At 64.5% G+C, this 55,862-nt stretch carries 42 protein-coding genes and 6 pseudogenes; 22 read left to right on the forward strand and 26 right to left on the reverse strand.

The genetic code is table 11. The features are described from left to right. A pseudogene (locus WS68_RS28335) lies at positions 1-169 on the forward strand (IS481 family transposase); the annotation flags it as partial. A 356-nt stretch (positions 170-525) separates the two neighbouring features. On the opposite strand, the gene WS68_RS11935 reads toward WS68_RS28335, so the two are convergent. From WS68_RS11935 to WS68_RS26115, 4 genes and pseudogenes are all read right to left on the reverse strand, one after another. After that, a complete protein-coding gene (locus WS68_RS11935) occupies positions 526-2,517 on the reverse strand; it encodes a S8 family peptidase (protein WP_059571044.1) in 1,992 nt (663 codons plus the stop codon). 596 nt (positions 2,518-3,113) lie between these two features. Beyond that, positions 3,114-3,368, reverse strand: a pseudogene (locus WS68_RS26105) (IS5/IS1182 family transposase); the annotation flags it as partial. 6 nt (positions 3,369-3,374) lie between these two features. Then, positions 3,375-3,901: pseudogene (locus tag WS68_RS26110) on the reverse strand (IS3-like element ISBvi4 family transposase); the annotation flags it as partial. A gap of 131 nt (positions 3,902-4,032) precedes the next feature. Next, positions 4,033-5,493: a cellulase family glycosylhydrolase gene (locus tag WS68_RS26115; protein WP_082709979.1), complete on the reverse strand. Its 1,461-nt coding sequence runs from the start codon at positions 5,491-5,493 to the stop codon at positions 4,033-4,035. A 539-nt stretch (positions 5,494-6,032) separates the two neighbouring features. Here WS68_RS26115 and WS68_RS26120 point away from each other — a divergent pair. After that, positions 6,033-6,432 (forward strand): annotated as a pseudogene (locus WS68_RS26120) (IS3 family transposase); the annotation flags it as partial. A 2-nt stretch (positions 6,433-6,434) separates the two neighbouring features. Here WS68_RS26120 and WS68_RS11950 read toward each other — a convergent pair. Next, positions 6,435-7,055, reverse strand: a pseudogene (locus WS68_RS11950) (FecCD family ABC transporter permease); the annotation flags it as partial. A gap of 213 nt (positions 7,056-7,268) precedes the next feature. Continuing rightward, complete coding sequence (locus tag WS68_RS11955) at positions 7,269-8,381, reverse strand: ABC transporter substrate-binding protein (protein WP_059571003.1); 1,113 nt, start codon at positions 8,379-8,381, stop codon at positions 7,269-7,271. 178 nt (positions 8,382-8,559) lie between these two features. Here WS68_RS11955 and WS68_RS11960 point away from each other — a divergent pair, with 178 nt between their 5' ends. The 10 genes from WS68_RS11960 (at position 8,560) to WS68_RS12005 (ending at position 23,451) form a co-directional block, all read left to right on the forward strand. Beyond that, complete coding sequence (locus tag WS68_RS11960; RefSeq protein ID WP_082709981.1) at positions 8,560-9,585, forward strand: helix-turn-helix transcriptional regulator; 1,026 nt, start codon at positions 8,560-8,562, stop codon at positions 9,583-9,585. A gap of 144 nt (positions 9,586-9,729) precedes the next feature. Then, positions 9,730-11,847: a TonB-dependent receptor domain-containing protein gene (locus tag WS68_RS11965; RefSeq protein ID WP_059571004.1), complete on the forward strand. Its 2,118-nt coding sequence runs from the start codon at positions 9,730-9,732 to the stop codon at positions 11,845-11,847. A gap of 60 nt (positions 11,848-11,907) precedes the next feature. Next, on the forward strand, positions 11,908-13,095 hold the full coding sequence (locus WS68_RS11970; RefSeq protein ID WP_059571005.1) for an isochorismate synthase: 1,188 nt from the start codon (positions 11,908-11,910) through the stop codon (positions 13,093-13,095). Next, on the forward strand, positions 13,092-14,726 hold the full coding sequence (locus WS68_RS11975; RefSeq protein ID WP_059571006.1) for a (2,3-dihydroxybenzoyl)adenylate synthase: 1,635 nt from the start codon (positions 13,092-13,094) through the stop codon (positions 14,724-14,726). Before WS68_RS11970 ends, WS68_RS11975 begins: the two co-directional genes overlap by 4 nt. A gap of 53 nt (positions 14,727-14,779) precedes the next feature. Further along, positions 14,780-15,682 carry an isochorismatase family protein gene (locus WS68_RS11980; RefSeq protein ID WP_156429479.1) on the forward strand — a complete coding sequence of 301 codons (903 nt, stop codon included), beginning with the start codon at positions 14,780-14,782 and terminating at the stop codon, positions 15,680-15,682. A 14-nt stretch (positions 15,683-15,696) separates the two neighbouring features. Further along, on the forward strand, positions 15,697-16,017 hold the full coding sequence (locus WS68_RS11985) for a DUF2218 domain-containing protein (protein ID WP_059571049.1): 321 nt from the start codon (positions 15,697-15,699) through the stop codon (positions 16,015-16,017). Positions 16,018-16,071: 54 nt separating this feature from the next. Next, positions 16,072-20,139, forward strand: a complete 4,068-nt coding sequence (locus tag WS68_RS11990; protein WP_059571007.1) for a non-ribosomal peptide synthetase — start codon at positions 16,072-16,074, stop codon at positions 20,137-20,139. 85 nt (positions 20,140-20,224) lie between these two features. Then, positions 20,225-21,016, forward strand: a complete 792-nt coding sequence (locus WS68_RS11995; protein ID WP_059571008.1) for a 2,3-dihydro-2,3-dihydroxybenzoate dehydrogenase — start codon at positions 20,225-20,227, stop codon at positions 21,014-21,016. Between the two features lie 64 nt (positions 21,017-21,080). Continuing rightward, positions 21,081-22,241, forward strand: a complete 1,161-nt coding sequence (locus tag WS68_RS12000; RefSeq protein WP_082709982.1) for a 3-deoxy-7-phosphoheptulonate synthase — start codon at positions 21,081-21,083, stop codon at positions 22,239-22,241. Next, the gene (locus WS68_RS12005; protein ID WP_059571009.1) at positions 22,222-23,451 is read left to right on the forward strand and encodes an MFS transporter; all 1,230 of its coding nucleotides are present in this window, start codon (positions 22,222-22,224) and stop codon (positions 23,449-23,451) included. Before WS68_RS12000 ends, WS68_RS12005 begins: the two co-directional genes overlap by 20 nt. A 262-nt stretch (positions 23,452-23,713) precedes the next feature. Here WS68_RS12005 and WS68_RS12010 read toward each other — a convergent pair whose 3' ends face one another. Continuing rightward, on the reverse strand, positions 23,714-24,085 hold the full coding sequence (locus tag WS68_RS12010) for a hypothetical protein (RefSeq protein ID WP_059571010.1): 372 nt from the start codon (positions 24,083-24,085) through the stop codon (positions 23,714-23,716). Positions 24,086-24,502: 417 nt separating this feature from the next. On the opposite strand from WS68_RS12010, the gene WS68_RS28340 reads away from it, so the two are divergent. Beyond that, complete coding sequence (locus WS68_RS28340) at positions 24,503-24,733, forward strand: hypothetical protein (RefSeq protein WP_059571011.1); 231 nt, start codon at positions 24,503-24,505, stop codon at positions 24,731-24,733. Between the two features lie 195 nt (positions 24,734-24,928). Here WS68_RS28340 and WS68_RS12020 read toward each other — a convergent pair whose 3' ends face one another. Further along, entirely contained in the window at positions 24,929-25,231 is a 303-nt protein-coding gene (locus WS68_RS12020; RefSeq protein WP_331457865.1) for a Mut7-C RNAse domain-containing protein, read from the reverse strand. A 62-nt stretch (positions 25,232-25,293) separates the two neighbouring features. Here WS68_RS12020 and WS68_RS12025 point away from each other — a divergent pair. The 4 genes and pseudogenes from WS68_RS12025 to WS68_RS12040 form a co-directional block, all read left to right on the forward strand. Next, positions 25,294-26,166: pseudogene (locus tag WS68_RS12025) on the forward strand (NAD(P)-dependent oxidoreductase); the annotation flags it as partial. 63 nt (positions 26,167-26,229) lie between these two features. Continuing rightward, positions 26,230-26,454: a hypothetical protein gene (locus WS68_RS12030; protein ID WP_059571013.1), complete on the forward strand. Its 225-nt coding sequence runs from the start codon at positions 26,230-26,232 to the stop codon at positions 26,452-26,454. An 83-nt stretch (positions 26,455-26,537) separates the two neighbouring features. Continuing rightward, on the forward strand, positions 26,538-27,185 hold the full coding sequence (locus WS68_RS12035) for a LysE family translocator (RefSeq protein WP_059571014.1): 648 nt from the start codon (positions 26,538-26,540) through the stop codon (positions 27,183-27,185). A gap of 182 nt (positions 27,186-27,367) precedes the next feature. Continuing rightward, positions 27,368-27,661 (forward strand): hypothetical protein, encoded by a 294-nt coding sequence (locus WS68_RS12040; RefSeq protein ID WP_059571015.1) that lies wholly within the window; start codon positions 27,368-27,370, stop codon positions 27,659-27,661. Here the strand turns inward: WS68_RS12040 and WS68_RS12045 are convergent. Further along, positions 27,630-28,922 (reverse strand): MFS transporter, encoded by a 1,293-nt coding sequence (locus WS68_RS12045; RefSeq protein ID WP_197419589.1) that lies wholly within the window; start codon positions 28,920-28,922, stop codon positions 27,630-27,632. The two genes, WS68_RS12040 and WS68_RS12045, sit on opposite strands and share 32 nt — an antisense overlap. 110 nt (positions 28,923-29,032) lie before the next feature. On the opposite strand from WS68_RS12045, the gene WS68_RS12050 reads away from it, so the two are divergent. Then, positions 29,033-29,971 carry a LysR family transcriptional regulator gene (locus tag WS68_RS12050; protein WP_059571016.1) on the forward strand — a complete coding sequence of 313 codons (939 nt, stop codon included), beginning with the start codon at positions 29,033-29,035 and terminating at the stop codon, positions 29,969-29,971. A gap of 162 nt (positions 29,972-30,133) precedes the next feature. On the opposite strand, the gene WS68_RS12055 is transcribed toward WS68_RS12050, so the two are convergent. From WS68_RS12055 to WS68_RS12085, 7 genes are all read right to left on the reverse strand, one after another. Next, on the reverse strand, positions 30,134-30,964 hold the full coding sequence (locus WS68_RS12055) for an OmpW/AlkL family protein (RefSeq protein ID WP_059571017.1): 831 nt from the start codon (positions 30,962-30,964) through the stop codon (positions 30,134-30,136). A 16-nt stretch (positions 30,965-30,980) separates the two neighbouring features. After that, entirely contained in the window at positions 30,981-32,228 is a 1,248-nt protein-coding gene (locus WS68_RS12060) for a DUF2957 domain-containing protein (protein WP_059571018.1), read from the reverse strand. Positions 32,229-32,368: 140 nt separating this feature from the next. Beyond that, a complete protein-coding gene (locus tag WS68_RS12065; protein ID WP_442857163.1) occupies positions 32,369-33,721 on the reverse strand; it encodes a DUF2957 domain-containing protein in 1,353 nt (450 codons plus the stop codon). Positions 33,722-34,212: 491 nt separating this feature from the next. Continuing rightward, positions 34,213-35,157, reverse strand: coding sequence for an N-acetyl-gamma-glutamyl-phosphate reductase (gene argC / locus WS68_RS12070; protein WP_059571020.1), 945 nt, complete (start codon positions 35,155-35,157; stop codon positions 34,213-34,215). Positions 35,158-35,670: 513 nt separating this feature from the next. Continuing rightward, a complete protein-coding gene (locus tag WS68_RS12075; protein ID WP_059571021.1) occupies positions 35,671-36,240 on the reverse strand; it encodes a flavodoxin family protein in 570 nt (189 codons plus the stop codon). A gap of 471 nt (positions 36,241-36,711) precedes the next feature. After that, positions 36,712-37,308, reverse strand: a complete 597-nt coding sequence (locus WS68_RS12080; protein ID WP_059571022.1) for a YbhB/YbcL family Raf kinase inhibitor-like protein — start codon at positions 37,306-37,308, stop codon at positions 36,712-36,714. A gap of 268 nt (positions 37,309-37,576) precedes the next feature. Then, positions 37,577-38,263 (reverse strand): orotate phosphoribosyltransferase, encoded by a 687-nt coding sequence (locus WS68_RS12085; protein WP_059571023.1) that lies wholly within the window; start codon positions 38,261-38,263, stop codon positions 37,577-37,579. A 505-nt stretch (positions 38,264-38,768) separates the two neighbouring features. Here WS68_RS12085 and WS68_RS12090 point away from each other — a divergent pair. Then, positions 38,769-41,039 (forward strand): NADP-dependent malic enzyme, encoded by a 2,271-nt coding sequence (locus tag WS68_RS12090; RefSeq protein ID WP_059571025.1) that lies wholly within the window; start codon positions 38,769-38,771, stop codon positions 41,037-41,039. A gap of 397 nt (positions 41,040-41,436) precedes the next feature. Here WS68_RS12090 and WS68_RS12095 read toward each other — a convergent pair whose 3' ends face one another. Then, the gene (locus WS68_RS12095; protein WP_059571027.1) at positions 41,437-45,027 is read right to left on the reverse strand and encodes an indolepyruvate ferredoxin oxidoreductase family protein; all 3,591 of its coding nucleotides are present in this window, start codon (positions 45,025-45,027) and stop codon (positions 41,437-41,439) included. 322 nt (positions 45,028-45,349) lie between these two features. Here WS68_RS12095 and WS68_RS12100 point away from each other — a divergent pair, with 322 nt between their 5' ends. Continuing rightward, positions 45,350-45,544, forward strand: coding sequence for a hypothetical protein (locus WS68_RS12100; RefSeq protein ID WP_059571051.1), 195 nt, complete (start codon positions 45,350-45,352; stop codon positions 45,542-45,544). Positions 45,545-45,665: 121 nt separating this feature from the next. On the opposite strand, the gene hppD is transcribed toward WS68_RS12100, so the two are convergent. Further along, complete coding sequence (hppD, locus tag WS68_RS12105) at positions 45,666-46,763, reverse strand: 4-hydroxyphenylpyruvate dioxygenase (RefSeq protein WP_059571028.1); 1,098 nt, start codon at positions 46,761-46,763, stop codon at positions 45,666-45,668. 183 nt (positions 46,764-46,946) lie between these two features. On the opposite strand from hppD, the gene WS68_RS12110 reads away from it, so the two are divergent. Further along, positions 46,947-47,462, forward strand: a complete 516-nt coding sequence (locus WS68_RS12110; RefSeq protein ID WP_059516285.1) for an Lrp/AsnC family transcriptional regulator — start codon at positions 46,947-46,949, stop codon at positions 47,460-47,462. Positions 47,463-47,548: 86 nt separating this feature from the next. On the opposite strand, the gene WS68_RS12115 is transcribed toward WS68_RS12110, so the two are convergent. From WS68_RS12115 to paaA, 8 genes are all read right to left on the reverse strand, one after another. Then, positions 47,549-48,196 (reverse strand): GNAT family N-acetyltransferase, encoded by a 648-nt coding sequence (locus tag WS68_RS12115; RefSeq protein ID WP_059571030.1) that lies wholly within the window; start codon positions 48,194-48,196, stop codon positions 47,549-47,551. A 240-nt stretch (positions 48,197-48,436) separates the two neighbouring features. Then, entirely contained in the window at positions 48,437-49,048 is a 612-nt protein-coding gene (locus tag WS68_RS12120) for a TetR/AcrR family transcriptional regulator (protein ID WP_059571032.1), read from the reverse strand. A 33-nt stretch (positions 49,049-49,081) separates the two neighbouring features. Continuing rightward, a complete protein-coding gene (locus tag WS68_RS12125; protein WP_059571034.1) occupies positions 49,082-49,912 on the reverse strand; it encodes a DUF1835 domain-containing protein in 831 nt (276 codons plus the stop codon). Between the two features lie 134 nt (positions 49,913-50,046). After that, positions 50,047-51,135 carry a 1,2-phenylacetyl-CoA epoxidase subunit PaaE gene (gene paaE / locus WS68_RS12130; protein WP_059571037.1) on the reverse strand — a complete coding sequence of 363 codons (1,089 nt, stop codon included), beginning with the start codon at positions 51,133-51,135 and terminating at the stop codon, positions 50,047-50,049. Between the two features lie 2 nt (positions 51,136-51,137). Further along, positions 51,138-51,833 carry a 1,2-phenylacetyl-CoA epoxidase subunit PaaD gene (gene paaD / locus WS68_RS12135; protein WP_082709987.1) on the reverse strand — a complete coding sequence of 232 codons (696 nt, stop codon included), beginning with the start codon at positions 51,831-51,833 and terminating at the stop codon, positions 51,138-51,140. A 193-nt stretch (positions 51,834-52,026) separates the two neighbouring features. Next, the gene (gene paaC, locus WS68_RS12140) at positions 52,027-52,830 is read right to left on the reverse strand and encodes a 1,2-phenylacetyl-CoA epoxidase subunit PaaC (protein ID WP_059571038.1); all 804 of its coding nucleotides are present in this window, start codon (positions 52,828-52,830) and stop codon (positions 52,027-52,029) included. 14 nt (positions 52,831-52,844) lie between these two features. Then, on the reverse strand, positions 52,845-53,129 hold the full coding sequence (gene paaB / locus WS68_RS12145) for a 1,2-phenylacetyl-CoA epoxidase subunit PaaB (protein ID WP_059571052.1): 285 nt from the start codon (positions 53,127-53,129) through the stop codon (positions 52,845-52,847). A gap of 103 nt (positions 53,130-53,232) precedes the next feature. Next, entirely contained in the window at positions 53,233-54,231 is a 999-nt protein-coding gene (gene paaA, locus WS68_RS12150) for a 1,2-phenylacetyl-CoA epoxidase subunit PaaA (RefSeq protein ID WP_059571040.1), read from the reverse strand. A gap of 171 nt (positions 54,232-54,402) precedes the next feature. On the opposite strand from paaA, the gene WS68_RS12155 reads away from it, so the two are divergent. Then, positions 54,403-55,689 (forward strand): SGNH/GDSL hydrolase family protein, encoded by a 1,287-nt coding sequence (locus WS68_RS12155; RefSeq protein ID WP_059571042.1) that lies wholly within the window; start codon positions 54,403-54,405, stop codon positions 55,687-55,689. Positions 55,690-55,862 lie beyond the last annotated feature (173 nt).

Raw genomic sequence — 55,862 nt, forward strand, 5'->3', positions numbered from 1 at the left:
CAAGAAGATCTACGACTCGATCGCCACCTTGCAGACGGACCTTGATGCGTGGCTCGACCAGTACAACAATGAACGAGAGCATCAGGGGCGCTGGTGTTACGGCAAGACGCCGATGCGCACTTTCCTCGATTCGCTCGATCTCGCCAAGGAGAAACTCATCCCCCATTGACGACTCGTACTTTGTCGGCCCGACTACCTGTCAGATCAAGTCCCGGCTAATACAGCGAATACATCGAATCTTCTACAACCAGCAACGCACCGAAGCGCGTCTGAACTACCAATTGCCCGCCGCCTTCACGCAGCACTTTTATTTGAATCAGATTGCTGCTTAACCCGTCGGCCTTCACGAATTCCGTCCAACCTCACATCCCCCGCCGGCGTTGGCGTATGCCACGCCAACGCCGGCGATAACTTTGGGTTAACTTGAGGCTGACAATCCAGCCCAATACTGCCCCGGAATCGGGGTAAGGCCAGAGTGCCGGACACGGCAGGTGACGCCCGCGTCCGGCTGACCCGCGCCCATGGTTATTGGGCTATCGCGCGATATGCCTTGTCCGACTGAACGAAACCGGGCCCGCTTGCGTTGTCGTGACCCGCGGTGCCCATGTCCTGGGCTGTTTTGCGCAACGTGTCGTAGAGCTTCGCAGGCGTGGCTTGCGGCGAGGCCTGGCGCAGCAGGGCCGCGACTGCGGCCACGTGAGGCGCCGCCGCTGATGTGCCGAAGAACTGCTGCGGATAGGCGTGATAGTAGCGGCAGCTCAAATTGTATACGCTGAACCCTTCCGCGCTGTCTGGCCGCGAGCTGCCGAAAAACACCGAGCTTGCGCCGTCGGGGCCGACAAGATCCGGCTTGTTGTCGAGGTAGGCGCTGCTGAAGGGGCGTCCGTTGTTGTCGAACACCATCAAGCCCCCACCGTGCGACGAGAAATCCTCGAGCTTCGCCGCAGTCAACGTCGAATCGCATTGCGGGGTATTCAGGTAGTCGGCCGCGCCCACCGCGATCGCGTTCGGCGAGAGCGCATGGCCATAGATGGACGCATCGGCGGTGCCGAAGCGATCGAGCACCACACTGCCTCCCGTCAGCAGGCGAACGCGCTGAGGCGCCGGACCGTCAAGCAGCAGGATGCGCAAGGTTGCGGCGGACTCGCTGCCAATCAACCGGCTGCGCACAATGGCTTGTTGCCCAATGATCGAGGCATCCGTGCACGAAGGAAAGGTTTTCCCCTGGTACGTGACCTTGAGCGGCTTGCCGTTGCGATCGCCCAAGCATAGCTGGAGCGAACTGGCACTGTTGTCGATCGGTTGATCCCAATACAGGCTGAAATTGAACTTCCACAATGGCGCGTCGGGGAACTTTTCGACGGAGTGAATGGGGATGACGTACAGCTTGGCTTTCCCCGAAGGGTCGAAATCGAGCGGGCGGCCGGGCGTGCCGGTCCCGTTCGGGTCCACCGTCTGATCCGAGAATTGCGCCGAATTGTTCACGTAGTTGGTTTTCGCGGAACCCAGGGCGTCGTTGCCCGCCGCACTGAAATAGGCCACACCGCGGTTCTTGACGACATTGTCGATCGCCGCGCCGACGATCCCCGACTGAAAGGCCGGTTCATTTAAATAGCCGATGTCATCGACGATGACCTGCGCGCCTCCGCCCGCCACGCCCTGCGCATTGGTTTGGTTCCTGGGCAGGGCCAGCGTTTCGATGCCCTGGGCAAAATCGGCCATGCCTTCCCACGCGGTGTAGAACGCAATGTCCGCGCCGGGTGCGACGTCATGGATGATTTCCGCCATCGCGCGACCTTCGTCTCCGACGTCGGTGCAATCGGAGGCGTCTTTCAGAATTCGGATCCTGCCGTTGCCGGGAAGGTCGCCTGTCGCGATGTCGTCCTCCATGGTGTCCTGGTGGCCGAATTTCGCGACGTAATCCGCATCCTGGTTGATCTGCTTGTTGCAGTTGAACGAGTCGGACAGGATCCCGACCGTAATGCCCTTCCCGTTCAGCTTGTCCCCTTGCTTGCCGAGCGCTTGCCGGAGCGAGCGGCTTAGTTGAGCGTAATCTCCCTGCCCCTGGACGGAACCCGAGCGGGTGACCCGGGCCACTTTGTTGATGCGTTTGATGTCCTGGATGGCGGCCGCTTGATCGATTTTCGAGACGGGAAGGCGGCCGCTGATGTAGTTACCGTAGACCGCGACGGTCTTGAACCCGAGGCGCTTGAGTTGGGCCCCGGTCTGCTGCACGTTCTGGTGGACGATCACATCGACGCTGACGTATTGCTCCTGCTCCGCTTGCGGCGCCGAACTACCGGCGCTCTTTGCCTCCTGGGCGCGCTGCAACGACGCACTCAGGTTCGTCAAGGCCGGATCGAGCTTGGCGGTATTGTTCTGGATGCGTTCCTTGACCGATTGCCCTGACGGCATGGATTCCAGCGCTTGCGACAAGGTTGCGGAGGCCCTGGCGACAGGGGGCGCGGACTGTGCGCTCGCGGTAATAGAAAGCGTGCCCAGCGAAGCAATCAACATCGCGGCAGTTGTATTGGCATTGATTTGTTTCATAAATAAGCCATCCTAACTAAATAGTTTGGTTGATATTCGTAACGGCGTGCTTTAATCGATGTAATGCTGGTAAATCAGACAGGCGTGACTGAGCTGTTTTCGATTACAGTGGGCACGGGTATTCCGGACCAGGGCGGAAAATGGATTGCATGATGGCAATCCATATGCCGGAACCTTGAATCGGAAGTGGCGAGTGCGTGTCTGGCGGCAGCCGTTATCCCTCGCCCTCAATCAGGGCGACAGCGGGGAAAATAGGAAACGGACTAAGTGAAGATGTTCATGAATAGCGCCCTGTTGTTTATTTGATTTTAGTAAAAACGCAATACATTATCGTTCGTGCCGGACTGTAAGAAAGTATCCAGACACAGGTTAATTATAATCTTCATTTTCAATAATGAAATAAGAAAAACGAAATATCTTATTTACTACAAATTTTTAAAAATTGGGTTATATCAAGAAATTATTCAGTGACTGGATTGTGTATTCCATGGAATTCGAGAATGAATTCCGCGAATATCCGAGCACATATGGCTCTGTCGCAATAAGAGACGGTTTCGAAAAGGTTGGTGGGTGCTCGGAAGGGTATTCCAGCAGATTAGGCGACAACCGAGGAGGAACGTGCCATGAATGTCTGCACGATGCTCGAAACGAATACAGAGAAGACGGAAATGATGCCGCCAGGCATGCGTGCGTTCAACAACCCAGCGGTATTTGCCAAGGCCACTGCCATGCTCGGCACGACATTTGGCAACCCCCAGCTCGATATCGCGATTGCGCGATGCTCGTCGATGTCGCTCGGAGTCGTAGCCGCGATCGGCGATTCATACGTCACGCTCCTCGAGATGCTGTTGCGGGCGCTAGGGCCCGAACTTTCTCTGGTTCGCCGGTGGGCCGCGAGCACCTCTGCTTCCAGACGAGGCTCCTGCTGCATGCTTTTGGACAGCTTGTGCTTGCGCCACGCACAGTAGCCGTTCACCGATATGCTCAGCACGCGGTACATCGGTGGCGCTGGGTAGCCTTGCCGCATCTGTTTAATCGCGCCGTACTTCACCGTGACTCCTTCGCGAAGTACGTCGCGAACTCTTTTAAAAGATCACGCTCAACTTTGATTTCGGCCAGTTCGAGCTTGACCCGCGCCAGTTTGCGCCTCCATTTCCGCCAGTGGTTTCCGGTGCCGACCGGCATCCTTCAAATTGCCGACCTTTGCCGCACGCCCCTAGTTTGCCTGCATTTTCATTGGGGCCGACAACCGCCTGGGAATTTCTGATACTCCAACTCCTTCAGTCAACGCCAGCTTGACCGCTTCATCATGAAGCTCCTTCGTATAGACCACCCTTGAAATTCGATTCATGTATGCTTCCATTTCCCAATTCTACGAAACGTTGTCTTTCATTTTTTTGCAAACCCCAGCGAGGCCGCCATTGGCGGTGTGTTTGCACGGTATGCGAATTCACGAAAAGAAACATCGAATCCGCTGCATTGTTAATTTGGCAGAACCGTTACTGTAATTGATGTGGGTTTCGAGGAATTGGGGCGAATCGTCAAGCGATCTGCATTGACAAACGATGTAACAATTCCACCTGAGACTTGAGTTTTATAGCCAGTCGGGTAATTCAATTTTGGAAGGATTATGGTTGTTGTCGAGTTTTCGTCGAAATTTCCAGTGCCATCAACGCGATTGATGGTATATCTAAGATTAAATTTTTTGCTTGCCCGGTCATATGACCAGAAATCAGGCGTTCCCGCGATCACCACTGGGTAGGGACGCGTCAGTGATTCCAGTACGGATTGGTTAACGTTTGGCTCAATAAGTGGTTTGGTCAAATCATTAACAATGCTAGGCGTATTAGAAAAATCGGAGCTACCGGTTCGATGATAGGTCCACTCGATCCAACCAACACGATTAGCATCCGCTTGCTCGGCTACTTTCTGAAGTGTTTCAACATCAGGTATAGACCCAAATTCCGTGATTAATGGCGCCGCCCCAGTTTTACGCCATTCATCCCACATGAAAGCAAAATAAAGATTGGATGCTTGTTCAGACGCAAAATTTGTAAACCACGGAATAATATTGCTGATGATTCGATAAATTTCCCCACCAAAAGCCGATCCCAAACTTGCCCCATAGTTATGGTAACTTAAGCCATTGATGTTGGCTTTGATATTTGTCGGGGGAGTATAAGGCGACGGGGGGGATGGGGGTAATACCGGATTTTCCCAGAATATCATATGTGAGGAATCAATCGCTTGAATTGATGAAACTGCCTTGTCATACGCAGCACTTAGTGCCTGCGGCGCTGAGTTTCCCAGGCGAGGTTCGTTCATCAAATCATACCCAAGTACTGCTGAATTTCCAATAAAGCGGGCTGCCACTCGTCGCCAAAATTCTGCGTAACGCTCTTGCAGACCAACACCGTCGACCGATTTGTTTTCCCAAAAAGCATTCCAAGCTTTATCAGAGCTAGAGGTATCATCACTGTCCAATACCGCCCAATCCGGAAAACCTTGACCTAAGGTGCCGAAGAACGTAAATTTTTCATGAAAATTGTCCTGATGAAAATCGATCAGCGAGTATATTCCGTGATCAGCCAGCACATTGACTGTCTTCACAATTGAATCAAGATAAGCCTCGTTATATTGGCCTGGTTTAGGCTCGTAAGCTTTCCACATGATTCCCAGACGGACAACGGTGTATCCATTTTGCGCCAGAAATGCTGCATTGTTGTCATCGAATCCCATTGATGCTGGATCGTAAGGTGCTACTTTTTGAACAAGATTGAATCCATGGACCGTTACTACGCGCCCTTTTGTGTCAGTCAACCATTGGCCGCTTTTATTCACCAAATCCAGGTCTGACGCATGCACGTTGATGGAAGCGCTTCCCATTAATATCGAAATCAATGCGGCAATCAAAGTTAATTGCCTGTTCTTCTTGATTCTCATGTCTCACTCCAAATATTAACAACGAGTAATTGATAATAATTAAAATCTCGCACTCACCGATTCGATCAATGCGAAATCTTTCAAATTGCCAATGTCGAATGGATATCAATTTGATCTGTCAGGCGACTAAATTTCTTGCAGCTCATGCCGAACGGTAAAGACTCGACTTTTTTGAGAATCCCGTTCGGTATGTACGCTATCAGTTATGGGATAAAAACATATCTGAGTGTTTGCGATTTATATACGGCTCGATCATCGAAGCGGCAACGGGGTTTTGCAAGTTATTTTTGATGGTCCCACATATCAAGACGAGATCTGCAAGGTGTTGATGCACGGATGCAGAGCGGAAAGGTAGCCTTACTCACCCGGACTTTTTTGAAATTATTTTTTGAGATTTTAAGTGGAACTTGATCTGCTCTAGAAATCCTGGACCCAAATGAGCGCTGGTGTTTCGGAGGCAATTTTCCGAATAGGAACGGGAGATTGGCGATGAAGCGCAAGCAATACTCGGTGAAGCAGATCGTCGCCGCCCGTGTTGAAGACAGGCCGTGAGCTACATCGTGGATCACCACGGTCTTCCGATGCAGCGGGCCTACCGGTTGGTCAAGCACGCTCGCAGTACCCACTACTATCACTGCGTCAACGCATGCGCGAAATCGCACAGACGCGTGTTCAATACGGCTGTCGGCGCGCGCATGTGCGGCTCAAGCGTAAAGGTTGGCGTGTGGGCCGCAATCGGGTCTATCGGTTCTACGCCGAAGAGCAATTGCAATTGCGCTCGAAGCCGCCCAAGCGCCCCGCGAGATGGTGGTGTCGCGGTGCGAGCGTCGCGTGCATGTTCGCCCCAATGAGGTCTGGAGTCCGGACTTTGTGGCGGACCAGTTGACCGACGGCACTCACCTGCGCGCCCTGGCGGTCGAGGACATCTTCAGTTGTGAAGACGAAAGGCTGCCCATGCTCCAGAACACGATCTGTTCGAGTGCGTTGCTGTCGGCGATGAACTGCAGCAGCCACAGCAGCGCCTCGAAGCTGAACATCAGGCCGATGCCGAACAGCACGACGGTTTCGGTCGTCGCGCCGTGCCGCCATGCGAGCCAGACGATGAGAAGCGTCGCGCCTGTTGCGGTGACGAATGCGCCGAGCGGGACCGCGAGGTTTTCGTTCCACACCGGCCAGTGCCAGTTCGCGAGCACGGCGACCGACGCGCCAACACTCGCGGCAGCGGACAAACCGAGGGTGAACGGGCTTGCGAGCGGGTTGTTCAGCACGGTCTGCATTTCCGCGCCGGCCAGCCCGAGCGCGGCGCCGACCAGCACAGCCATCAACGCATAAGGTATTCGCACGCTCCATAGAATCACGCGCTGCTCGAGCGGCAAGCTGTCGGGGTTCAGCAGGCCGGCGACGATGTCGGCGGGCGCGAGCGTCGATGGCCCGGTTGCGATGTCGGCGATGACGAGCGCCGTGAGCAAGCCGGTCAGCAGCACGAGCGCGACGATGCGGCGCGCGATGACGGCGCGGTAGCGCGTTCTGAGCGACGGCGGGGAAGCGGGCAGCGCGCTCATCGGTGAATCCCGGCTGCGAGGGTGGCGACGGCCGTGAAGGCGGCGCAGGCGCGGGCAAGTACGCACGCCGTGCTGCATCGTGCGGCGGCAGGATAGCCGGGGCGGCCGACGTATCTCCACGGCGCCCGGAATGCACGTCGATCATGCGCGATGGCGGCGCACCCGCCGTGCGGGCCGGCGGCCATACGCATATTGCATATCGATGCAGTCATCTCACGGCGCCTCGGTCGTCCAGTATTCACCGTCGAGTGCGAGCGGCTGGTAGCGCGCGTACATTTGTTCGAACGTGCGGCGTGGATCGAGATCGGCGAATAATTCGGGGTGCAGCCATTTGGCCATCGCTTGTACCGCGACGACATTGAACGGCGAGTTGTAGAAGTGATGCCAGATCGCATGCGCGCGTCCTTCCCGGACGGCTCGCAGCGGGGCGATCTGGGGCCGCCTCAGCGAACGCTCGAGCGAGCGCCGCGCGGTGTCGGCCGGCACACCCGCGCCGAGCGCGATGCGCTGAGGCGCACCCGCCAGAGTTTGCATCGAGCCGATCGCGGTGCCGATATAAACCGACGGCTGGCGGCTCAGCAGATATTCGGGATTGAGCATGCCGTGTTCACCGGGCACGAGGCCCTTCGCGATATTGGCGCCACCTGCGGCGTCGAGCAGGCGGCCCATCATGCCCGTCATCGTGTCGCAGCAATCGGTCGCAAGGCCGACGCGACTTTCGAGGAACACGCTTGGTGCAGCGGGGCGGGCGGCCGCGAGGCGCTTCGTGACGAGATCGAGCTGCTGCCGCCATTCGGCGTTGAACGCGGCGGCGCGCTCGGGCGCACCGAATATTCGGCCGAGCACGTCGACGCTGCGCGTTGTATTGCGCAGCGGATCGTGACGGAAATCGACGAACACGATCGCAATGCCCGCTGCTTCGAGCCGCGCGAGCGTTTCCCGGTCGTGTTCGCCGGGGCCATGGCCGCCGCCGAGCGCGAAGATTGCCACTTGGGGCCGCAGCGCGAGCGCGCGCTCGTCGCTGAAGCTGCCCGCCTGCGAGCGGCCGATGCGCGGCACCTCCTGCAGATGCGGGAAACGGCCGCGCCACTGCGCGTAGCTGGCCGCATCGAGCTGCTCGAAGTCGCCCATCATGCCGACGAGTCGGCGGCTCGGATCGCCGTGCTCGACGATCGCGAGCGCGGGCAGCAGGCGCCCTTCACCAAGCAGCACGCGCTCGACATGAGCGGGCACGCGGACGGTGCGGCCCGCCAAATCGGTGATAGTCTGCTGCGCATGCGCCGGCCGGCTCCACGCGGTCAACGATACGGCCAAGCATGCGGCCAAGCCGATGCAAAGCTGTCGCCAAAATCTGCTTGTGTTTCTCACGCTGTTCCCGATACGATATTAATGATAATTATTCTCATTTGATTTTAACCGGAATGGCGCCTTTGCAACCGTGCCCGATGTTTGGCCGGGCAACGGAATGGTTTGCGCGCGGGGCGCCCAGCGCTGCCGAGTCGCAATGCCGACGGAGTGCGATCACCGGACGGGGGTGAAGAAAGTGAATGCACACGTACAAGAGTTGCCGGGGCATGGCTACCCTGGCCATGCGGCGCACGTGGCGAAGGTTCGCGAAGTGCGGCCGGGCCTGCGTATCCACGCCGACGATGCGATCGACGAATTCGACGCAATCATGTCCGGGCAGTGCGCGCCGGGGTTATATCTGGTGCTGCTGCTCGAAGGGGCGCTCGACGTGTCGTATGGCGAGCGGCGCATCGTGCTGACAACCGCCCGCCGGCGCGACCCGCGGCCGCCGGCGGGCCGTGTGCCCGGCGGCGAGATGCAGGCGTTTCTCGTCAATGCGCTCGAGCCGGAGACGTTCCGGCGGCGCGTCTGCAAGGGAGGTTATGCTCGCCGCTTGAGCCTTGGCGTATCCGGCGAATGGTTGCGGCATCTGCAGGCCGCAAGCCTGGCGGCAATGCCGCAGCGGCTCGACTCGCTGCTGTCCGCGCATCTGTCGGTGCGCTTCTGGCAGCCGACGCCGCGCGCGATCGCGCTCGCCGAGCAGATCGTGCGCCCGCCCGCGTATCAGCCGCTGCTGGAGGCGATCTATCTGGAAAGCCGGGTGCTCGATTTGCTTGCCGAGGCGCTCGCGCCGCTGCAGGCCGATCCGGACGAACCGGGAGCCCGTGCGGCGCCGGAGGCTGCGCTGCTCGATTCGAGAGGCTATCGCCGAATGGCTGACCTGCGCGCATTTCTCGGCAGCGGCCACGCGCATCATCTGTCGCTCGACGATATCGCGCGTCATGCCGGAATGAACGCGAACGCGATGCAGCGCCAGTTCCGGGCGGTCTACGGCACGACGATCTTCGACTTCCTGCGCGAAAGCCGTCTGCAGCGGGCGCGCGTCGCGCTCGAGCGCGATGCGGTCAGCGTCAAGCAGGCGGCGGCGCTCGCCGGTTACACGAGCGCGGCGAATTTCGCGACCGCGTACAAGCGCCGCTTCGGCGTGACGCCGAAGCTCGCGCGGCGCAGTTGCCAGCATTGACGCGGCGTTTCGGGCCCGCATGGCGCGCGGCCCGTGCGGCGCGCACTGCGCAAACAACTTCGTATCTTTCACAAATCTATCGGCAGCTTTCATTCTTGATAATAGAAATGAGAATCAATTCTATTTATCGATCGAGAAGCTGTCATGTCGAGTCATCTTTCAGACTTTGCGCTGAAGCCGGCCGTGCTCGCCGGCCTATATGTGGTGGGGGCGTCAGCCGGATGGGCGCAGCAGGCTCCGGCGAGTGCGCCGGTTGAAAGCGGCGCCGCGCTCAAGACGATCGTCGTCACCGCCAGCCAGCGCGAGCAGGCCATCAAGGAAGCGCCCGCGAGCATCTCGGTGATCACGCGCGAGGACATCGCGGCGAAGCCCTATACGTCGGTGGCCGAGATCGTCAGCAAGGTCGAAGGGGTGAGTGTCGTCGGTTCGTCGCCGGACGACATGGATATTTCGATTCGAGGTATGCCCGGCGAGTATACGTTGATCCTCGTCGACGGCCGGCGCCAGAGCACGCGCGAGACGATGAATCGCGGCACCGGCGGCGTGCAAGGCAATCTGCTGCCGCCGCTGTCCGCGATCGAGCGCATCGAGGTAGTGCGGGGGCCGATGTCATCGCTGTACGGCGCGGATGCGATGGGCGGGGTGATCAATGTCATCACGCGCAAGGTGCCCAAGCACTGGGGCGGCACGCTCACAGCCGGCAGCGTGTTCCAGTTGGAATCGAACCAGGGGGACACGCAAAGCGCGGATTTCTGGATCGGCGGTCCGTTGAAAAACGACGTGCTTGGCTTGCAGGTATCGGGCCGCGCGCTGCATCGCGGCGAGGACCGGATCTATTTCCCGCTAAGCCGCGCGGATGGCGCAAGCGGGCAACGCATCGCGAACTTCGACGTGAAGCTGAACGCGAAACCCGCGAGCAACCAGGATATCTCGCTGAACGCCGGGCGCGAGCAACTGAGCTACCTCAGCACGCCGGGCAAGAGCACCGCGCCGGTGTCTGCCGGCGATGTGGCGACGACGGTCGTCGAGACGCGCCATGTGCGCGACTACTGGGGGATCACGCACAACGGGCGCTGGGGATTCGGCAATTCGACGCTGTCGCTGTACGGCGAGCGCGGCACGCAGGAGCAATGGACGGCGCTGGCGCCGTCGGCGGTGAAGCCGACGTTCACCGATACCGTGCTCGAAGGCAAGGTCGAGGTGCCATGGTGGGGCGAGCGCAACATCCTGACGGCGGGCGCACAGCATATTTGGTCGCGGCTGTCCGGCGCGGGGCGTCAGGACGCGGTGCCGAAAGGCTATGGCGTCAATTCGGATAGCGTGAACCGCAATGCATGGGCGGTTTTCGCCGAAAACGATTATTTCTTCAATTCCCGTTTCACGCTGACGACGGGCGTGCGGCTCGACCACGACGAGCGTTACGGCAGCCACGTGAGCCCGCGCGCATACGGCGTCTATAAGCTGAGCCCGGCGCTGACGCTGCGCGGCGGCGTGTCCGCCGGCTTTAAGCCACCCACGCTGCGCCAGAGCACGGCCGGCTATTGCATGACGTCGGGCGGCGCGGCCGGGGCGGTGCCGGGCACGCTTTGCGGCAATCCGGGCCTGAAGCCGGAAACGAGTTTGACCGAAGAACTCGGTATTCGCTACGACCGCGGCGAAAGTCACGCGAGCATCACGCTGTTCAACAATCTGTTCAAGAACAAGGTCGCGAGCTACGACACGGGCGTGGCCGATCCGCGCTCGCCGGGCCGCAACATCTATACATACGACAACGTCGAGCGCGTGAAGCTGTACGGCGTCGAATTGGGCGCGGGCGCGAGAGTGGCGAAGCAGTTGAAGATCTCCGGCGCATATACGTTTACGCAATCGCGCCGTGAAGGCAGCGGCGAAAAGGCGTTCGATGGCAGTTCGCTCAACGGCTTTCCGCTCGACAAGACGCCGAAGCACATGTTCAACGTGCAGATCGACTGGACACCCGCGCCACGTCTCGATCTGTACACGAACGTCAATTACACCGGTTCGCAATATTGGGCCGCGTTCCGTAACGGCGCGCGTGGCGTGCGCGAACGGCCGTCGACGACGACCTTCGACATCGGCGGCCGTTACCGGATCGACAAGCATTTCTCGGTCAATTTCGCGCTGTTGAACCTGACCAACAAGATGGTGCCGGTTGACGACCGCGCGCGGGCAAACGGTTTGTCCGGCAATTGGCTGTTCGACCAGGGCCGCCGGGTAGCGGTGAGCCTGACGGCCGAAATGTAACGCGAGCGCGCCGTCGCGCACGGCGCGTCGATTCAGACGGATCGAATCTGGAGGTCACACTTGAGCACGCTTTCCAATCCGGAATTTTATTCAGATATCCAAAATATATCGGACACGTACCGCGCGGCGACGCCGTTTCTCCTCGCCACGCCGCGCTACACGCTGCTCGCGCGGGATGTTGCCGAAGCCGTGCCGCATTCGGACGAGCCGCTTGGCGCGCGGGTGCGGCGCGCGCTCGTGCGTGCCCGCGAGCAGGGGCTCGATGGCGCGGCCGTGGTGGGCGCGGTGCCGTTCGATGTCGAACGCCCCGCCGCGCTGCGCGTCATCCGTTCAATGTTGCGCGGCAATCCGTTGACGGGCGTGCGCGCCTCGCTGCCCGCTCACGATCGTTACGTGACGCGCGCGGTGCCGCCGGGGGGCGAGTATGCATCGGCGGTGGCGCAGGTGGTGGCGGACATCCGCGCCGGCCGGCTCGACAAGGTCGTATTGGCCCGCACGCTGGAGCTGACGGGTGAGCATCCGGTGGATGTGGGCGCGCTCGTTGAGCGGCTCGCCGCATGCAACCCGCACGGCTATACGTTTTCGGTGGACCTGGGCGATGCGCGAACGCTGGTCGGTGCGAGCCCCGAGCTGCTCGTCAGCCGCTTCGGCGGCGTGTTGCGGGCGAATCCGCTTGCCGGATCGGCGCCGCGCAGCAACGATCCAGTGGAAGACCGGCGGCGGGCGGACGCGTTGCTCGAATCGACGAAAGATCTCGACGAGCATCGCGTCGTGGTCGACGCAGTAAAGGAGAGTCTCGCGCCGTTTTGCAAGCAGCTTGCCGTGCCTGCGCGCCCGTCGCTCGTTCATACGCGGACGATGTGGCATTTATCGACCGAGGTGATCGGTGAAACCGATGCCGATGCGCTGACGCTTGCGCTCGCGCTTCATCCGACGCCGGCCGTTTGCGGTTATCCGCGCAGTGGCGCGCGCGAAGCGATTTTGCGTGCCGAACCGTTCGATCGCAGTTTCTATACGGGGATGCTCGGCTGGGTCGATACGCGCGGCGACGGCGAGTGGGTCGTCACGCTGCGATGCGCGGAGACGCATGGTGAAAAGCTGAGGCTCTTTGCCGGCGCGGGCATCGTCGGCGATTCGAGCCCCGGCGCCGAGCTGGCGGAAACGGCCGCGAAATTCCGCACGATGCTCGATGCGATCGGCGTCGACCGCGCGGTGGCGATCGATTCGACCATGGAGGTTCCCGCATGACGCTCGAGCACTGGACGCCGTGGCCGGATGAGGTCGTTGCCGAATACCGGCGCAAGGGGTATTGGCAGGGGCAATCGTTCGCGCAACTGCTCGATGAGCTGGCGAGCCGTCACGGCGAGCACATCGCGCTCGTCGACGCAACGGCGCGCTGGTCGTATCGACGGCTAGCCGACGAGGCGACACGCATCGCTCGCGGTTTCACCGCGCTGGGCATTCGTCCGCATGATCGCGTGGTCGTCCAATTGCCGAACCGCGTGGAGTTTTTCGCGGTTGTGTTTGCACTGTTTCGGCTCGGCGCGCTGCCGGTGTTCGCGCTGCCCGCGCATCGCAAGCAGGAGATCGGCCATTTCTGCCGGCACGCGAAAGCGGTCGCGTACATCGCGGCGGATCAGCACGGCGGCTTCGACTACCGCGCGCTTGCGAGCGAAGTGCGAGCGGATTCGCCGACGCTCGAGCACGTGCTGATCGTCGGCGATGCGGGCGAACATCTGTCGCTCGCCGGGCTGCCCGACGGCGACGCAATCACGCTGCCCGACGCTCCCGCCTCGCACGAACTGGCGTTCCTGCAATTGTCGGGCGGCAGCACCGGCACGCCGAAGCTGATTCCGCGCACACATGACGATTATCTATACAGCATCCGCGAGAGCGCGCGCATTTGTGGGCTCGACGAATCCAGCGTCTACCTGTGCGTGTTGCCGGCCGCGCACAACTATGCGCTTAGTTCGCCCGGCACGCTCGGCGTGCTGTATGCGGGCGGCACGGCCGTATTGTGCGACAGCGGCAGCCCGGATCAGGCGTTTGCGCTGATCGAGCGCGAGCGCGTGACGATTGCCGCGCTCGTGCCGTCGCTCGTGCCGGTGTGGCTTGGTGCCGCGCCGAAGCGGCGCGCGGCGCTCGCCAGCCTGCGCGTCGTGCAGGTCGGCGGCGCGCGGTTCGATGTGACGATGGCGCGGCGCATCGAACCGGAACTTGGCGCGAAGCTGCAGCAAGTGTTCGGGATGGCTGAAGGACTCGTCAACTACACGCGCCTCGACGATGCCGACGATGTTGTCTTGCATACGCAGGGGCGGCCGATTTCGCCGGACGACGAAATCCGCATCGTCGATGACGACGACCACCCCGTCGCGCCAGGCGAAGTCGGGCATCTATTGACGCGTGGGCCTTACACGATCCGCGGATATTACGACGCGGATGCGCATAACGCGCGCGCATTCACGGCGGACGGCTTCTATCGGACGGGCGATCGCGTGCGCATGACGGCCGCTGGCTACCTCGTCGTCGAGGGACGCGCGAAGGATCAGATCAATCGCGGCGGCGAGAAGATCGCGGCCGAAGAAATCGAGCATTGGCTGATTGCGCATCCCGGCGTTGTGGATGCGGCGCTCGTCGCGATGCCCGATCCGTATCTCGGCGAGAAGAGCTGCGCGTATGTGATTCGCGCCGATCAGACGTTGCGCGAGGCGGATTTGCTGCGTTTCCTGCGCGAGCAGGGAATCGCCGGATACAAGGTTCCCGACCGAGTCCAGTTCGTCGTTGCGTTTCCGAAAACGCCCGTCGGCAAGACCGACAAGAAAGCGTTGCGTGCCGATATCGCGAATCGCGTGGCGCCTGCCGGCGCGATGGACAGCTGAGCCGCACGCGTTTTTCACGACTTCAAGACTCCAATAATTTTTCGATAATCGACATGGCCATTCCGAAAATTTCTTCCTATTCGCTGCCTGAGGAGATTCCCGACAGCCGCGTTACGTGGCGTTTCGACGCGTCGCGAGCGGCGCTGCTCGTGCACGACATGCAGGATTACTTCGTCGATTTCTACGATCGCGATGCAGCGCCGATTCCGGATCTGATCGCGAACGCGCGGCGCTTGATCGATCTCGCGCACGCCAGCGGCATGCCGGTGTACTACACCGCGCAATTGCCGCAGCAAACGGCCGCCGAACGCGGGCTGTTGACCGACATGTGGGGGCCGGGGCTGACCGCGCGGCCCGAGCACGCGTCGATTTGCGACGCGCTCGCACCGCTGCCGGGCGATATCGTGCTCGATAAATGGCGATACAGCGCGTTTCAACGTTCGGATCTCGAAACGATTCTGCGCAACGCACAGCGCGATCAGCTCGTGATCTGCGGCGTCTATGCGCATATCGGCTGCTTGATGACGGCCAGCGAGGCGTTCATGAAAGACATTCAGCCGTTTTTCGTTGCCGACGCGCTCGCCGATTTCTCCGCGCATGAGCACAAGATGGCGCTCGATTATGTCGCGCAACGCTGCGGGCGGGTCGTGCGCACGCGTGAGCTTGCCGGTGCGGCGCGGGCCGAGCCGCAAGCGCGGGCATCGATGGCGGAGGGCGCGCCGATATCGCCGGCGGCTGTCGCCGAGCAAGTCTCGCGAATATTGCAGCTCGATGCACCGGATTTGCGGCCGCACGACAACTTGCTGGATCACGGGCTCGATTCCGTGCGGATCATGATGCTTGCCGACGCGTGGCAGCAGGCCGGGCATGACGTGTCGTTCGTGCAACTCGCGCAAGCGCCGACGCTCGCTGCCTGGACCAAGCTCCTGGAACGCGCGGCCGGGGTGCCCGCATGATGGACAAAGCCGCCATGCAGACACCGAATTCTTTGCCCGTATCGAACACGCTGTTCGTCAGCACGGCCGAGGTCGCGCTACTGCAGGCCGAACGCGTGCTGTTCAAGATGTGCAAGCACTACGCGATCAAGGTGCCGGTGTCATTCGACGAGCATCGTGCGACGATCGATTTTCCCGTCGGCAAGTGTTACGTGATCTGCACCGACGACGTTCTGAGCATCCGCTGTGAAGCCGATTCGGCCGAAAAGCTCGAGCGAATCCAATACGTGATGGACGAGCACCTGGCGCTGATGGCGCGCAGTACGCAATTGACCGTCGAGTGGCGGCGCGCTTGACGCACCGCGCTCGGCTTTTCCTTGGTATCGCCAATTATTTCGCCAACACGCCACATGCAGCAAACGAGTGAACGGATTCATGCGACGGCCGCGCAATACGGCATTTGGATCGCGCAACAAATCGACCCGGAAGACGCGAACTATCTGACGGCCGAGGCGATCGAGTTAAACGGCGCGCTTGACGTCGGCGCGCTGCAAGCCAGCGTGACCGACGTGCTCGACCATGCGGATACGCTGCACATGCGTTTCGAATGGGATGACGGCGCGCCCGGCACGCAACGCATCTTATGGCAGCGCCGTGTTGCCGCACATGCGTCGCTGCTGGCTGTCGATTTCAGCACGCACGACAATCCCGAGCAGGCCGCGCGTGCGTGGATGCATGCATCGCTGTCGGCCCGCTGCGACGTGACGTCCGATGCGCTGTATCGGACCGCGCTGCTGCGGTTATCGCCACTGCGCCACTGGTGGTATTTGCAGGTTCATCACATCGCGCTTGATGGATTCGGTTACGGCCTGCTGCAGCAGGCCGTCGCCGCGCGTTACAACGCGCGTGTCGGCGGCGCGCCGCTGCCCGCGCTGCCGGCGTGGCGCATCGAGCCGGCGATCGACGCGGACGCCGCATACCGCGAGACAGGCGGCTTCGAGCGGGATCGCGCGTTTTGGCGAGAGCATTTGCGCGGCTTGCCCGCACCTGCGGAGATCGCGCCGAAACAGCGCTCGGGCGATATGCCGCGGCGGCGCATGCTGACACTTGAGCCGGCGCGCGCCGATGCGCTGGCGGCCGCTGCCGCGCGCGCCGGCTCGGACTGGAGCGCATGGATGCTCACCGCGATCGGCCTGTGGCTGGCCAAGCAAGCGGGCCGGCGCGATCTGACGTTCGGCATGCCGGTGATGAACCGGCTGGGCACTCCCGTTCTCGATGTGCCATGCATGGCGATGAACCTCGTGCCGTTCGCGGTACACGTTCGCGCCGATGCTGCGCCGCGCACGCTCGCGGCCAAGACTTTGCGCCAATTGCGCGCGATCCGGCCGCATCTGCATTATCGCTATAGCTGGATTTGCGGTGACCTCGGCTTGCTCGAGCACGACAAGCCCGTGTTCAACCAGGTGGTGAACCTGATGCCGTTCGATCGGCGCATCACATTCACCGGCCTGACGAGCGATGTGCTTTGCGTCAGCGCCGGGCCGGTGAAAGATTTGAACGTGACGCTCGTCGTGCGCGACCGCGCATGGCGGGTGATGCTCGAAGCGAATCCCAATGCGTATGACGATGCGCGTTTATCGGCACTCGCCGGCAGTTTGTCCGGCTGGCTGGACGCATTCGCCGCGCATGATCCGGATAGGCCGCTCGAGCCGCTATTGGACGATCTGCCACCGCAGTCGGTCTGCCGAGGCGAGCCGTTGCGCGAGCCCGTGATCGACGTGCTCGAGCTTGTGCGGCAGGCGGCGGCGCGCACACCGGACAGCATCGCGATCGAAGCCGGCGACGTGCGGCTCGATTATCGCGCATTGCTCGCGCGCGTCGATGCGCTCGCGCGGGCGCTGACCCAACGCGGCGCGTCCGAGCACAGCCGGATTGCGATTATGGCGGGGCGCTCGGCGGATGCGGTCGTGTCGATGCTGGCCGCATTGCAAGTCGGCGCGGCATTCGTGCCGCTTGATCCCGACGGCCCCGTGCAGCGGATAGCGGACATGCTCGCGGATGCCGCGCCCGATCTCGTGCTGACGCGCGCGCGGTGGCGACGCGCGACGGGCACGCTGCCGGTTGTCGATCTCGATGCGATCGATTCGGCCAGCGCGGCGCTCGGCATCGCGGCGGACGAAGTGTCGAGCCGTGTCGATCCGATGGCCGTACCGTGCGTTGGCTCGTGCGTCGATGCTGATCCAAGCATTGCCGCGAATGCTGCGACGAGCGCCGCGTCGAGCTGCGAGGCGGATGCCGAGCCGGCCGCCGCATCGCGCATCGTTCCGGATAGCGAAGCGAATGCCGCGCCGCGCGCCGGACAACCCGCGTATCTGCTCTACACGTCGGGCTCGACCGGCAAGCCGAACGGCGTGCTGGTCGGCTGTCGCGCGCTCGCGCAGTTCGTTGCGAGCACGCGTGCGCTGTATGGCGTCGGGCCTTCCGATCGCGTGCTGCAGTTCGCGCCGCTGCATTTCGATGCAAGTATCGAGGAAATTTTCGTCGCGCTATGCAATGGCGCGACACTTGTCTTGCGCAACGACGCGATGCTCGATTCGGTCGCGATCTTCGCCGCCGCGATCGAGCAGCTGCGCATTACGGTGCTCGATCTGCCGACCGCGTACTGGCACGTGCTCGCCCATGCGCTCGACGCCGATGCCGCACGTCAGCTCGGCGGCGTGCGGCTCGTGATCATCGGCGGCGAGGCGGCGCTGCCCGAGCGGATCGCGCGCTGGCGCGCACTGCTGCCGCAGCAGGTGCTGCTCAATACTTACGGGCCGACCGAAGCGACGATCATCGCGACCACGGCGCGCGTCGGCAGCCCGCACGCCGTTTGGCGTGACGGCGATACGGTGCCGATCGGCCTGCCGCGTCCGGGGGTAGACGCGCGGCTCGTCGACGAGCGGCTTTACCCGGTTGCAGTGGGCCAAACCGGCGAGCTTGTGCTCGTTGGCGATGCACTCGCGCTCGAGTATCTGCACGATCCCGAACTGAGCGCTGCGCGCTTCGTCATGCTGCCCGATACCGGCGAGCGCGCGTATCGGACCGGGGATCTCGCCCGGCTGCACGACGGGCAATTGCGGTTTCTCGGGCGCATCGATCATCAGGTGAAGATCAGCGGCTTGCGTATCGAGCCGCTCGAAATCGAAAACCTGCTGCTGAGGATGCCGAACGTGCGCGAGGCGGCGATCGTGCCGGTATCGCGCGGCGACGGAGTTTGCACGTTGAGCGCTTTCGTCGCGGGCGAGCCTGACGTGGATGCGCTGCGCGCGTTCCTCGCGCGCACGCTGCCCGCACCGGCGATTCCCGATGCGTGGCACGTGCTCGGCGCACTGCCGCGCAACCCGAACGGCAAGACCGACCGCCGGGCGCTGCTGGCGCATGCGGCCGCGCAACGCACGGGCAGCGCCGACGCCGATACGGATGCGAGCGAACTGGAGCGCCAAGTCAAGCGCGCGTTTCGGCACGTGCTGGGCGACGTGCCGCTCACGGGCGCATCGAATTTCTTCGATCTGGGCGGCAAATCGCTGCAAGCGATCCAGGCTGCCGCGCACCTTGCGGCCGAATTGCGGCGCGACGTGCCGGTCTCGATGCTGTTTCGCCACGCGAGCGTGCATGCGCTCGCGCAGGCACTGAGCGTACCGCTTGCGTACCACCGGCCGCAAGCCACGCCGAATGCGTTCGCGCCGACGCTGACGATCCAGACTGGCCACGCGGGCCGGCCGGCGCTGATCTGTTTCCATCCGGCAGACGGCCTTGCGTGGGGCTATCTGCGCATTGCGCGGCATCTGCCGCAGACCACCGTGTATGGCTTGCAGATGTCGGCCGACGAGACGCGCCATGCATCCGATTTCGACGCGCTGGCCGAGTGCTACGCGGCGCGCGTGCGCGCGTTGCAGCCGCAGGGGCCGTATTACCTGCTCGGCTGGTCGCTCGGCGGCGCGCTCGCGCATGGCGTCGCGGCGAAGCTGGCGCGCGACCGGCACCCGATCGGCCTGCTTGCGCTGATGGACAGTTATCCCGCATCGGCGTGGCGCGCCCACCCGATGCCGGCGTTGCGCGACGTATTGCAGATCCTGCTGAGCGCCGACGGCGATTTCGATACCGGCGGCGTTGCCGCCGATGCGTTGCGCGAGCGGCTGCTGCGCGCGAACGGCGCATTTGCCTCGCTCGGCCCGGCGGGCTTGGACGCGTTTGCCGCACAGGCGTTGCGGCAGATGCAGATGTTCCGCACAAGCGATACGCCGCGCTACGACGGTGACGTGCTGTTGTTTCGCGCCGCCCGCCATCCCGCCCATGCGCCCTGTGCCGATGCGTGGTCCGCGTATCTGCGCCCGGGCGCGCTGCAGTGCCGCGTGCTGGCGTGTTCGCACGAAGGCATGTCCGATCCCGCGCCGATGGCCGAGATCGGCGCGGTGCTCGCCGAGCGTCTCGGATAGCGCTTGCACGCGGAACCGGCGCCCGCGCTTCTTCGACTCTTTGCAACGATTCTCCGGCATTCACGATATTCAGGAGCTTGATCCGATGAGTGGCACCTTCCCCGAATTTCCCGGCACGGTCGCGGTGGTGAGCGGCGCCGCGCAAGGCATCGGCGCGGCCGTTGCGCGCGCGCTTGCCGCGCGCGGCGTGAGTGTCGCGGCGCTCGACGTGCGCGCCGATGCGCTCGCGCAACTGGCCGCCGACGCGGAATCGGCCGGCGCGCGCATCCATCCGTTTGCCGTCGACGTCGCGAACGCCGACGCGGTGCGCGCGGCCGTCGAGCGCATCGATGCGACGCTCGGCCCAATCGGCATGCTCGCCAACGTCGCGGGCATCTTGCGCATGGCCGACGCGAGCGCGCTGAGCGACGACGATTGGGCGCACAGCTTCGCCGTCAACACGAACGGCGTCTTTTATCTGTCGCGCGCGGTTGCGCAGCGGATGATCCCATTGCGCGCGGGCAGCATCGTCACGGTCGGCTCGAATGCGGCGCTCGTGCCGCGAATGCGGATGGCGGCATATGCGGCGTCGAAGGCGGCCGCGCATCAGTTCACGAAATGCCTGGGCCTTGAGCTTGCCGAATACGGGATTCGCTGCAACATCGTCGCGCCCGGCTCGACCGACACGCAGATGCAGCGCCAGCTTTGGAGCGATGCGCGCAGTGCCGACGCCGTGATCGAGGGGTCGCTGCCGGCGTTTCGCACCGGCATTCCGTTGCGCCGGATCGCCGATCCGGACGATGTCGCGGCCGCCGTGCTGTTCCTGCTGTCTAACGCGTCGCGGCATGTGGCGCTGCATAGCTTCACGGTCGACGGCGGCGCGACGCTCGGCGCATGACGCGGCCGGCGCGCGCCGCAGTATCGGCGCGCCAGCCTCTTCGTTTCCTTCTCGATATCCGGTTATGAAAAACATCATTCTGTATCCGAACGGCGGGGCGGCCGGGGAGCACGCGCGCGGCTTGCGGCGGCGCGTTAGCATGCCGTTGCCCGCGCCTGCCGCGTTGCGCCGGCGCTATCCGCTCACGGCGGCGATGCGCTCGAATGTCGACGCCGGCCGGAGGCAACTGCAGGCGATTCTTGAGCGACGCGATCCGCGCTGGATCGCGATCGTCGGGCCGTGTTCGATTCACGATCCGCAGGCCGCGCTTGATTACGCGCTGCGCCTGGCCCGCTTGGCGCCGGCGGTGCGCGATGTGTTCTGCATCGTGATGCGCGTGTATTTCGAGAAGCCGCGCACGACGCTCGGCTGGAAAGGGCTCATCAACGATCCGCGCCTGGACGGCAGCCATCGGATTGACGAAGGGATTGCGACCGCGCGCCGGCTGCTTACCGAAGTCAGCGCGCTCGGGCTGCCAGCCGCGATCGAGGCGCTCGATCTCGTCACGCCGCATTATCTGAGCGATCTCGTGAGCTGGGCGGCGGTCGGCGCGCGCACGACCGAATCCCAGGTGCATCGCGAGATGGCCTCGGGGTTGCCGATGCCAGTCGGCTTCAAGAACGGCACGGACGGCGGCGTCGACGTCGCGGTTCACGCGATGCTCAGCAGCATGCAGGCGCACACGTTCATCGGCTTGCACGACGAAGGCTATCCGGCCGTGCTGCATACCGACGGCAATCCACATGCGCACCTGGTTTTGCGCGGCGGCCGCGACGGCCCGAACTACGGCGCGGCGAGCGTCGCGGCGGCCGAGCGCGCGCTGCGCGCGAATGCGTTGCCGCAGAACATTATCGTCGACTGTTCGCACGCGAATTGCGGCAAGCATGCCGCGCGGCAGGTCGCGGTGCTCGACGATGTCGTCGAGCAGATTTGCGCCGGCAATCGCTCGATTCGTGGCGTGATGCTCGAGAGTTTCATCGAAGAAGGGCGGCAACCGCTCGACAATGGGCCTGCCGCGTTGCGCTACGGCTGCTCGATCACCGATCCGTGCCTCGGCTGGCAGGCGACCGAGGCGGCGCTAATGAGCGCGCATGCGCGTCTGGCCGCTCATGTCACGCGCCGCCGCCAATCCGCGCCTTCGGCGCTTTTCATCGATCAGGAGCGACATGTCCACGACTTCCGCTGACACTGCGTCGACAGCCGAAACCGGCCCGGCGCTCACGCCGCTGCTCATCGCGAATTTCGCGATGACGGCGGGCAGCTATGCGTTCTTCGCCGTGGCGGCTCCGCTCGCACGCTTGCTGAATCTGCAGGCGTCGCATATGGGCGCGATCATTGCCGTGGTCGGGCTGGTCTGGGTCGCGACCGCGCGCCGCTGGGGACGCATGGCGGATCTGCGCGGCCGCGTGCCCGTGATGCGCATCGCGATGGCCGGTTTTACCGCGTCCTATCTGCTGCTCACGCTGTATGTCGGCTGGGCGCTGCGCGCGCCTGCGCCTGCGCTCGCGCTGAGCGTGGCGGTGCTGTTGGCGACGCGCGCGGCGATGGGCGGATATTTCGCCGCGCTGCCGGTCGCGGCGTTTGCGTGGATTGCCGATCGCACCGCGCCGCACGCGCGCGCGGCGGCGATGGCGCGTTTCGGCGCGGCGGGCGCGCTCGGCATGGTGATTGCGCCGCCCGTGGCCGGCTGGATCGCCGGCTACGATATGGCGGCGATGCTTGCCGTGTTCGCGCTGTTGCCGCTCGCGGGCTGGCCAGGACTCGGCCGTCTGCGCGATACGGGGCCGCACGAGCGGCGCGATGCGCCGGCGCGGCTGAAGATTGCCGACGCGCGGATACGCAAGCCTTGGCTCTGCGCATTGGCGCTGTACAGCGTCATCGGGATCGCGAACAGCACGTTCGGGTTTTACGTGATCGACCGGCTGCACGTTCCGGCGCGGCAAGCGGCTGTCGTCGCGGGCTACGCACTCGGCAGCGCGGGATTGGGCATGATCGTGATGCAATCGGTGGTCGGCCGGCTGCCGAGCGTCGCACCGCTGCAGTGGCTGCGCTGGGGAGCGCTCGCGGGCGCGGCGGGATTCGCGTCGGTGCTGCTCGTCGGGCCGGCGCAGCCGATGGCCATCTGCGCGAGCTACCTCGTCGCCGCGTGCGGGATGGGCGCGTCGTTTCCCGCGGTGGCCGCGCTCGCGAGCGCGGCGGTCGATGCGCGAGAGCAGGGCGCGTGCGCGGGGGCGATGTCCGCCGCGCAAGGGCTCAGCATGGTTGCCGCGCCGCTCATCGGTGTGGCGTTGTATGACTGGCGCGCGCAAGCGCCGTTCGTGGTCATCGGCGGGATGTTGTTGACGGTGTGCGGCGCGACGTGGCTGCGCACGCGGCGGATGCATGCGCAGCCGTGACGCGGGTGGCCCGTCGCGCGACGGCGGGCACGGCGGCATGCGCCAGGGCGAGTCGAGCGGCGGGGGGCGTGAGTCGCGCCGGCCGGCGGTCGCGAATATGACGCGCCGGCGGGCTGAAATATCGGCGCGCGGGCGCGTCGATCGACTATGCTGGGCGCGCTAAGCGGCTAAGCGGCTAAGCGGCTAAGCGGCTAAGCGGCTAAGCGGCTAAGCGGCTAAGCGCATCGAATCGACGCCGCCCACCGGGCCAGCGCGCCGCGCGTCATACCGAGCAGCGTGCGATATGAAAGCGCAGCTCCGATTCTTCCGGATCCCCGTCGCCGCTTCTCGGGCGATAGACGCCGAGGGTCGTGCCGTTCGAGCCGGACGGCGAGAGCGTGACGGTCCAGTCCGCATCGGTCGAGTACGGTCCGATCAGCACGGTCGTCGGGTTTTGCTGCGCGACACGCGCCTGCGGCAGGCGGCTCGTCAGGCAGCGTTCGATGTCGCGCGGCTCGCGTGCCGACGACACATAAATGATTCGGCCGTTTGCCGAGCTGCCCTGCGGGCCGTTCGCCGGTGAGCCGGCGCAGCCGGCGAGCGTCGCTGCTGCGCTGACGAGCGCGCAGCGCACGAGAATCTCGATCGATTTCATAGGCGATTCCAAAGTGATTCGTTGCAAAGTCATGCGTTGACGGCACATCCGGATTCCACCCGGCACATGCCGCTTTGCGCCGATTGGGCGGGTGACGTGGGCGAAATGCCATGCGAAACACGATGCTTGCGCATCCGGATGTGCCCCGAGCCTAACAAGACATGCGCGCCGAGGGTGTTAAAAAGTGTTTTCATTTCGCTGACGGCGGCAACGCGCAAGCTCGAAGAAGGCCGTGCACGGCGTGTCAACGTCGCGCACACGCGCTGCGTTATAGAAGCGGCGCACGAGCATCCGGCGTGACAAATGCCCGGCAAACAGCCGGGCGCGTGGCCGGATCTCGGACAATACCGGCGCCAGATGCGTTCCAACGCATCGTTCTTAATCGGATATTTCCGTTTTGGATATTCAAGGAAAAACATGAAGAAGATCATCGCTTCGATCGCCACCGCTGCTGTCGCCCTCGCTTCGGCTTCCGTGTTTGCGCAGGCATCCGCGCCGGCCGCGTCCGCACCGGTTGCCGCATCGGCCGCTAAGCACGACAAGAGCAAGCCGAAGCACGAGCTGAAGAAGCACGGTTCGGAAAAGGCCAAGACGAAGGCGGAAGCCGCGTCGGCAGCCGGTACGAACGACAAGGGCGCGCAGCAGTAAGCATTTGCCCGCGGCGGTGCGATGCGCCGCCGCCGCTGCTCGGACAAACCCCGTCCTCCTTGCGCAGGGCGGGGTTTGTTTTTTTGTCACGCGTATTCAAACCGCCGCCTAGCGGGCAGGATTTCGAGCACAAGCACAAGCACTAACACAGGCGCGACTCTTTTTACGCTTATCAGCCACGCGCCCACGCGCCGGTCATACGCTGGGCGGCACCGGCCGCGACACGCTGTCGATCAGCGTGCGCATGCGCCGCCAGTGCGAGCCTTCCCAAAACACACGCCAGCAGATATCGCAGGTGACGAAGCGCATATGCCGTTCGAGCACGCCGGGCGGCACGCGTGCGGCGGCCTGCGACGGCCCGATGCGCCGCAGCGGCGCATTGCACGACAGGCGCAGCCGGAACGGTTGCGCGCGGCCGGCAAGATCGAGCCGGTCGAACAGCTCGCGCAACTGCGCGGGCGGCTTGAGCGCGCGCATGGATGACTGCCGCGAGCAAATATCACACGCCTGTGCTTTACTCGTGCGGGTGACGTGACACGGCGAATGAAAGGAACACGACAGATATGGACATCGGATTTATCGGTACGGGCGAAATGGGCGTGGCGATCGTGACGAATCTGCTGAAAGCGGGGCATCGCGTTCGTGTATGGAACCGTTCGTCCGGGCGCGTCGCGCCGCTTGTCGCGCTGGGCGCGCAGCAGGCCGCGACGGTTGCCGACGCGTTCGCGGGCGATGCGGTGTTCTCGATGCTCGCCGACGATGTGGCCGCGCGCGGCGTGTTCGATGCAGCGCTGCTCGAACATGCGCCGCGCGGCCTCGTTCATGTGAACATGGCGACGATCTCGGTTGCTCTGGCCGGCACGCTCGCGCAAATGCACGCGGAGCGCGGCATCCATTATGTCGCAGCGCCGGTGATGGGGCGGCCGGACGTTGCGGCCGCGGCGCGGCTGACGATCATCGCGGCCGGGCCTGCCGAGGCGATCGACCGGATGCAGCCGGTGTTCGACGCGATCGGGCAGAAAACCTGGCGGATCGGCTCGTTGCCGCAGCATGCGAACGCGGTGAAGATCGCGGCGAATTTCACGCTCGCGTCGGCGATCGAGACGATGGGCGAAGCCGCCGCGCTGCTCGCCGCGCACGGCGTCGCGATGCGCGACTATCTGGACGTGATCACCAATAGCGTGTTTCCCGGCCCTGTCTACCAAGGTTATGGCGAGATGATCGCGCAAGGGCGCTATGAGCCCGCGCTGTTCAAGGCGCGGCTCGGGCTCAAGGATGTGCGGCTCGCGCTCGAGGCGGGCGACGGGGCGTCGGTGCCGCTGCCCATCGCGAGCGTCGTGCGGGACAGCTTGATCGAAGCGCTCGCGCATGGCCACGGCGAGCAGGATTTCGCGGTGCTCGGGCAGGTTGCGGCGCGGCGGGCGGCACGTTGACAGGGGCGTGACGCGGCGGCCGTTTATCTTGGAGGCGCGGCGGATTGGCCGCGCGTTCAGCGTATGTTCACCGTGCTTTACCGCGCGCTGGCCGGGGCGCCGCAGTGTATCGCGCAGTTTATCGATGACCGGCCGCGCGCGGCGTGGCGAATCGAGTGCGTGAAGCCGCGTGTGGCGAAACCGGCCGGTTTGGCGCACATGGTCTGGGCGCTGTCGCCCGAATGCGTGCCGGTCAGCCTGGTTCGCATTGCCCGTGCTGGTGGCGTGCGCGCGGCGCGGCGGCCGTAGCGCTTGCTCGTCGCTCGCCGTGCCCAGATCAGCGGTTGCCGGCATAATCGGCGCTGCCTTTCCATTTTTTCGAACGGGACGTTATGAGTCTGCATACATGGTGGCTGTTTGTCGCGACGGTATTCGTCGTATCGGCGATTCCCGGGCCGAACATGCTGCTCGTGATGACGCACGGCGCGCGCCACGGCTTGCAGCGTTCGACCGCGACGATGGCGGGCTGCCTGAGCGCGCTCGTCGCGATGCTGTCGGTATCCGCGGCGGGACTCGGCGTGTTTCTCGACGCGTGGCCGGCGATGTTCGACGCGCTGCGCTATGCGGGCGCCGCATATCTCGTCTATTTGGGTGTGAAGGCGTGGCGGGCGCGCGTCGACGAGAAAGGCGGCGCGCCGGGCGCCGAGCCGCGTGCGGGCGGCGCGTCCGCGGCCGAGGTGTCGCGCTGGGCGCTGTTTCGCAACGGTTTTCTCGTCGCGGGCAGCAACCCGAAGGCGATCCTGTTTGCCGCGGCGCTCCTGCCGCAGTTCATCGACGCGTCCGCCCCCACGTTGCCACAGTTCGGTATTCTCGTTGCGACGTTCGTGGTCATCGAGGTGAGCTGGTACATCGTCTACGCGTCGTTCGGCACGCGGATCGGCGCGACGCTCCGGAGCGCAAGTGTTGCCAAGGCGTTCAACCGGCTGACGGGCGGGATTTTCGTCGGCTTCGGCGCGATGATGGCGCTGGTGCGGCACTAGCGGGGGTGTCTCCGGTTTGCGATGGGCAGGCTGCCTGGGCCGCGCGGCCTTTGATGCGGGGCGCCGTTTTGCGGCGTTCCGGCTGACGCGTGTTTTACGTGGCTGCGCCCGCTGCCGGCTGCGGCCTGAGAAAATCAGTCCGGTTGTCCGGGCAGGCTTTACGTCGGCCGGCTGCCTGGCGCATGCGGCTGTTGACCGGCACGCGGCCTGGCGGCGTGCCGGCTGATACGATTCATACGCAAGATTTCGCACGCGAGATTCGCACGCGCCGCGCGGCTGCCGGCGGCCTTGCAAACAACCGGCTTGCCCACCGATTTGGCATCGACAGTGGTCTGCCGCGCGTCGCGTCGGCGCAAGCGTCACTGGAGCTTGCCAACCTGTGCGACATTTACTGGCACTGGAGCCCGCCAACCGGTGCGACCTACCCGCCGACGGACCCTTCGCTCACCGCGCCTCGTGCCGCCAGTCCAGCATGAGCGCCGCCCACGCGAATCCAAACCCGAGCGCGCAAACTGCTCCCCATCCTGACCACGCCCACGCCGCGCCCGCGAGCATCGCGCCGAGCGCGCCGCCGACGAAGAAAAGCCCGACGAACAGACCGTTGAGCCGTCCACGCGCGGCCGGATTCAGCAGGTTGACCGCGCGCCGGCCAAGCGTCTGATCGACGACAACGCCCGCGTCGAGCACCGCCGCTCCGGCGACGAGCAGCGCCAGCGCGAGCGTTGGATGCGCGGCCGCGTCGAAGCCGCCCCAGCCCGCGCCCGCGATGCCCAGCGTAACGAGCGCAGCGAACATCGCCACATGCGCGCCGATGCGCGTGCCGCGCTCCCAGCCGAGGTCGCCCGCGCGGCCGGCGAACGGCGTGACGATCGCACCCGTCGCGCCGGCGAACGCGAACCACGCGATGCCATGCAGCCCGAGCCCGAATGGCGGTGCGGCCAGCCGCAGGCCGATTGCGGTCCAGAATGCGCTGAACGCGCCCATCGCCAGCGCCGCCGACAATGCGCAGCGCTGCAATACGCGCTCGGTCGCGACGAGTGTCCACAGCGAGCCGAGCAGCGTCGCATAGCGGGCCGACAGCGCCGGCGCGCGGCGCGGCAGCGTCACGGCCAGCACGGCGGCGAGCGCGGCGTCGGCTGCGGCCGCTGCGCCGTAGAATGCGCGCCAGCCGGCCGTGCCGGCGATCAGGCTCGCGATCGGCCGCGACAGCAGGATGCCGAGCATCAGGCCGCTCATCACGTTGCCGATCGCGCGGCCGCGCTGCGCGTCGGGCGCCATCGACGCCGCGATCGGCACGAGCATCTGGATCACGCTCGACGTCGCGCCCGCGACGAACACGGCGGCGAGCAACACCGCGCCGGAGCGCGTGACGGCGGGCAGCGCGAGCGTCGCCGCGCAGACGGCGAGCGCCGTGACGATCAGCCGGCGGTTTTCGAGCAAATCGATGAGCGGCACGAGCAGCACGAGGCCGGCCGCGTAGCCGAGTTGCGGCAGCATCGCAACGAGCCCGGTGAGGCTCGCGGGAAGGCGAAGCTCGGTGCTGATCGGGCCGGTGAGCGGCTGGGCGGCGAACAGGTTGAGGATGATGACGCCGACGGTCGCGGAAAAGAACACGATGAGCGCGGGCGTGAGCGACGGCGCCGCAGCGGCGCGGGATTCGCCGGGCGCCTGGGCGTCCGGTTCCACACGGGGCTTGCCGAGACAGGGTTCGGCGTGGAGATCGGTTGAGCGGTTCATCGATTGGGCCTCGAAAGGGAAAAGCACGAAGACACGAAGAGCCCAAATCGTAGAGATGCGTTAGTTATGCGACAATTGAAATATGTTCAATATGATTATGCGAGTTTGTTTTGAATACGCGTGATCTGCAAGCGTTCGTCGCGGTCGTCGACAGCGGCTCGATGGTCGCTGCCGCAACCAAGCTCCACCTGACGCAGCCGGGCCTCACCCGCCGCGTACAGAACCTCGAGACGATGCTGGGCGTGCCGCTGCTCGACCGTCAGAGCAAGCCGCTCAGGCCGACCGCGGCGGGCCGCGAAGTCTATGCGCTCGCCCGCAACGTGCTGCGCTCGGTCGACGAACTGCTCGCCGTCGCCGCGCCCGGCAGCGAGCCGGCGGGCGAACTGCGGATCGGCGTGCCGCCGTTTCTGTCGGAGCTCGCGCTCGAAGGGCCGATAGACCGGCTGCGCGAAGCGTTTCCTCGGCTTACGCTGCGGATCACGGCCGGCTGGTCGCCTGCACTATTGCAAAGCGTCGAGCGAGCCGCGCTCGACGCCGCCGCAGTGATGATGCCCGCGAGTTTCCCGATGCCGGATACGCTGGTATCGACGCTGCTCGGCACGCAGCCGACCGTGCTCGTCGCCGCGCGCGAATTTGCGCTGCCGCCGGGGCCGCTGCCGCTCGACACGCTCGCGCGCTATCCGTGGGTGCTGAGCCAGGACGGCTGCGGGATGCGCTCGGCGCTCAGCCGCGCGTTCAGCGCGGCGGGGTTGCCGTTCGACGTCGCGGTTGAGGCGTTCGGCTCGGATTTGCAGCTCTCGCTCGTGGCGCGCGGCGCGGGGCTGGGTATCGCGGCGGCGTCGGCGCTGGCGCGCGGCCCGCACCGGGCGGCGTTGAAGGTGATCGAAGCGCCGGAAATCGAGCCGGGGATCAACGTATGGCTCGTGCACGGCGTGCTGCCGGGGCGGCAGATGCGCCCGGTCGAGCTGCTGCGCGACCAATTGAGCGCGGTGCTGGAAGCGGAAAATGGCGCGCAAACCGCGCTGGCGGCGCGGCTGCCGGTGCATTAGAGCAGTCGCTCGAGGGAAAATCCGTATTTTCACGACGGAAATGTTGCAACGCGTCAAAGGATGTCATATAGTACGAACTGTCTCCTCCATGTCTCCTCTGATATGGATTCAGCCCGCCTTTTCAGGCGGGCTTTTTTTCGTCCGGCGATCGGGGAGCCGCGCTCAGAACTTGTACGACATCCCCAGGTAGCTGATGAGGGGATCGGCTTTCAAGTCCGATTTCGATTCCGCGAGCGTCGTGCCGTCGGCCGCCTTGATCGTCACGGTCGATGTCGTCTTCAGCGGGATGTACGTGACCGACGCGACGAGCCCCCAGTGATCGGTGATGTTGTACGTAAGGCCCGCGTTGAACACCGGCTGCCACGACGACGACGCCTTTACCGACACCTGCGTGAGCCCCGGTTTGCCCGCGCCTGCGGCAAGAATCGCGCCGAGATTGTCCTGCGTCTGCTTGATGAAGTTCGTGTTGAGTTGCAAGTCGCTGAACCAGTTGTACGACACGCCGATGCCGACGAACGGTCGGAACCTGGTCGTTGGTTGACCGAAGTAATACTGAAACACGACGGCCGGACTCCACTGCCGCACGCTCTTCACGTTCGGATTGACTTGCGCGAGCCCGATGTTTTGCGTACCGAGCGCGCCCGCCGGGCCAGGCGGGACGATCGTGCCGCGCCCCTTGACCGAGAACACGGGCGGCACGCCCGCCACGGATGTCACCGCGATGTGGTCGGTCACGAAATGGCTGATCGTCATGCCGAGCGTGTCCGAGCCGCTCGTGCGCAGCCCCGTGCCTTCCGACGTGAACGACGGCGGCAGCCGCAGCGGCGTGTTGATCGGCGTAGGCGCGACGTGGGTCGTGAGCGGCGTGCTGCTTTGCTGCGGCATCACGTGAAACCAGCCGAGCGTGATGACGTTGCTGCCCGCGCTTTGCGCATGCGCGGCGAATGGGGCCAGCGCGGCGGCGCCGAGCGCCGCGCGGAGTGCTTTTTTCATACGGCCTCCCGGTCGCTTATTGCACGAACGCGCCGATCGTGAAATACGGCGACGACGAATTGGACGTGTCGAGGAAGCCGAACACCCCGCCCGTGAAAATGAACTTGCCGGTTGGCGCGGAGCTGCCCGCTCCGACGTGTGTCGACGTGATCGTGCCCGGCACCGCCTGCGTGTAGTCGAGGTTCAGCGCGGTCGCGAGCGACGCCTGCGACGCGTTGAACGGATCGAGCAGCGTCGCCTGCGTGTTGGTCAGCGCGGTCGTCCGATAGTCGAACTGGCTGTCCACGCCGATGTACTCGCCGTTTTGCGAGCCGGTCGTGAGCGCCGTTTGCGGCGACAGGATCGAGATGCTCGCCTCGTCGTCGGCGGTGAGGCCCGGCACGCCGTTCGCGTCCGGCGTCGGGCCGGGGTTAGCGACGCCCGTGCGGATCATGATCGGCACCAGCTGGTTGCGCAGCTTGCCGACGATCACGAAGCCCTTGGCCTGCGGTACCGTCGCGAGCGTCGGTTTTGCCTGGCTCTGGAGGTGATCGGTCTCGAACGCGCCCGTGCCGTTGCGCGATTGCACGAAGTTCGTGCCGGGCTGGCGGCAGGAGCCGGCGTAGATGCCAGTCGAATCGCAGCGGGTCCATGTGCCGTTCGCGTTGATCGTGACCTTCGCATCGATCGTGACGGGCGCGAAATTTTGCGAGCCGACCTGGCCGTAACCGAGCTGACTGTACGTGCCGGCAAGATTCGCGACGTTGGTCTCGAGCGACGAGAACGCGATGAACGGGTAGTACGGGAATTTCGTGTCGGGAATCGCGCCTTGTCCGAGCAGGCCGCCATACTGGATTTCCTTGCCCGGAACCGTGCCGCCGACGACACCTATTCCGAGGAAGATCCGCGCCGGGCGGTTCGGGTCGAGACTTGCGCCGTTCAGGCGGAACGCGCAGTTATTGAGTTTTTGCGTCGGCAGCAGCGTCTCATGTGTGAGCGTGCCGCTCTGGACGGTGCCTGCGCGTGTCGGCGCGGCGGTGCCCGTGGTTTGCGGAACTGGCGACTCGACGAACGTGATTTGCCAGATCATCTTTGCCGTGTCGATTTGCAGCTTGACGAGTTCGCCGCTGCCGCTGCCGCCCGTATAGACCGTGCCGTAATCGACCGTCGACGGACAGAGCGGCGTCTCGACGACAGGCTGCGCCTCGCTGCTGTTGTCCGCGCCGCCGCATGCCGAAATGAGGGGGGTAGCGCAGGCCAGCGCCAGAATGACGTTCCGCTTCATGATGCTCCTCCAAACTCCACAAAATTGTCGTTATGCGGCGGCCGGCTTCCTGTCGGCCGCTCGTCGTCGGGCTGGCTGCGGGCGGCGCGGCTGCGCGGCATTCGCGCGCGCCGCCGCGCAGCTGCGCTCCCAAGCGCCCGCTACTTGCTGACTTGCGCGCCCACGCCGAAGTAAGGCGCGGACGGCGTTTGTCCGGCGATCGCCGAGCTTTGCGTGATGCCACCGTTGACGGTGCCCTGGATCAGCGCCGCATAGAGGCCGCCGCTCGCGATCACGTAGCCGGTCGACGCGGGCGAGCCCGACGTCGAGGCGCCGAGCAGGCCGGGCGTCGACTGGCCGTAGTCGAGGCTGAAGCCCGTTTCCGCTTGCTGCGTGCTCGGATTGACGAACGTGCCCGCCGCCGCCTTGATCACCGTTGCCGTGTATTTGAAGTTCGAGTCGGCGCCGGCATAGCCGCCGTCGATGCCGCCCGACGCAATCGCCTTCGCGAGTCCGAGCACCGCGATGCCGGATTCGTCGTCGACCTTCGCGTCCAGATGCAGCGGCGGCGTGCCGAGGTTGACGTCGCCCGTGCGCACGACCACCGGCACGGTCGCGCCGTTCAGTTGGCCGAGCACCATGTGCGCGCTCGCCGATTGGCCCGTCGCGCCGACGATCGGCAATTTCGTTTGCGGCAGGATCTGCGCAGCCTGGGCGCTGTTGAAGTAGCCGTTGCCGCTTACGGTCCACGGCTTGCCCGTCGTCATGCAGCCCGACGCGCTCGTGGAGGTGCAAGCGCCGTTCGCATCGAACGTTTCGCTCGAATTGATCCCCTGCGTCGCATAGCTGGCCGACGGCACCGAGTGATAGATCAGCGCGTTGTACGTGCCGGGCAGTTTCGAGAGATCGGTCGTCGTGTTTGCGAAGCCGAGGAACGGATAGAAGTCGAAGTGACGTTGCGGCACTTGGCCGATGTTCTGCAACAGGCCCGGAATGATCGTCAGGCCGCTGAACTGGATCGTCGCGCCGGGAATGCCGCCGCCCGCAACGCCGAAGCCGATCAGGATCATCGGCGGGTTCGCCTGGTTGAAATCGGCGGCGGTCGAGTAAGCCGCGCCGGACGGCGACGTGCCGCTGCCGGGCAGCAGCACGAACGCGCAGCGCGTTTGTTCGGCCGTCGGCAGCGTGCCGGTGGGCGGATGCGTGACTTGGCCCGTGATCGTCGTGCCGGCGCGCGACGGCGTGACGGTGCCAGTCGTGAGCGGAACCGGCGATTCGAGCCACTTGAGCGTGTACGTCATCGCGGTCGCGTTGATGTTCAGGCTGACGATCTCACCGCCACCCGCGCCGCCCAGATACGTGCTGCTGCCGATATCCGCATTCGCCGGGCAGAGCGCCGTGTTGGCGGGAGTCGAGCTTGGCGGGCCTTGCACGCCGCAGCTCGCGCCGGAGCATTGCGGAACATCGATGGCGGCAGGGGAGCCGCCGCCGCCGCCACTGCACGCGACGAGCATCGGGGTAAGGGCCATGGCCATTGCCACCCCTTTTGAAAAGGCTTCCGACATGCCTCTGTCTCCAATGTGCTTATTTGTTTCAATAATTTGGACATATCGCTTTTTCCTGTCAATCGATGGAATCGTCTAAATGGGCGGACTTAAACGATTCAAGGTGGTTGGCAGCCCGAAATGATGGGTCGTGACGACGGAAATTAAAACGGAAAGGGTGTTTGATATTTCCGTGCGGCCCCCGAGGAGTGTTGTTTTTTTGAGGTTTTATCGGGGTTTTTGCGGATCGCCTCGGGCGTTTCAAGCGTGGATCAGGTGAATCCCTATTCGGGATAGTCATTAAATCGATAATTCTTTGTGACTTGCTTTTGGTTAATTCGAAAATTTGTGAATATATGTAAACGGCCCGGTATTATTTTAATTGCTTGCGGCTTTAATGCGGCATGAAAAAGCCGGCCTTGCGGGCCGGCTCGTTATCGCACGTTGCAATCCGTGGGGGGTTAGCGCTTGAGCCCAGTGTCCTCGGCCACGCCGACGTTGAGGTTCATGCATTGAATCGCCGCGCCCGACGCGCCTTTGCCCAGGTTGTCGAGGCGTGCGACGGTTACGAAGCGTTCCGCCGTGCCGAACACGAACAGGTCGACGCGGTTCGTGTCGTTGCTCGCCTGTACGTCGAAGAAGCCTTCATCGAGATTCTCCGCCGCGTCGAACGGCGCGACCCGCACGAAGGCCTCGCCCGCGTAGTGCTCGGCGAGCGTGTGCTGGATGTCCTGCGGCGTCGCGCGTTTCGCGAGCTGGGCCGGCGTGAAGTACGTGGTGACGGCGAGACCCTTGTAGAACGGCCCGACGATCGGCGTGAAGAGCGGCGCGTTCGCGAGGCCGGTATGCGCGGCCATCTCGGGCAGATGCTTGTGCGTGAGGCCGAGCGCATACGGGCGCGGGCTCGCGAGCTTGACGCCGCCTGCCTCGTAGTCCGCGATCATCTTCTTGCCGCCGCCGCTATAGCCGGTGATCGAATAGCTGTGCGCGGAGAAGTCCGGCGCGACGATACCCGCATCGACGAGCGGACGCATCGCCAGTACGAACGCCGATGCGTGGCAGCCGGGCACCGCGATGCGCTTGGTGGTGCGGATACGCTCGCGTTGCGCGCGGTTCAGCTCGGGCAGGCCGTAAGCCCAATCCGCGCTCGTGCGGAACGCGGTGCTCGCGTCGATCAGCGTCGTGTGCGGATTGTCGACGAGCGCCGCCGATTCGCGCGACGCGGCGTCGGGCAGACATAGAAACGTGACGTCCGACGCGTTGATCAGGCGGCGGCGCTCGCCGACGTCTTTGCGCTTCGCTTCGTCGATGCGCAGGATTTCGATGTCGCCGCGCGCGGACAAATATTCGAAGATCTTCAGGCCCGTCGTGCCTTCCTGGCCGTCGACAAAAACTTTCGTGCTCATCTCGCTCTCGCTGGATTGCGCTGGATCGGAACGGCCGGCGTGACGCCGCCGCGAGAAAACCGCTATTTTAAGATGCAACGCGCGGCATCGTAACCGGATTGGCGGGAAAAATACCGCTGGATGATCCCGCTCGCCGCCGCGAGTGCCGGATCTGCGCCATTCGTCGATCCGGCCCTGCTCTGTTTGCACCTCCGGTTGGCGCGGCTGCCGGCGGCGGCGCGCCAGCCGGACCGCACGAGCGGGTTGCGCTCGTTGACCCGGCCCCGATTTTGGGGCGATCAGTGTTGCCTATCGAGCGCCGGCGGCGCGGCTGCCGACGCGCGCCGATCACTTGCTTGCTCCGCGGCCGGCAACGGTGGCGCGCCGATCAGGATATCGACGCCCGCTATGCCCGCAGACCGGTTGCAGTCTTGAGCGATTGGTATTGCCGGCCGGCCGCGGCTTGGCTGCCGGCGAGCGCCGGCTGCACCACGTGAGCGCGGTTGCCCGCGAGCCCGGCGCGCGCCGGGCCGATCACCGGCCTGCGAGCCAGCGCGCGGTGGCTGCCGCGACGCGCGCGCCGAACACCTTCGCCGTCTCGAGATCGCCCGGCAGCGGCGCCTCGTCCGGCGACGCATCTGACGGCGATTGCGCGAGCAGGCCCGTGAAGCCGCCGACGTAATTGATGTCGTTGCGGGTTGCCGCCTTCGTGTTCGCGGGCATCAGACCGGTGCCGACCCACACCATCCCATGTTGCATCGCGAGCGTGACGAAGTATTGAATCGTCGAAAATTTGTCACCGTTCATCGTTGCCGAATTCGTGAAGCCGGCCGCCAGCTTGTCTTTCCACTTCTGCTTGAACCATGCCTTCGACGTCTCGTCGGCGAATTTCTTGAAGTCGGCGGACGGGCCGCCCATATAGGTCGGCGCGCCGAAGACGATGGCGTCGGCGGCGTCGAGCGCGGCCCAGCCGGCGTCGTCGAGATCGCCGACCGCGATGAGTTGCGCGCTTGCGCCTGCCTGTTGCGTGCCAACCAACACGGCTTCGGCCAGCTTTTTCGTGTGGCCGTAGCCGCTGTGATAAACGATGACGATGTTCGACATGCCTGTTTCTCCACAATGAAACGACGAAATCGCGCGCGAACCAGCCGCGCGCAACGATGTGCCGCCGCAAGCGGCGCGGGACGACCGGCTAGAGTCTAGCTGTGCGATATGGCGCGAGCGAGACCCGCGACGCATAACTGAATTGCGCGGGTGGAACGAATGGCGGGCGCTGGCGCGCGGCCGGTTTGCCGTTGCGTTGGCGAGCGCTGGGTGTGCGTGGAAGGGGCGGTTCGGCGCGCAGCGGGGCGTACACCGGAAGGCTCGCGGGTGGCGCGTCGGGCTGGCGGCGGCTCCGATGGCGGTTGCGATTGCCGCGGTTGGCCGCAGCCGCAGCCGCAGCCGTCGGCCATCAGCCGCAGTCGCAGCCGTTAGCCACAGCCGGCCGACCACGCAAGCGGCGAAGCTCTCTGGCAGCGTGATAGCGGAGCGCCGGCTATGGCCGCTGTCGCCGCATATCCCCGCTTGCGCGCGCTAGCGCCCGTAAACGACCACGAGTTGCGCGGAGCCAAGCGTTTCCGTGCCGATCTCATGGTCGAACATCTGCGCTGGGCGGCCGGTGGCGACGCGCAGGTCGGTTGCCCTCAGCGCGTATACCGTGATCACGTAGCGATGCGGCTTGCCGGGCGGCGGGCAAGGGCCGCCATAGCCGTCGGTGCCGAAGTCGTTGCGCGCTTCGGTTGCGCCGATCCGCCGCAGGTAGCCGGACGCGCTTGCGTCGGCGGGCAGGCTCGACACGCTCGCCGGGATGCCGGCGACAGCCCAATGCCACCAGCCGCGGCCCGGCGCGTCGGGATCGAACATCGTGACGGCGAAGCCTTTCGTGCCGGGCGGCGGGTTGCGCCACGTCAGTTGCGGCGAACGGTTGCCGCCCTTGCAATCGCCTTGGTTGAACAGATGGATGGCCCCGACGCGCCCGCCGGGATGCAGATCGCTGCTTGTCAGCGTGAACGTGTTTTGCGCGAGCGCGCGCGGGCCGTCGAGGAGGCCGAGGAGAGAAGCGCAGGCGACGGCAAGCGAGAAGAAGCGCCGGCGCGAACCTGGCGGAACCACTCGGCGACCCACACGCATATGGCCCTTCTCCTGTCATGTATGCCGGCGCGTCCCGGCGCTGATCGACAGCGATTCGATGTCCGAATCCGATTATGGGAGCAAGTCTAGCATTAGGGGACGTATGGCGGCGCGAGTCGCGCCAACCCTCCGGCGCGCGTGGCGGGAGTGTATGTAGACAAGGCTGATGAACTGCCAGTGCGCCGGGCGTGCAAAAAAACGCCTGCCGATGCCGGCAGGCGTTGCGATGCCAAGCAACGGCGCGCAGGTGGCGCGCGCTTACCGATGCTTACTCTTGCAAGCCCGTCGCGCCGCCATGCGCGGCCGACCATTCGGCCGGCGCGTGCAGGAATTTCTCGACTTCGTCGAGCGTCTTCGTCTCGAAGTAGCCGGACGCCTTGGCGACGCGCAGCACGTCCCACCACGTCGCGAGCGCGTGCAGATCCACGCCGATATCCTTCAGCACTGACACGCTTTCCTTGAAGATGTCGTAGTGGAACAGCACGAAGCAATGATTTACCTGCGCGCCCGCATTGCGCAGCGCGTTGATGAAATTGACCTTGCTGCGGCTGTCGGTCGTCAGATCCTCGACGAGCAGCACGCGCGAGCCTTCTTCCAGAAAGCCCTCGATCTGCGCGTTGCGGCCGAAGCCCTTCGGCTTTTTGCGCACGTATTGCATCGGCAGCATCATCCGGTCGGCGATCCAGGCGGCAAACGGGATGCCGGCCGTTTCGCCGCCCGCCACCGCGTCGATTTGCTCGAAACCGACGTCGCGCAGGATCGTCGATTCGGCCATTTCCATCAGGCCGCGGCGCACGCGCGGAAACGAGATCAGCTTGCGGCAGTCGATATAGACGGGGCTCGCCCAGCCGGACGTGAAAATAAACGGCTTGTCGGCATTGAAGTGCACCGCCTGCACTTCGAGCAGGATTTTGGCGGTCGTGTCGGAGATCGTCTGGCGATCGAAGCCTGTCATGGGGCGTTCCTTGGATGATGAGCGAGGGCAGGCGCGGGCCCGGTGGCGCAGCTTACGGGAATCCGGCCGCAAGAGCCGGGCGCGGATGGCGCGGGCGTTGACCGCCGCGTCGAGCCGCTTCGCTGCGCGCGCAGCCGACTATTTTACCTGATGTGCGATCTGTCCGGCGGACCTCGGCGCGCTTGCCGCGATCGGGTTGTTTTGCCGGCGGCGCAACGGCGCGGGCAAGCCGCGCAGACCGCCAAAAGCCAGCATCCCGAAGCAATTGCGGCTGCCGCGCCGCAGCATCGTGCGGGCTGCCGGCAGGTGTACACTAGGCGACCCTAAGTATTCGCTCGGTGCTTTGTACTTCCCGCTTGCCATCCGCCAAGGTTCAATGTCGCGCCGATCCGGCGCGCGACGGCCGTCGCAGTCGACCATCCCCTCGATCTCCGCATTCGTGGCCTCTGGTGCTCGGTACTGAGTCTCCAATTCCTCTATAACGCATGTCTCTCGCAAGCTCATCATGGACGAACAACTGAAACAGAGCGCGCTCGCTTATCACCAGAATCCGAAACCCGGCAAGATTTCCGTCACGCCGACGAAGCCGCTGTCGAACCAGCTCGACCTGTCGCTCGCGTATTCGCCGGGCGTGGCCGCCGCTTGCGAGGCGATTCACGCGGATCCGCTCGACGCGCAGAAATATACGTCGCGTGGCAACTTGGTCGGCGTCGTGACGAACGGCACGGCGGTGCTGGGCCTCGGCAACATCGGCCCGCTCGCGGCCAAGCCGGTGATGGAGGGCAAGGGTTGTCTGTTCAAGAAATTCGCGGGCATCGACGTGTTCGACATCGAGCTGTCGGAATCCGATCCGGACAAGCTCGTCGACGCCATCGCGATGCTCGAGCCGACGCTCGGCGGCATCAACCTCGAAGACATCAAGGCGCCCGAGTGCTTCTACATCGAGCAGAAGCTGCGCGAGCGGATGAAGATCCCCGTGTTCCATGACGACCAGCACGGCACCGCGATCATCGCGTCGGCGGCGATCTTGAACGGCCTGACGGTGGTCGGCAAGAAGCTCGCGGACGTGAAGCTCGTCTGCTCGGGCGCGGGTGCGGCGGCGATCGCGTGTCTCGATCTGCTCGTGAAGCTGGGCTTGTCGAAGTCGAACGTGCTCGTTGCCGATTCGAAGGGCGTGATCTACGAAGGGCGCGGCAACCTCGATCCGTCCAAGCAGCGGTATGCGGCCACCACCGACGCGCGCACGCTTGCCGACGCGATTCATCAAGCGGACGTGTTCCTCGGCTGCTCGAGCGCGGGCGTGCTCAAGCAAGACATGGTCAAGACCATGGCGGACAAGCCGTTGATCCTCGCGCTCGCGAATCCCGAACCGGAGATTCGCCCGGAAGACGCGAAAGCGGTGCGCCCCGACGCGATCGTCGCGACCGGCCGCTCCGACTATCCGAACCAGGTCAACAACGTCCTGTGCTTCCCGTTCATTTTCCGCGGCGCGCTCGACGTCGGCGCGACGACGATTACCGAGGAAATGAAGCTCGCGTGCGTGCGCGCGATCGCCGAGCTCGCGCAGGAAACCGATCAGAGCGAGGAAGTGGCGAAGGCGTATGAAGGCCATTCGCTCGAATTCGGCCCGGAATACCTGATTCCGAAGCCGTTCGATCCGCGCCTCATCATCAAGATCGCGCCCGCCGTCGCCCAGGCAGCGATGGACTCGGGCGTCGCCACGCGCCCGATCGCCGATATGGACGCGTACCGCGAGCAGCTCGGCGCGACCGTCTACCGCACCGGCATGGTGATGCGGCCCGTGTTCGCGACCGCGAAGTCGAATTGCGCGCGCATCGTGTTCGCCGAGGGCGAGGACGAACGTGTGCTGCGCGCCGCGCAGTTCGTGTTGCAGGAGAAGATCGCGAAGCCGATCATCGTCGGCCGTCCGGCGGTCGTCGAGATGCGGCTCAAGAAGATCGGCTCGAAGCTGACGGTCGGTGTCGATTTCGAGATCGTCGATCCGGAAGACGATCCGCGTTACCAGCGCTGCTGGCAGGCGTACCACGAGATCGGCGCGCGCGACGGCGTGACGCCCGAGGTCGCGAAGGCGGCGCTGCGCAAGTTCAACACGCTGATCGGCGCGATGCTCGTGCATCTTGGCGACGCGGACGGGATGATCTGCGGAATGATCGACACGTATCACAGCCATCTGAAGTTCATCGAGCAGGTGATCGGCCGGGCCCCGGCCGCTGGGCATTTCGCGGCGATGAACCTGCTGATGCTGCCGGGCCGTAACCTGTTCATGTGCGACACCTACGTGAACGAGCTGCCGAGCGCCGAGCAACTTGCCGACATGACGATTCAGGCCGCCGCCGAGATAGAACGCTTCGGGATCGTGCCGAAGGCGGCGCTGTTGTCGAATTCGAATTTCGGCAGCGCGCCGTCGGCGTCGTCGCGCCGGATGGCGGAAGCGCGCCGGCTGATCGCCGAGCGTGCGCCGGATCTCGAAGTCGACGGCGAGATGCACGGCGACGCGGCGCTGTCCGAGGCGGTCCGCAAGGCGGCGTTCCCCGGCACGACGCTCACGGGCGAGGCGAATCTGCTGATCATGCCGAACGTCGAGGCGGCGAACATCGCGTACAACCTGCTGAAGATGGTCGGCGGCGAAGGCGTGACCGTCGGCCCGTTCCTGCTCGGCGCGGCGAAGCCCGTCCACATCCTGACACCGGCTGCGACCGTGCGCCGGATCATCAATATGACGGCGGTGGCCGCAGCGAACGTGCAGGCAAAGTAACGCGGACGCGCGAACGCGAGGCTGTTCCTGGCCGGTTCGGTTGCCCGCGCGAATCGCATGCTGGAGCGTAAAAGGAAAGGCGGCCGCCCGAGTGGGGCGGCCGCTTTTTTTCATCGCTGCAAGTTTTGTGGCGGCCAGGGGCCGTGAATGGCTGCGAAAGGCCGCGTTCTACGGGACGGCAGCCGCCGGCATTCGCGCTGCAGATGCGGCATGCCGCCAGTGCCGCACGCGATTCGCCGGGCAGTGGCGGCGATTCGGCCCGGGTATGGGCTCGCCCGCGTTCGCCATCCCGCGTGTGAAGCTGCCGCGGCCGGCGGGCGCGGCACCGCGGATCGCGGGCAGCATTCGCCGGCGGCCCGAAACCGTCTGCCATACCCGCCCGTCACGGCGCCGCGTATCAAGCGACGTGCCGCGATGTCTGCCCGCCTTGCGGTGATCGCCAGCGCGCGAGCAGCTCGTCCCACTTCACCCGCACCGCGCGCAAATTGTTCTCCTTCACGTGCCCGTAGCCGCGAATGCCGTCGGGCAGGCTCGCAAGCTCGACCGCGAGCGGCAGCGTGTCGCGTGTGAGCCGTTCGCCGATCAGATCGCTGACGAGCGCCTCGTATTCGCCGATCAGCGCGCGCTCGGTGCGGCGCTCGTCGCTGCGGCCGAACATGTCCAACGCGGTGCCGCGCAGGAACTTCAGTTTCGCGAGCAGGCGGAACGCCGGCATCATCCATGAACCGTACTGCTTCTTCACGAGATGGCCGTGCTTGTCCTTCTTCGCGAAAATCGGCGGCGCAAGGTGGAATTTGAGCTTCCAGTCGCCTTCGAACTGTGCGGCGAGCTTCGCGACGAACGCCGGATCGGATTGCAGCCGCGCCACTTCGTACTCGTCCTTGTACGCCATCAGCTTGTACAAGTTACGGGCGACTGCCTCGGTCAGCGGCTCCTGCGCGGCGTCGCCGTCGAGCGCTCGCTCGGCGGCGCGCACCTTGGCGACGACGGCCGAGAAACGCGCCGCATACGCGGCATTCTGATACGCGCTCAGGTGCTCGACGCGCGTCGCGATCAGCGCATCCACCGCCTTCTTCGTATGCAGCGAAATCACGGTTGCGCCGGCGCCCGCCTGTGCGCCGCTGGCCGCCATCACGCGCACGCTCGCGAGATCGAACGCGGCGCGGCGCCCCCATTCGAACGCCGCGCGATTCTGTTCGATCTGCACGCCATTCAGCTCGATCGCGCGCACGAGCGACGCATGCGATAGCGGCAGCCAGCCGCGCTGCCATGCATAGCCGAGCACGAACGGGTTCGTGTAGATAGCATCGCCCAGCAGCGCGACCGCGAAATGGTTCGCATCGACGAGGTCGACCGAATCGCCTGCCGCTGCGCGGATGTCGAGTTCGGCGCTCGCGCCCGGGAAAGACCACTTCGGATTCTTGATGAATTCGGCGGTTGGCGTTTTCGCGCTGTTGACGACGACGCGCGTCACGCCATGCCGCATCCGCGACGTGCATTCGTCGCCCGCTGTCACGATCGCGTCGCAGCCGATCACGAGATCGGCTTCGCCCATCGCGATGCGCGTCGCATGAATGTCGGCAGGGGCGTGTGAGATCTGCACGTGGCTCATCACCGCGCCGCCCTTCTGCGCGAGGCCGGTCACGTCGAGCACCGTCACGCCCTTGTTCTCGAGGTGCGCGGCCATCCCGAGCAGCGCGCCGATCGTCACGACGCCCGTGCCGCCGACGCCCGTCACCAGCACGCCATACGCGCGGTCGATTGCCGGCAGCGCGGGTTCGGGAATCGGCGGCAGCGCGCTCGCATCGGCCGCCACGGCCTTCGGCTTTCTCAATTGCCCGCCTTCGACCGTCACGAAGCTCGGGCAGAAGCCTTTCACGCACGAGAAATCCTTGTTGCACGTCGACTGGTTGATCTGCCGTTTCGTGCCGAACTCGGTGTCGAGCGGCTCGACCGACAGGCAGTTCGATTGCACCGAGCAATCGCCGCAGCCTTCGCAAACCGCTTCGTTGATCACCACGCGCTTGGCCGGGTCGGGATACGCGCCGCGCTTGCGGCGGCGGCGCTTCTCGGTCGCGCAGGTCTGGTCATAGACGAGAATCGTCGTGCCCTCGATGTCGCGCAGCTCGCGCTGCACGTCGTCGAGTTCGTCGCGGTGGCGCACCGTCACGCCGGGCGCAAGCAGCGCCATGTTGCCTTGATACTTGTCCGGCTCGTCGGTGACGATCACGATTTTCTTTGCGCCTTCGGCGGCGAGCTGATGCGTGATTTGCGGCACCGTCAGCACGCCGTCGACCGGCTGGCCGCCCGTCATCGCGACCGCGTCGTTATAAAGAATCTTGTAGGTGATGTTCGCCTTCGACGCGATGGCCGCGCGCACCGCGAGCAGCCCCGAGTGGAAATAGGTGCCGTCGCCGAGGTTCGCGAACACGTGCTTTTCGTCGGTAAACGGCGCTTGGCCGATCCACGGCACGCCTTCGCCGCCCATCTGGCTGAACGTGTTCGTGTTGCGGTCCATCCAGACCGTCATGTAGTGGCAGCCGATGCCCGCGATCGCGCGCGAGCCCTCGGGCACGTTGGTCGACGTGTTGTGCGGGCAGCCCGAGCAGAACCACGGCTTGCGCTCGGTGGTCACGTGCGGCTTCGCGAGCGCCATTTCCTTCGCGTCGATGACCGCGATACGCGCGGCGATCCGTGCACGCACGTCGGAGGGCAGCTCGAACTTGTCGAGCCGCTTTGCGATCGCCTTCGCGATGATCGCGGGCGACAGTTCATAGTGCGCGGGCAACAGCCAGTTGCCCATCGGCACCGACCATTCGCCGCCCGCGCCGTCCTTTTCGTCGAACTTACCGAATACGCGCGGACGCTGGCCGTCCGGCCAGTTGTACAACTCCTCCTTGATCGCGTATTCGAGAATCTGGCGTTTTTCCTCGACCACCAGAATCTCGTCGAGCCCGCGCGCGAACGCCTGCGCGCCTTGCGCCTCGAGCGGCCACACGCAGCCGACCTTGTAGAGCCGGATGCCGATGCGCGCGCAGGTTTCGTCGTCGAGGCCGAGGTCGACGAGCGCCTGGCGCACGTCGAGATAAGCCTTGCCGCCCGTGATGATTCCGAAGCGCGCGTGCGGCGAATCGATCTCGATCCGGTCGAGCTTGTTCGCGCGCACATAGGCGAGCGCCGCATACCATTTGTAGTCGAGCAGGCGCGCTTCCTGCACGAGCGGCGGATCGGGCCAGCGGATGTTCAGCCCGCCTTCGGGCATGATGAAATCGGATGGCAGCACGATTTCGGTGCGATGCGGATCGATATCGACGGAAGCGGACGATTCAACGACGTCGGTCACGCATTTGAGCGCGACCCACAGGCCCGAATAGCGGCTCATCGCCCAGCCGTGCAGCCCGAAATCGAGATATTCCTGGACGTTCGACGGGAATAGCACGGGCAGCCCGCACGCCTTGAAGATATGTTCGGACTGATGCGCGAGCGTCGACGATTTCGCCGCGTGATCGTCGCCGGCGAGCACGAGCACGCCGCCGTGCGCCGAGGTGCCTGCCGAGTTCGCATGCTTGAACACGTCGCCCGTGCGATCCACGCCCGGACCCTTGCCGTACCACATGCCGAACACGCCGTCATATTTCGCGCCCGGATACAGATTGACTTGTTGCGAACCCCAGACGGCCGTTGCGGCGAGATCTTCGTTCAGGCCGGGTTGAAATACGATCTGGTGCGCGGCGAGATGCTTTTTCGCCTTCCACAGCGACAGATCCAGGCCGCCGAGCGGCGAGCCGCGGTAACCGGAAATAAAGCCGGCCGTGTTCAGGCCGGCGGCGCGATCGCGCTCTTGCTGGAGCATCGGCAGGCGCACGAGGGCCTGGATGCCGCTCATATAAGCGCGGCCGCGCTCGAGCGTGTATTTGTCGTCTAGCGTGACGGATTTCAGCGCGGCTTCCAGCGTCGCGCGCTGGCCGGCGTCTAGCGGGGCATTCATTCGGTGTGTCTCCTCCACCCGGGTTGGGATCGCCAAAATGTCGATGCGTCGGCGTCTTGTGGACGCGTCGGTCAATACGAATGCTGGCGGACTCTGTTCGATAGTAGCACTGGGATAAACCCGCCGCAGGGCAGTCAAAAATCGGCGCCGGCCAGGCCGAAAACATGCCGGATCAATGCGTTACAAGCTGTAAAAGCATGTAAAACGACGCGCGCCGCCGGGCGATTGCCGTTAGTCTTGGCGGCCCGGTCCGGTAGCGCGGTCGGCGCCGGCACGAGCCGGCAATCGGCACGCGCGCTGGGCGGCTGCAATGGAGGTGCAAATGAACAATCGGTATATCCAGAATTTCCTGATGGCGTCGGCCGCGTTTTTCGCGATCGGCGGCCCGGCGCGCGCGGACGACTCGCGTGCGTGCGCGGCGGCCAATGGCCGGATGCTGCAACTCGCGCCGGCGGGCGGCGTCGATGCACTCGCGAACCCGTCGGCCTACGTGCGCGGGATGCGGCGCGGCCACTGAGCGCCGCGTTCGCGGCGGCGGCCGCCGCCGCGCGATCCGCGCGCGATTCGAGAACCGGATCATCAAAAGGGCGGGAACTTCGCAGTTCCCGCCCTTTGTCTTGAGGCCCGCGTGCCGCGCGTTACGCGGTGTCTTTCACGACTCCGCGCCGGATCTGATCCAGCTCGATCGATTCGAACAGTGCCTTGAAGTTGCCCTCGCCGAAGCCTTGGTTGCCCTTGCGCTGGATGATCTCGAAAAAGATCGGCCCGATCTGGTTTTCGGTGAAGATCTGCAGCAGCAGATCGTCGTGTGCGCCGTCGATCAGGATCTTGCGCTTTCTCAGTTCGTCGAGCGGCTCGCCGTGGTTCGGCACGCGGCGATCGACGAGTTCGTAATACGTGTCGATGGTGTCGAGCAGTTTCACGTCCGCGTCGCGCAGGCCGTCCACGGCGCGGTAGATGTCGCTCGTGCCGAGCGCGATGTGCTGGATGCCCTCGCCGCGATATGCGTCGAGATATTCCTGAATCTGCCCTGCGTTGTCGGAGCCTTCCTCGTTGATCGGAATCCGGATCTTGCCGCACGGCGAAGTCATCGCCTTCGATTTCACGCCCGTCACCTTGCCCTCGATGTCGAAGTAGCGGACTTCGCGGAAGTTGAACAGGCGCTCGTAGAACTCCGCCCATTCGGCCATCCGGCCGCGATGAACGTTGTGGGTCAGGTGATCGACGTAGGTCAGGCCGTGGCCGGCCGGATTCGGATCGGCGCCCGGAATCGGCTCGAAATCGACGTCATAAATACTGATGTCGCCGATGCTGCCGGGCGCCGCGCCGTTCTTGCCGCGCCAGCGGTCGACGAAATAGATCAGCGAGTCGCCGATGCCTTTGATCGCCGGGATGTTGAGCTCCATCGGGCCGGTCTTGTTGTCGAAGCCCCATGCGCCGAGTTCGAGCGCGTGCCGGTACGCCTTCGCCGCATCCTGCACGCGGAACGCGATCGCGCAGATCGACGGGCCGTGCAGCCGCGCGAAGCGCTGCGCGAACGAATCGGTTTCCGCGTTGACGATGAAATTGATGTCGCCCTGGCGGTAGAGCGTTACGTCCTTGTGGCGATGGCGCGCGATCGCGGTGAAGCCCATCCGCTCGAACAGCGCGCCCAGCGCTTTCGGATCGGGCGCGGTGTATTCGATGAATTCGAAGCCGTCGGTGCCGACCGGGTTGTCCCAAGTGGGGATTTGCATGGTGTCTCCTGTGTCGATAGCGGAGCGGGCGCTTCGGTGCTTGCTCCGAGTGCGCTGCGCGCGCTCAATGAATGCCTGCGGCAAAGTGTAGCGGGGGCGGCCGGGCGAAAACTTGCGAACTTAAGCGTGCAACGTTACGCTTGAGCAATTTTCCATCTTGAATTGAGTTGATGGAGGTAGAAAATGGCGCACGTGGAGTTGGATGCAATTGACCGGCGCATTCTTGCGATCCTCCAGGAGAATGGGCGTCTGTCCAACCAGGACATCGCCGACCGGGTGAGCCTGTCGCCGAGCCCGTGTCTGCGCCGGATTCGTCGGCTCGAGGAGATGGGCGTGATCACGGGCTACGTCGCGTTGCTCGATCCGCAAAAGCTCGGGCTCGATTTGCTCGCGTATGTGAGCGTGCGGCTGGAGAAGCGGGGCGGTGTCGCATTCGCGCGCGGCGAGGAGCCGTCCGCGCGCGCGGGCGCGACGCATGCCGATCTGTTCCGCGCGGCGGTGCAGGCGTGGCCCGAGGTGGTCGCGTGCCATGCGATGACGGGTGACATGGATTACCTGCTGCGTGTGCAGGTCGAGGACATGGCGCATTTTTCGCGCTTCATGCAGGAGCAGTTGCTGCACCATCCGTCGGTGATCGACGTGAAGACGAGTTTCTCGCTCGAACGCTTCAAGGAAACCACCGCGCTGCCGATCCGCTGAAGCCGGCGCGCGACGCAATGCGGTAATGAAAACGGGCGGCCCGATGGGCCGCCCGTTGCGGCAAGTGGAGCGTCAGCGCCGCGCGCTCACGCGGTGAGGCCGGCGGGCAGCAGCGATTCGAAGATCTGCGTCGCGCGGTGCGCCTGGCGCTTGAGTGCGTAGTCGAACACCGCGGCTTGCTCCTGCATCATCTCGGCGATGATCGTCGAGTGATCGGCGGGCGGCAGCGACAGATACGCATCGGCTTCGCCATACGCGTACTCGATGCGCATTCCTGACTTTTTGGCGATGTGCATCATCGTCGCGTTCCGCGACAGGCAGTGCATGTACAGCGTCGTCACATGCGTGTTGCGGCTGCGGATCGCCGCGCGCTCGAACAGCTTCGAGCCGACACCTTGGCCGCGCGCCGATTCGAGCACCGACACGCCGAACTCGGCGGTGCGCTTGCCGTCTTCGTCGGGCAGATACGCGAGATGGCCGACGCCGATCAGTTCGAGCGCGTGGTTGAACACGCCGAACACGGTGTCGCGTCCGAAATCGATCGTCCGGACATAATTTTCGATCACATGGTCGGGCACGGCCTGCCCGAAGCGCAGCAGACGGTCTTCGCCGTCGAGCGCGAGAAAGTGGGCAAGCAGTGGCGGGCGGTCGCCGGAAGCCAGTTCCCGGACGAGAACTGGCGCGGGACCGGCGATGCCGACCGCGTCGGCAGAGCGGGACTCGGGCTTGTTCATCGTGGGTTCCTCAAATAGACCGTACAGCGGTACGACGCGTTTGTGCGTCGCAGCGCAATTTTAATCGAACGGTTAATTTGAGATTAGGGGAAACCCGTACATTCGATGGAGGTCAGGCTCTAAATTTGTCAAATAAAAATTTAAGCCATTGTTTTTGTTGATTATTTAATGGGGGTTGATGATCGCGGCAGTAAGGAGTTGCATTGTTACGCATGCGCAACAAATGCTGCTGCGCAAAAATCAGGCGGCGCGGCCGTCCCCCAGGCCATGCTCGATCATATCGATCACCATTTCGGCGAAGTTCCGGTAGCCAAGGCGGCCGCCCGGTTTCAGCCACGTGAAGGTCCAGTTGATCATCCCGAACACCATCATCGTTGCCGCTGTCTGGTTGGCTTTCAGGATTCGCTGCGGATACGCGCGCGCGAGCTGCCGCGAGAACGCGGCGACGATGTCGCGCTGACGGTCGAGGATGATCTGGCGCTGCGTGTCCTCGAGGTATTTGACGTCGTTTAGCAGCGCCACATGGCGGCTGTGCGACGTCTCGTACTCGGCCAGGAATGCGCGGATGAGTTCGGCGAACGTCTCGCGCTCGGTGAGCCCGCGCCGCTGGCTCGCGCCCTCGACCTCGGCGATGATCAGCATCAACTGCTTGGTGTAGCGGTCGAGCAGATCGAACAGGATCGCTTCCTTGCTCTCGTAGTAGTGGTATAGACGCGCTTTCGATGTGCCGCTCGCGTTCGCGAGGTCGGTCATCGACGTGCTCGGGTAGCTCGTCTGCGCGAATTTGGCGGCGGCGAGATCCAGGATCTGCTCGCGTTGGGATTCGTGATCGGGCGCTCGGGTGCGGGCCATCGGATTCGGGACGTGAAGCGTCGTTAAGACAGGTTAGCGATGGGCGGCGGCGGGCGCGACGCGCAACGTTGCCGTTCGCCAATGTTCGACGGAGCGGACATCGCCGCGCAACTCAAGGCGGCCGGCGACCGCGAGTTCACGGCAGCGCCAGAATGCGACGGTGTCGCTGACGAACAACTGGCCGCGATCCGCGAGTGCCATGACCGCGCCGGCCACGCGTGCGGCCGGCCGCCATTCGCTGCCGGCATGCTCGAGAACGAGCGCGTCGAGATCCGTGTACAGGCCGCTCTTGAACGTATTGCCGACGAGATAGCGCAGTTCGGCATTCGCTTGCCTGGCCTCCAGCCATTCGAGCGCGAGTCGGCTGATGCGCAGCACCGAGATCGGCGCGGCTTCGGCAAGCTTCGCGCGCAGCCGCTCGGGCGGAAAAATGCCGGTTGCGGTGGCTTGATCGGCCCGCTCGCGTGCCCACGCGCGCGGATCGTCCATATCGGCGATCGACAGCCGCACCTCGTTGAGCCGTTGCGGCGCGCTGCGCAGATGATAGGCAACGCGCCGAAGCATCAGCTGGTCGGCGGCGCTTTGAGCATGCCAGATCACGATCTGTTCGGAGCCGGCGGCGAGCGCGTCGAATTTAGCCCGTTCGGCGGCGAGCCTTGCGATCCAGACCGGCAACGTATCGCCGATCACGCGCTCCCAGAACGCGGCGCGCGTGTCCGGCGCATCGTCCACGCCGCGCAGCGGGCCGACAGCGAGATCGTCGAGCAGCTCGATGACGGTATCGTGTTCGCGGCCGGCGGCCGAGAGCGCGATGCGCAGCGAGGCGGCGGCGCTGCCGCCTTGGGTCACGTGAAGGGTCCTCATCCGGCTTGTCGTCAGCAAAGAAAACCGCTTGCCGCGTGGCGCAAACTTTCGTCGAGGCCACCCGGCAAGCGGCCCCTAGTGTAAGCGAGATGCGGGGCGCGCAGGAACCGCTTGCCGCGCGATCGGTGCGGTATCTAGCGTTCGTCGAAGCTGACGGTCACTTTGCTGCTGACCGGATGGCATTGACAGGTGAGCACGAAGCCATCGGCGATTTCCTGCGGCTCAAGCGTGTAGTTCTTATCCATCCGCACTTCGCCCTCGAGCACCTTCGCGCGGCACGTGCAGCACACGCCGCCCTTGCAGGCGTAAGGCAGCGCAATGCCCGCGTGCAGGCCGACGTCGAGCAGGCTTGCGCCTTCGTATGGCAGGCGCAGCTTGCGCGTCTTACCGTCGATCACGATTTCGAGATCGGCGGCGGGCGTCGCATCGGTGATCTCGACCGCGGGCGCGCCTGCCTGCGGCAATGGCGTGCCGAAGCGTTCGACATGCACCCGCTCGCGCGGCACGCCGGCCGCCGCGAGCGCGGCCTCGGCAGCGTCCATCATCGGCGCGGGGCCGCAGATGAACGCTTCGTCGATCGTCGCGGCGGGCACGAGCGTCTCAAGGAACGCCGCGCATTTTGGCTGGTCGAGCACGCCGTTGAACAGTTCGACGTCTTGTATCTCGTCCGACAGCACGTGATACAGCGCGAAGCGTTGCATGAAGCGGTTTTTCAGATCCTCGAGTGTCTCGGCGAACATGATCGAATCAGCGCTTCGATTGCCGTAGATCAATGTGAACGTGCTTCGCGGCTCCAGTTCGAGCGTCGTTTTGACGATCGCGAGTACGGGCGTGATGCCCGAGCCGCCGGCGAAGGCGACATAGTGCTTGCCGTGCCCCGCATTCAGATGCGTGAAAAAGCGGCCGTCGGGCGTCATCACGTCGATCGTCTGGCCGGGCTTGAGCGTATCGAACGCGAAGTTCGAAAAGCGGCCTCCGCGCACGCGCTTGATGCCGATGCGCAACTCGCCGTCGCGATCGTAATCCGTCGTGCCGATGCAGATCGAATACGAACGGCGCGTCTCCTCGCCGCCGATGTGCGCCTTCAGCGTGACGAATTGGCCTTGCATGAAGCGGTACGCGTCGCGCAACTCGGGCGGCACGTCGAACGATACCGTGACGGCGTCGGCGGTTTCGGGCCGCACGTCACGGATGCGCAGCGGATGGAATTGCGGAGTCGACATGGTCAATAGGGTTTGAAATAGTCGAAGGGTTCGCGGCAATCGATGCAGCGATAGAGCGCCTTGCACGCGGTCGAGCCGAATTGCGCAAGCCGCTCGGTGTGTGCGGAGCCGCAGCGAGGGCACGCGGGGGCGGCGGCCGGCTTGGGTATGGCCGGTTTAGGCACGGCCGGTCTAGGCACGGCCGGTTTAGGCACGGCCGGTTTAGGCAGGAAGCGGATCGTGCGTTCGATGGCGGGGAAGGCCGCCGAAGCCGAACCCTGCGCATGGCCTTCGCATCGTTCGGCGGGCGGTGCGATTCCATACGCACGAAGCTTTTCACGCGCATCGGCGGTGATCCAGTCGGTCGTCCACGCCGGCGCAAGCACGGTCACGATCCGGTGCGGCGCGAGCCCGGCGCGCCGCAGTGCGGCGCCGATGTCGTCGGCGATCTGCTGCATAGCCGGGCAGCCGGAGTAAGTCGGCGTGATGACGATTTCGAGCGCGCCGTCCAGGGCGCGTCGGACATCGCGCAGGATGCCCAGCTCTCGGATCGAGACGACCGGGATTTCCGGATCGGGCACGGATTCGAGCGCTTGCCGCGCGCGGGCGACGAGTGCTTCGGCGTCGTCGTGCGCAGTGCCGCCGCCGTTGCTGCCGTTGGCGCCGGCGGCAAGCCAATGCGGCCGGGTGGCTGGCCGGTCCGCGCCGGCAGCCGGCAGGCCGTCGGTACAAGCCGATTGAGCGCGAAGAGCGCCCGGCGCCGGTCCCGGCCGATCGGGATCGCGAACCGGCTGGCCGGTTTCGCCGATCGAGCGATGGGAGGGGCGGGTCGCGAGCGCCGGCTGGCCGGACACGGCGGGGGCCGACAACGCGGGGGAGGCCGTTTCGAGTTTCATCATTCGCTGCTCGGACTTACCAGGACGCGCCTGGATGCTGACGCGCGGTGCTCTGCATTTGTGCGAGCAGATAACCGAAGTGCTCGGAGTGCTCGCCGCGCTTGCCGGTCGGCACATGCTGGCTAGGTTTGGGCGGTACGAGCGTTGCTTCGTCGAGCGCCGCGTCGACGTCGGCGCGCCACGCTGCGTCGAGCGATGCGATTGCCGGGCCGATGCCCGCCGTTGCAGCTGCGGTGTCGATTTCGTCCGCGACGAAAAACTCGCGCGTGTAAGGCATCAGATAATCGAGCGCGGCTTGAGTGCGGGCGTGCGATTCGTCGGTGCCGTCGCCGAGGCGGATCAGCCACTCGCGTGCGTGATGGACGTGATAGCGCGTCTCCTTCAGCGATTTCGACGCGATAGCCGCGAGTTGTGCGTCGCTCGATGTCTCGAGCACCTGAAAGACGTGCAACATCAGCGTCGAATAAAGGAAGTTGCGCACGATCGTCACCGCATAGTCGAGCGGCGCATGCGCGGTGCCGCAGAGCGGGCCGTAATGCGGCAGTTCGACGAACGTGTAATTGGTAAATTCGCGCTCGTCGCGGAAATAAGCGTAATCGTCCTCGGTCTTTTCGATGCCGGTCAGTTGGCGTTCGAGATCGGCCGCGTGCGTATACAACAGACGCGCCTGCCCGATCAAATCGAGGCTCATATTGGCGAGCGCGATGTCTTCCTCGAGGATGGGGCCGTGGCCGCACCATTCGGCGTTGCGCTGGCCGAGGATCAGTGCGTTGTCCGCGAGGCGCAGCACGTAAGCGAGATGCTGGGGCGTGATCGTCATGACGGGCGGCTCGCTTACATGTGGTCGACTTCGTCGGGCAGTGTGTAGAACGTCGGATGACGGTAGATCTTGTCTCCCGCCGGCTCGAACAGCTCCGCTTTCTCACTCGGATCGGACGCCGTGATCGCCGCCGACGGCACGACCCAGATACTCACGCCCTCCTGGCGGCGCGTGTAGACATCGCGCGCCATGCGCAGCGCCATCGACGCGTCGGCCGCGTGCAGGCTGCCGCAGTGCTTATGGTCGAGCCCTTGCTTGCTGCGCACGAAAACTTCCCAGATCGGCCATTCGTTGCTCATCGCTTGCTCCTGATTTGCTGAATTCCGCGGATGCGGATGGCGGCGGCGCACGCCGCGGCGTTTCACGATACTTTCACGGTGTTTGGCGCGACGGCCGCCCGAGTCATGCCGCTTGCGGCTGTTCGCGGCGGCGCCGCTTTTCCGTGTGCGCAAGCGCCGCCTCGCGAACCCATGCGCCGTTTTCGTGCGCATGCACGCGGGTCGCGAGCCGTTCGCGGTTGCAGGGCCCATCACCGTTGACGACCCGCCAGAATTCGTCCCAGTCGATCGCGCCGTAGTCGAAGTGCCCGCGCGCGTCGTTCCATTTGAGATCGGGGTCGGGCAGCGTGACGCCCAGCACCTTCGCCTGCTCGACCGTCGCGTCGACGAATTTCTGGCGCAGGTCGTCATTCGAGATCCGCTTGATCCCCCATTTGGCCGACTGATTGCTATGAACCGAATCGGTGTCGGGTGGCCCGAACATCATCAGCACCGGCCACCACCAGCGGTTTACCGCGTCCTGCACCATCTCGCGCTGAGCGTCGGTGCCCCTCATCATGGCGAGCAGCGCATCGAAACCCTGGCGCTGATGGAACGACTCCTCCTTGCAAATGCGGATCATCGCGCGCGCATACGGCCCGTAAGTGCAGCGGCAGAGCGGAATCTGATTCATGATCGCCGCGCCGTCGACGAGCCAGCCGATCACGCCGACGTCGGCCCAGGTGAGCGTCGGGTAATTGAATATGCTCGAATATTTCGCGCGGCCGGTGTGCAGCGCGTCGATCAGCGCGTCGCGCGAGGCGCCAAGCGTTTCCGCCGCGCTGTACAGATAAAGGCCGTGGCCCGCCTCGTCCTGGACTTTCGCGAGCAGGATCGCCTTGCGCTTGAGGCTCGGCGCGCGCGTGATCCAGTTGCCCTCCGGCAGCATCCCGATGATCTCCGAGTGCGCGTGCTGCGAGATTTGCCGCACCAGCGTTTTGCGATAGGCGTCGGGCATCCAGTCTTGCGGTTCAATCTTGCCGTCGGCGGCGATCACGGCGTCGAATCCGGCCTGCTCGGTCGAATCGACGGCGGTGTCGGGCGGTACGGCTTGGCCGGGAAGGTCGAGCGATTGCGTATACATGGAGAGGGTTTCATCCAAGTGAGGCTGGTATGCAGTATAAATCAACCGACCGGTCGGTCAATATATGATTCCAATCCTTTTCCGTCGATGATTCGATGCCATCGATCAACTGGCGTCGGTGGCCCATTTTTGCCTCATGCATAATCGTCAGCTTTTTTGAGAGAGGATCGAATGATGTTCCGACGTTGGCTTATTGCTCTTTCCGGTGGCATCGCGCTTGCTGCGCCGATGGCGGCAGGTGCCGCCGCGGCCGATGCGCCGGCGCAGCAATCGCAATGGGTGGCGTCGTGGGCAACGGCCTTGCAGCCGATCCCTGATCTTGCCGCGCCGCCGCCGCTTTATCGGGCGCCGGATGTCGCGGGCCGCACCGTTCGTCAGATCGTCTACCCGACAATTGCGGGGCGAGCGATCCGTGTGCGCGTGAGCAATGCATACGGCAAGACGCCGCTTGTGATTGGCGCGCTGCGAATCGGCCGTTCGGCGGGTGGCGCGGCGGTTGCCGCCGACAATTCGGCGGCGCTGACATTCGGTGGGCAATCCGGCGTCGAAGTCCCGCCGGGGCAGGAGCGGGAGAGCGATCCGATCGCATTCGACGTGGCGCGCGGCAAGCCTTACGCGCTCAGCTTGTATATGGGCCCGCGTCAGACGATGACGGTCTGGCACCGGGTTGCCAACCAGATCAATTATGTGTCGTCGCCCGGCAACCATGTTGCCGACGCGGCCCCTGATGCCTATCGGACGCGCTTTACGCAGTCCGCCTGGGTGGCGGAACTGGCGGTCGACGCGCAACCGGCGAAGGCGGCGGCAATAGTGGCCATCGGCGATTCGATCACCGATGGTATGCGCTCGAGCCTGAATCGCAATCGACGTTGGCCGGACGCGCTGGCCGCGCGCATCGAGCGGATGGACGGGGCGGCATTCGGCGTGCTCAATTTGGGGATCAGCGGCAATCGGCTGCTGAGCGATTCCCGCTGCTACGGCGTCGCGTTGGAGCGGCGGTTCGAGCGGGACGTGCTGGCGCGCTCGGGCGTGAAGGCTGTGGTTGTAATGATCGGCATCAACGACATCAATTTCGCGGCAATGCCGGCGCGCGCCGGTTTCGATTGCGATGCGCCGCATACGCGCGTCGACGCGCAGGCGTTGATCGACGGTTACCGTCGGCTGATTGCTGCCGCACACGCCCGCGGCGTGGCGGTGTTCGGTGCGACGCTGACGCCGGCGTCGTTGCCGCAGTCGCGCGAGTCGATCCGCCGGCAGGTCAACGAATGGATTCGGAGGTCCGGCGCCTTCGATGGCGTGATGGATTTCGACGCCGCTTTGCGCGATCCGGCGAAGCCTGCCGAATTGCAGCGTCGCTATAACAGCGGCGACGATATTCACCCCAACGATGCAGGCTATCAGGCGATGGCCGACGCAGTGCCGCTGGAGCCGCTCATGGCTGCTGCCGGGCGGCATTGAAAAAAGCCTTGCATAGTTGGGATCGACTGACTAGAATCACGCCTCTTTCACGGAAACGGAAACGAGGCGTGAAGGAGGGAAGGAAGCTTGGCCGGTCGATCGAGATGAGCGGGAAGTGATCGGCGGGTTGAGGTAGGAAGTGAGTCCCGAGTGCGCGACGGCGATAAAAAGTT

Source organism: Burkholderia sp. TSV86 (assembly GCF_001522865.1).
Classification (GTDB): Bacteria; Pseudomonadota; Gammaproteobacteria; order Burkholderiales; family Burkholderiaceae; genus Burkholderia.

Excerpts from the sequence above, each read along its gene's own strand:
- WS68_RS11995 (WP_059571008.1), top strand. The coding sequence starts at position 20,225 with ATGAGTGGCACCTTCCCCGAATTTCCCGGCACGGTCGCGGTGGTGAGC.
- WS68_RS12115 (WP_059571030.1), bottom strand. The coding sequence starts at position 48,196 with ATGAACAAGCCCGAGTCCCGCTCTGCCGACGCGGTCGGCATCGCCGGT.
- paaC (WP_059571038.1), bottom strand. The coding sequence starts at position 52,830 with ATGACGATCACGCCCCAGCATCTCGCTTACGTGCTGCGCCTCGCGGAC.
- WS68_RS12040 (WP_059571015.1), top strand. The coding sequence starts at position 27,368 with ATGCGGCTGTTGACCGGCACGCGGCCTGGCGGCGTGCCGGCTGATACG.
- WS68_RS12065 (WP_442857163.1), bottom strand. The coding sequence starts at position 33,721 with ATGCTCGTCGCGTGCAGTGGCGGCGGCGGCGGCTCCCCTGCCGCCATC.
- WS68_RS12080 (WP_059571022.1), bottom strand. The coding sequence starts at position 37,308 with ATGCGTGTGGGTCGCCGAGTGGTTCCGCCAGGTTCGCGCCGGCGCTTC.
- WS68_RS28340 (WP_059571011.1), top strand. The coding sequence starts at position 24,503 with ATGAAGAAGATCATCGCTTCGATCGCCACCGCTGCTGTCGCCCTCGCT.
- WS68_RS12045 (WP_197419589.1), bottom strand. The coding sequence starts at position 28,922 with ATGAACCGCTCAACCGATCTCCACGCCGAACCCTGTCTCGGCAAGCCC.
- hppD (WP_059571028.1), bottom strand. The coding sequence starts at position 46,763 with ATGCAAATCCCCACTTGGGACAACCCGGTCGGCACCGACGGCTTCGAA.
- WS68_RS12095 (WP_059571027.1), bottom strand. The coding sequence starts at position 45,027 with ATGAATGCCCCGCTAGACGCCGGCCAGCGCGCGACGCTGGAAGCCGCG.
- WS68_RS12010 (WP_059571010.1), bottom strand. The coding sequence starts at position 24,085 with ATGAAATCGATCGAGATTCTCGTGCGCTGCGCGCTCGTCAGCGCAGCA.
- paaE (WP_059571037.1), bottom strand. The coding sequence starts at position 51,135 with ATGTCGACTCCGCAATTCCATCCGCTGCGCATCCGTGACGTGCGGCCC.
- paaB (WP_059571052.1), bottom strand. The coding sequence starts at position 53,129 with ATGAGCAACGAATGGCCGATCTGGGAAGTTTTCGTGCGCAGCAAGCAA.
- WS68_RS12120 (WP_059571032.1), bottom strand. The coding sequence starts at position 49,048 with ATGGCCCGCACCCGAGCGCCCGATCACGAATCCCAACGCGAGCAGATC.
- WS68_RS11985 (WP_059571049.1), top strand. The coding sequence starts at position 15,697 with ATGCAGACACCGAATTCTTTGCCCGTATCGAACACGCTGTTCGTCAGC.
- WS68_RS11975 (WP_059571006.1), top strand. The coding sequence starts at position 13,092 with ATGACGCTCGAGCACTGGACGCCGTGGCCGGATGAGGTCGTTGCCGAA.
- paaA (WP_059571040.1), bottom strand. The coding sequence starts at position 54,231 with ATGTATACGCAATCGCTCGACCTTCCCGGCCAAGCCGTACCGCCCGAC.
- WS68_RS12035 (WP_059571014.1), top strand. The coding sequence starts at position 26,538 with ATGAGTCTGCATACATGGTGGCTGTTTGTCGCGACGGTATTCGTCGTA.
- WS68_RS12110 (WP_059516285.1), top strand. The coding sequence starts at position 46,947 with ATGGCGCACGTGGAGTTGGATGCAATTGACCGGCGCATTCTTGCGATC.
- WS68_RS12155 (WP_059571042.1), top strand. The coding sequence starts at position 54,403 with ATGATGTTCCGACGTTGGCTTATTGCTCTTTCCGGTGGCATCGCGCTT.
- WS68_RS12085 (WP_059571023.1), bottom strand. The coding sequence starts at position 38,263 with ATGACAGGCTTCGATCGCCAGACGATCTCCGACACGACCGCCAAAATC.
- WS68_RS12100 (WP_059571051.1), top strand. The coding sequence starts at position 45,350 with ATGAACAATCGGTATATCCAGAATTTCCTGATGGCGTCGGCCGCGTTT.
- WS68_RS12055 (WP_059571017.1), bottom strand. The coding sequence starts at position 30,964 with ATGAAAAAAGCACTCCGCGCGGCGCTCGGCGCCGCCGCGCTGGCCCCA.
- WS68_RS11990 (WP_059571007.1), top strand. The coding sequence starts at position 16,072 with ATGCAGCAAACGAGTGAACGGATTCATGCGACGGCCGCGCAATACGGC.
- WS68_RS11980 (WP_156429479.1), top strand. The coding sequence starts at position 14,780 with ATGGCCATTCCGAAAATTTCTTCCTATTCGCTGCCTGAGGAGATTCCC.
- WS68_RS26115 (WP_082709979.1), bottom strand. The coding sequence starts at position 5,493 with ATGAGAATCAAGAAGAACAGGCAATTAACTTTGATTGCCGCATTGATT.
- WS68_RS12000 (WP_082709982.1), top strand. The coding sequence starts at position 21,081 with ATGAAAAACATCATTCTGTATCCGAACGGCGGGGCGGCCGGGGAGCAC.
- WS68_RS11965 (WP_059571004.1), top strand. The coding sequence starts at position 9,730 with ATGTCGAGTCATCTTTCAGACTTTGCGCTGAAGCCGGCCGTGCTCGCC.
- WS68_RS12125 (WP_059571034.1), bottom strand. The coding sequence starts at position 49,912 with ATGAGGACCCTTCACGTGACCCAAGGCGGCAGCGCCGCCGCCTCGCTG.
- WS68_RS12060 (WP_059571018.1), bottom strand. The coding sequence starts at position 32,228 with ATGAAGCGGAACGTCATTCTGGCGCTGGCCTGCGCTACCCCCCTCATT.
- WS68_RS11935 (WP_059571044.1), bottom strand. The coding sequence starts at position 2,517 with ATGTTGATTGCTTCGCTGGGCACGCTTTCTATTACCGCGAGCGCACAG.
- argC (WP_059571020.1), bottom strand. The coding sequence starts at position 35,157 with ATGAGCACGAAAGTTTTTGTCGACGGCCAGGAAGGCACGACGGGCCTG.
- WS68_RS12075 (WP_059571021.1), bottom strand. The coding sequence starts at position 36,240 with ATGTCGAACATCGTCATCGTTTATCACAGCGGCTACGGCCACACGAAA.
- WS68_RS12005 (WP_059571009.1), top strand. The coding sequence starts at position 22,222 with ATGTCCACGACTTCCGCTGACACTGCGTCGACAGCCGAAACCGGCCCG.
- WS68_RS12090 (WP_059571025.1), top strand. The coding sequence starts at position 38,769 with ATGGACGAACAACTGAAACAGAGCGCGCTCGCTTATCACCAGAATCCG.
- WS68_RS12030 (WP_059571013.1), top strand. The coding sequence starts at position 26,230 with ATGTTCACCGTGCTTTACCGCGCGCTGGCCGGGGCGCCGCAGTGTATC.
- WS68_RS11960 (WP_082709981.1), top strand. The coding sequence starts at position 8,560 with ATGCCGACGGAGTGCGATCACCGGACGGGGGTGAAGAAAGTGAATGCA.